We start from the raw sequence: 57,671 nt of genomic DNA, 5'->3' as shown, positions 1-57,671 counted from the left end.
ACGTACAATCACATGCTGTTGGCGAGCTTGAATCCGAGTCTTGCCCAGGTACGCGGGATCAACGCCAAATTTTACGACTACGTGTTCGTGCTCATGATCACGGTCGTTACCGTGGCCTGCCTCAAGATCGTGGGTGCCGTGCTGGTGGAGGCCCTGCTCATCATTCCGGCGGCATCTGCACGCAATGTGAGCCGGTCCGTCAGGGGATTCTTTTTTTACAGCGTGATCTTTGCCACCGTGAGCTGCCTTCTCGGCATCATCGTGCCCATGCAGTTCGAGATTCCAGTGCCGTCGGGAGGGGCCATTATTCTGGTCGCCTCGGGCATTTTTGTCATAACAGCTGGGTTGCGCACGTTTTCAGGTTCTTTCCGGGAGGCTGCCGCATGATGAAGCGACTGGGCTTTGCCACTGTCCTGTTTTTCCTTGTTACAGCCGTTTCCCCTGCAATGGCCCAAAAGGAAGTGGTTGTTCTGACTTCCCTTGATGTGATTCAGGCCATGGGGGAGGTCCTGACCAGGGGGACGTCCATGACCGTGAAGGATGTCATCCCCGACGGCTATTCCATGCAGGGACAGAAAGCGTATCTGAAAAAGCACCGCACGGCGTTTTTTGAAATTGCTGCCAAGGCGGATGCGGTCCTGTCCGTAGGATCGGCCTGGACTGCCGACCCGCTCTATCAATGGGCGCGTCGCGGCAATATCCATGTGGTCAACATTGATGTCACCCAGTCCTTGGACGGCTATGGCGCCGGTGTGCCGATGGTGGAAGTGGAAGGAGAATTCTCTCCGTATGTCTGGAGAAGCCCGGCAAACCTCACCCGCATGGCGGCCATTGCCGCCGACGATCTCTGCCGATTGGTGCCCTCGGATGCAGACGTGGTCAGGGGAAATCTCAAGGTGTTGCAAACCGAATTGTTCAAACTGCGGAGCAGATACGAAGGTCTTTTCATGGAGCTTGATTTTGTGGAACTGGCGGCCCTGACCAGTGGATATACCTGTCTGGCTGACGAATACGGTTTGAATGTCGCTTTCCATATGCTCAAGCCCGAGGAGCAGTGGACCGACGGCGATGCGCGGCAATTGGCCGTTCAAATCAAAAAGGCCGGGGTCAGGGCCGTGATCTGCTCCTGGGAGCCCGGGGTCAGAGGGCTGGAGGCTTTGAGGGACGGTGGAGCGACTCCGGTGGTCCTCAAGCGGTTTGTCCGTGGGGAGGAGGAAGATGCGCTTACAGCACTTGTCGAGTGGTTCGACGGGAACCTTTCCAGGCTGGTTGCAGCCTTGAAAGACTGAGTCGGAGGTTTTTATGGGTACCGTTCTTGCCGTCGTTATTATCATTTTCGCAGGATATTATGTTTTTACAAAAATCCGTAAACAGTTTCAGGCAAAAGAGGGCTGCGGTTGTTCCGGTTGCACCTCTGATTCCTGCGGCCGGGGGGCCGATTGTTCCGACAAAAAATAGAGAGGAAAAACATGCGTTATATGGAAAAAGTTGTTGCTGTATGCCTCGTGCTTGCGCTGACGTTGTTTCTCGGTGGAGAAATTGCTTCGGCTCATTCGTTGTACATCCAATCGGGTCGCTTTCGGGTGAGCGAAGGCAAAAAGACCCCGCTTTTCTTTGCATACGGGCATCATTTCCCGGTGGACGATGGGGTGCGTTTCAACAAACTCGCTTTCATCAGGGTGTATGATCCCACCGGCAAGGTGACTGAAATTGCGCCTCGTGATGAAACCTGCCTGCAATCTCACATGGTGGAGTACGGGACAAACGGCACCTATGTGTTGACTGCCGAAACCAATCCCGGCTTCTACACCAAGTGGGTGGACAAGAAAGGCCGTGACCGGAACTCCATCAAACCCATGAGCGAGGTCAGGGATCAGGCTTCCGAAATCGTCAAATCCCTTTACAGCAAGCAATATGCGAAGTCGTACGTCCGTTGCGGGGAGCCTGACGGCAAATATCAGGCCCATGTGGGCTTGCCTCTGGAACTGGTCCCTGTGCAGGATCCTACCACGTTGAAACCCGGTGACACGCTTGTCTTGAAGGTCTTCAAGGGCGGCAAGCGGTATTTCGGAGCAGGGCATTGGGATGCCACGTACGGTGGGTATTCCACCGAGGCCGAGGACCTTTACCATCCCGGTGCCGAAGTCTCCGGCGACACGATCAGGGTTTCCCTGGATCAGCCGGGAAGGTGGTTTATACGGTACTATATCAAGACCGACGCGGTCCCGGACAAAAAGGATGCGTATTTGCAACTCAAGCAGACCGCAACCCTGGTCGTGCTGGTTCCCAATGAGCGTAAGCCGACTGTGGCGGAACACCAGTGATGCAGCTTAGGTTTCTGGTGGACCTCCCTGATTGACCGCCTCTGGATTGGAGGGCCACCAGTAAGCATGGGAATCAAAATGACGTATAAATACAAGATCAGACAGAGTATGCAAATGTCAGCGATCATTATGCCACGCTGTAGATAGCAGGCCTCCTTCGTCAGAGGGCGGTTTGCGTCTTGGATCGTGCGGTTTCCGCACCATCAAATGGCAACGTATAAACTTGCGAGGTAGCAAATGAGCAAGGCATTGATCGTATTTGGTTCCACCACGGGCAACACGGAAAGCGTCAGCGATGATATCGCCAAAGTCCTTGAGAAAGAAGGGCATAACGTCGAGATAATGAATGCGGCGAATGTGCCGGTCGAGGGTATGGCGAACGGATATGACGTTATCCTTCTGGGTTGCTCCACCTGGGGCGATGACGATATCGAACTCCAGGACGACTTCATTCCCCTGTTCGACGATCTGGAAAAAGCCGGATTGGACGGCAAGAAGGTCGGCGTGTTCGGTTGCGGTGATTCTTCCTATACTCATTTTTGCGGTGCCGTGGACGCCATAGAAGAAAAGTCCGAAGCGCTTGGAGCGGTCATGTTGGGCGATTCCCTGAAGATTGACGGTGACCCTGAACGAGATGATGTTGAAGCCTGGATACAAACGCTTCTGGTCAAGATGTAATATATAGTCCCGGCGAGTTGCCCCAAAGGATTTGCGGGGCAGAGATCATGGATTCGGGAGTGCTTTTATACGACAGCAGGCGTTATGAAAAAGTGGTTAGGGAATAGAATTATAAGCAAGAGATGGAACAATTGAAATTTTGCATAGAGACGGTTTAACAGCCTCCATGAGTGGTTCACAGACAACATCCCCTCCGGATTTTCCGGGGGGGTATTGTTTTAGCTGGTTGCAAACTCATCCTGTATCGGATCAGCTTCGGGAAAGGACTTTCAAAGCTTTGGAATGTGAGTCGGCCAGGTTACGCCTGAGCATTTTTGTTTGCTCATATTGTGTCCACAGTGTGTCCCAACACGCTGCAACGGCAGGTATGATTTGTGGAATCAGGTAGTTGATGCACCTTGTGCCCCCGCAGAGCACAAAACGGTATTACTGGGCGAAAGCTCCATCTCCATAGTTGGTCAATGCTGTTCTAGTTCCACAGGGCCTCTCTAATGGCATTCAAGAGGTCGTGGGTTCGATCCCCTCCAGCTCCAGCTTCTTCAAATACCAGTGGCCATTAATGCCATATTGTGAATAGCAAGCCCTTTTTATCAGAAGAAGGCTTGCCATTATTGGTTTGTCGGTCGCTGCCTTTTTTGTTTTCAGGAGGCGGCCTCGCTTCTGTGGCCCATGGTCGCGGTGCCCGACAACTGTTTGCGAGGTTCCGCCACCTGTCACGATAACAATTAAACCCGTGACGGGATTGGCAGGGCGTGGATCATGATTTACGAAAAATACTTACATAAATTTGGAGATATTGATCGAAAAATAGAACTCACGTTTAACAAAGAGAAGGCCGTGTCCAGTTATACATTGAAAAAGCAAATGCTATTGGCAGTGATGGTCTGTGTTTCTGTCTTCGTTTTTTCAGGGGTTGCATTCGCCAGAGATATTACGGACATGACCGGACGTGTCGTCTCGGTCCCTGATGCGGTAAAAACAGTGTATGCCGCGTCACCGCCGGAAACCATGCTGGTATATGCCATTGATCCGACGCTTCTTGCCGGGTTGAATTTCCCATTGAAAGGCTGTGACAAGTATATTGACGCGCATACGCTGGATCTTCCTGTTATCGGCGGTTATTTCGGCCAGGGGAAAACCCCTAATCTGGAGAAGCTTGTCGCATTGAACCCGGATATTGTTGTCGGGAGGAATTCCAGTCCGTTGAGCCATAAATTTGAAGCGTTTCTTGGGAAATTCAATATTCCGATTGCCAACATTGTCATCGATCAGTTGTATCAATACCCGGATGCATTCGAAGCCTTGGGGGGGATCCTCGGCAGGGAGGCAAGGGGTAGGGCGCTCGCCGATTATACACGGGCAGTCTTTTCTCAGGTGGCTGAAAAAACGGCCTTAATTTCTCCTCAGAAAAGGGTGAAGGTTTATTACGCGGAGGGAAACGACGGCCTTCGCACCGAAGGCAGCACGTCGATCCATGCGGAACTCATTCCCCTGGCCGGTGGGATCAATGTGCACGGCGAAGGCGTGGTGACACGGTATGGGAAAGAGAGGGTGAACATGGAAACGGTTATCGCGTATCAGCCGGAGGTCATCTTTGTCGAACAGGCCTCTTTCTATGCGCAGATTTATTCGTCCGCAGGGTGGAAAAGCATCCCGGCAGTCAAGAATCATCGCGTCTACCTCATTCCGAATAAGCCGTTCAACTGGTTCGACCGTCCTCCGTCCTTCATGCGCATATTGGGGCTGAAGTGGGTCGCCAATATTATGTATCCGGATCTTTTTGATTGGGACATGCAGCATGAATGCCGTGAATTCTTCCATTTGTTTTTGCAAAAGGACATTTCGTCCGAAGACGCCGAGCAGCTCATGAGCAGTGCAAGATGAAACAGCTCCGTCCTTTTGCCCGGACAAGAAAGTATCTCTTCGAGGGCTGGGGAAATCGGTCCTTTCTGCTCCTGGCCTTGGGATTTCTCCTGCTCTTGTGTCTGGCGGTGTCCTTGACGTTGGGAAAATATCCCATTTCCTTGAGAGAGCTATGGTTCGTTGTCCAACAGGGGGTGTTCCCGACCGGGGGTACCCATGATGACGGGTACGATCTGGTGAGGAATGTCCTGTTCGATATCCGCGCCCCGCGACTGATCGCCGCCGCCCTGATCGGGGCCGCACTTTCCATTTCCGGGGCGGCTTTTCAGTCCATGTTCGTCAACCCGCTGGTCGCGCCCGGAATTCTTGGGGTCCTGCCCGGAGCCTCGTTCGGCGCCGCGCTCGGATTGCTGATAGGCAACTCCTGGTTTGAAGTCCAACTGCTGAGTTTTACCGGAGGAATCCTGGCTGTGGGCCTGGCGATGTCCCTGGCCAAAATGTATAACGGCGACAAGCTGATGATGCTCATTCTCGGTGGGATCATAAGCGGATCCCTGTTCACCTCATTGCTGTCGATCGTCAAATACACGGCGGACCCCACGGACCAACTGCCGGCGATCGTGTATTGGCTCATGGGCGGTCTTTCCCTGGTCGATACGGAAACCGTTGCCGGCACAGCCCTTCCGATTCTCATCGGGATAGGGTGCATTCTCGGCATGTCCCGGTACCTCAACGCGCTCAGCATGGGGGATGAGGAAGCAAAGACCCTTGGAATCAATGTGAAGGTGATCCGTTTGTGCCTCATCGTTTTCGCGACAGTGATCAGTGCGCTCACCGTTGCGATGGGGGGATTGATCGGCTGGGTCGGGCTTGTGATACCGCATATCGGCAGAATGCTTGTCGGTCCCAACAACTGCATCCTGCTTCCGACGACAGCCCTTGTCGGGGCCATATATCTCGTACTCGTGGATGATATCTCCCGCCTCCTGCTGGATGTGGAAATACCGTTGGGCATCATCACGTCACTTGTCGGGATTCCGTTTTTTTCGATAATCATGAAAAATGCAAAACAGGGGTGGAAATAGATGCCATTGCTCCGCGCGAATAATATCGGTTTTTCCTATGCGGATACCCCCATTCTGGACGATGTTTCCTTCAGCATCGCCAAGGGTGAATTGGTTTCCGTTCTTGGGCCCAACGGGTGCGGCAAGACAACGCTGCTCAAGGTTCTCCTCGGTATTCTCATGCCGAAAACAGGGCAGATTTTTCTGAATGGTGTGGATATCGGCTGCATCGGCAGAAAGAGCCTCGCCAAACAGGTCGCCTACGTTCCCCAGGTGCACACGGCCTCTTTCGCCTATCCGGTCAAGGACGTGGTCATGATGGGGCGTATGCCTCACAAGAGTTTTTTCAGTCTATTTTCCGAGGAAGACGAGAACGTGGCTGTCAGCGCCATGGAAAAGACCGGGATTCTGCACCTGAAAGACAAATCGTATACGCAGATCAGCGGCGGGGAGAGACAGCTGACCCTGATTGCCAGGGCACTGGCCCAAGGTGCCCGGATCTTCATTCTGGATGAGCCTCTCAATGGGCTTGATTACGGCAATCAGCTCAAGCTGTTGGAGCAACTGCATGAGTTGTGCAGCGAAGGATATACGTTCATTAAATCCACGCATTTTCCTGACCACGCATTTTGGGTCTCCGATCATGTGATCATGCTCAAGAATGGCGTTGTGTATACCGACGGCCTTCCGAACGAGGTCATAACGCAGGAAAGCCTGTATGAACTTTACGGCGCAAATGTGCTGGTCATGCCGTATGCAGAAAATTTCAGGATGTGCATTCCTGGAGGGATATATTCAAGGCTTTGCGACGCATTGCCCAGGGCGGCCGGTCAGATTCCGCATGGCCCATCCCCTTCTCTCCATACTGATTCTGGTCAGCCCAAATCCTGTTAAAACAAAAAGGAGAATTCCCTATGTCCATACCGGAAGATGAAAAAGATTTTTATAAGTATACAAAGGATCATCGTTTTGCCGTGATGTACCCGCTTTTGGCCAGGGAGGTTGTTAGCAAATATGACATTGTTGAAGGGGTGTGTCTTGATATTGGAACAGGAAGTGCTGCTCTTTCCATTGAACTGTCGAAGATTACGGACCTTGAAATAATCGCGTTGGACGCCGAACCGGAAGCAATAGAGCTGGCCAGGGAGAATTGCGTCATGCATGGCGTTCCCGATGGCCGCATACGGTTCGTCTCCGCCCCTGTCGAAAAAATGCCCTTGCCCGACGGGAGTGCCGACCTGATTCTCAGCCGAGGGTCAATCCCGTTTTGGGAAAACCATGTGTCCGCCTTTGAAGAGATTCAACGCGTGCTCGCTCCTGGCGGAAAGGCGATGATCGGGTGCGGCTTCAGCCGCCTCCAAACCCTTGAAGAGGTCAAGGGGATGCGCCCGGTCTGGGCCCCTGACGTCCTTGAGGAGCGGACCCGGTGGAAGAAGGGCAGTTTCCTGACGGACACCCTGGGGCAGGCATCCGTAAAAGAATACGACATCATCGACGACAGCTATGGAACATGGGTTGAAATCCGTAAGTCCGGGGGGAAAGGCTGATGGGCGGCAATACTCCTGTGCAGCGTTGCCATGTCTGCGAAAACGCATGCACGATTGTCGAGGGCGGCATTGGCCGTTGCGGTCGCTACGGGAACAGGGACGGCCTTGTTTCCGAATTGTATCCGAACAGATACATCATGGTCTGCCCGATCCGGATTGAGACCATGCCCATGCTCCACTTTCACCCCGGGGCGCGTTTCCTTCAGGTCAGCACCGTCGGCTGCAATTTCAATTGCCCCGGATGCATATCTGCGGTGATCGTTCGGGAAATGAATCCGCAAAGCAAGGCGCTTCAGCGGTATTCGCCCGAGCAGATCGTTGAGAAAGCAATCCAGTGCGGGTGCAAGGGTATTGCCTTTCTGATGAACGACCCGCTCGCCGCATTTGAAACATTCCTTGCCGTGGCAACGTTGGCCAAAGCAAAGGGGCTGTATGTCGGGTGCTCCTCGAACGGGTATTTTTCCCGGGAATCCATTGAAAGGACGCAGCCGGTCCTGGATTTCATCAATATCGGGATTAAAGGACTTTCCGATCAGAATTACCATGACTGTGCCGGACTCAAGGGGTTTTCTCCTGTCCTGAGAAATATCAAGATGCTGCACAAGGGCGGTATCCACGTCGAACTTGCCTGCATCCATAAGAAGGACAATGCCGAGGAATTGTTGGAACTGTGCTCCATCATCCGCGACATATCCCCTGAAATTCCCTTGCAGGTGATGCGGTTCATTCCGTTGGAAGGGGCAGACCCCGAACTGGAGCCGTTGATCAGGGAAACGGAAGCACTCAGCCAAAGGATGCGTACCCTGTTGAATCATGTGTATGTGTTTAATTCTCCGGGGACAAAAGAGTTGAACACAGTGTGCCGGCATTGCGGTGAAACGACCCTTTCCAGGGATTTTTACGGCCCCATGGGAGCGCGGTTGCAAAACGGCGTCATGAAAGAACCGGAACATCACGCATGTCCCGCGTGCAGGCAACCCATCGGGATTTGCGGGGAAGTCAATGCCGTGGACTTCAGGGAAAAGGATTTTCAAGGGGGATATCCATTTACGCGCGCTCTTGAAATCGTCGAGTCCATCCTGATCACCATGGGCGTTGCCAGCAAGGCCGAGGTGGTGCATGTCTGGGAATATCTGCTGTGCAACGGCAAGATGCAGGATCTGCATCACGACATACAGCGGGTGGATAAGTATATACAAATGATACGTTTCTTCGGTTCGTTGGTGCACCGTGAAACTTCCGCCGAGATTCTGGCGACCTACCTGGAGGAAAAGACAGCGCTGGTTCAATCTCTCTGCCGTGCCCAGGATACTCGGCCCAGAGTGTATTATGCCATGGGAAAGCCGCTGTTTTGTATCAAGGGAGAGCGATTCGAAAACCATTTGGTGGAAATCTGCAATGGCGCAAGCGTCAATCGGGAGATCGAGATACATGGCCGACCGGGCATGAGTATCGAACCGGAAATCCTTGAGAAGTTGAATCCGGAAATAATGTTCATTTCAGCGTTTATTTCCAACTCCCCAATGGATTTTTACAATGAATGCGTGGAGAAAAATCTTCGTATTGATGCTGTTCGCGACAGGCGCATCCATACGGCTCCGATTCCAAGCAGTGACTTTGGCGGTCCCAAGTGGATTCTGGGTCTGATGCATATTGCCAACGAGATACACCCGGAAGTGTGCTCATTTAATATCATCAGGGAAGCGACGGAGTTCCATGAGCTCTTTTATGGTGCTTCCTTCAATGTGCTGGACGTGAACAGGTCTTTTGGCAAACCGGATACCGCGTGGTCGTGGGGGAAAGAGGGCAAGCCGGCATCTTCTTCTCACATCTGATAGTGGCGTAGGCTCATCTGTCGGTGTGGGCGAAGTGGGTTTTATTGACTTATCTGTCAGGGCTGTTTTACCTATGCTCAGACTGTCAATAAATCTTAAGGATTCTTTTAATTTGAAAGATTACCTGTTTGCCGTAAGGCCTTTTTTGTTTGCCAAACCTCTTCGATTACTTTTGCTCGTCACAATCGCGATAGTGATCTGTGGTATCGGGGGGTGTCGTGAAGGTGAAAAGACCATGCCGACTGCCGAGCGTGGCGTAATTGATCTTTCCGGCTGGGATCCGGTCCGGCATGGCCCGATCGCTCTTGATGGACAGTGGGAGTTCTATTGGGATCAACTGCTGACTCCCGATGACTTCGCGGCGGGCAATGTTCAGACAAGCAGCGGCTATCTGGTCTTTCCCGGTTATTGGAAAGGGTATGAATTAAACGGCCACTCCCTGCCCGGCACAGGGCAAGCAACATTCCGGCTGCGCATCCTGCCCGCTCCCGGCGTTCGCCAGTTGACGGTGCGTTTTCTTTCAATTCGGGCCGCCTACCGCATATGGGCCAACGGAACGCTTGTCGCCACGAGCGGAGTCGTAGGGCGGAGCGTTGAGGCTGAGACTCCGGATCGTTCAATCGTCCTGTCGCCAATTACAATCGATGGAGCGCCTATTGATCTGGTGATGCAGATATCCAACCACTTCTTTCCCGGGGGTGGGGTGCAGAATCCAATCGTATTGGCTGAGCAGGGAGTTCTGGAACAAGCCCATAACGATGCACGAAGTTGGGGGTTGTTGTTTTCGGGCTGCATGCTGATCATGGCATTGTACCATTTTATCCTCTATATTTTGAGAAAGAAAGATCTCTCGACGCTGTACTTTGGGTTATATTGCATGGTTTTGACTGTGTTGGTTGCCTCAAATGATGCATCAGATTGGTTGATCAGGTCATACCTTCAAGATGTTCAATTCGTGGTACTCAGCAAGATTGCCCTTGTCTGCTACGCTATTTCAACCTCAATACTGTATAGATTTTACAGGTCATTGTTTCCGAATGAATTTGGTCGAATTCTTCTCTATATCGTTGATGTAAGAGGTCTTCTTTTCATTCTTACGGTCTTTTTTCTACCCGGTCTCGTTTTTCAAACGGCGCTTCAATTGTTTGCTTTAACGGCTGTTTTTATTACTGCTTGCTTTATCATTCTGTTGTTTGTTTGCTTTCGTCGAGGGTATAGCGGGTCGCTGGTTCTCCTCTGTGGAATTATTGTTCTTGGGGTAACTTCAACACATGATATTTATTATCTCATTTTCAGTACCCACGTGGAGAGTCTCCTTCCGTTGGGGCTTTTTGCCCTCGTTCTGTCTCAAGCCATGGCATTGGCCCAGCGTTTTTCCAATTCTTTTACCTCCGTCGAACACCTCTCCGAGGCACTTGAGATCAGAAACGTCAATCTTGAAGAAGAGATTGCTGAACGCAGCAGGTTGGAGCGGGAGATCGTGAATCTCAGCGAAGAAGAACGCCGCCGCATCAGCATAGATATCCATGATGGCCTGTGTCAGCAGTTGACCGGGGCCTGTCTGCGGTGCGCATCGCTCTCGCAAGAGGATCAGAATCCGGAAGGCAGAAAGGAGGAGCTGCGCCAGCTTTCTGCTGTTTTGGATGGATTGGTGAATCAGGCATACGACCTGTCTTGTGGCATTTGGCCGCTGGAGCATGGTGATGCAAGCGCAGGGCCGTCTCTGGAGGACATGATCCGTCGTTATTCCCGGTCGAGCGGCATTCCCATGAAATTTCAGGATGAGAGGGCCTGCGAAGTCTGTCGAAACATGCAAGTGACGCAGCTCTATCGTATCGCCCAGGAAGCTATCTCCAATGCCGTAAAACACGCCAACCCCCAGCGGATTACGGTTTCGTTCGATTGCTCTTCAAACGGCATGGCAACGCTCGCGGTTCGTGATGATGGTGTCGGCCGATCTGCGGCCGATCAGTCCAAAGGGGGATTGGGCATGAACATCATGGCGCATCGGGCGATGATGATCGGTGGCGACTTGCAGATTGTGGACATGGACGAAGCCGAGGGCGGCGGGACCATGGTCGTCTGCTCCGTTGCTTGTCATTCTGCTGCACGTCCAAAAGGCGAAGAGGACGATATATGAGCGTTTCCGCCAACATACTCATTGTGGATGACCATCCGGCCGTACGCGAAGGACTCGGTCTGTTGCTCGCAAAGGGCCAGCACACGGTCTGCGCTGAAGTGTCCTGTCGGGATGAACTCTTGACCGTACTCGATTCCACCAGCCCGAACGTCGCTTTGGTGGATATTTCTCTGGGCCAGGAAAGTGGCCTGGACTGTATTCAGGACCTGCTCTCAAGAGATATATCGGTGCTTATCTACTCCATGCATGGCAACGCCAGTGTCGTGAAACGCGCCCTTGGTCGCGGGGCGCACGGGTTCGTCACCAAATGTGAAAGCTCGACAGTCCTATTGGAAGCGATTCAGACCGTCCTCGGCGGTGAAATCTACCTCAGTCCCCGCGTGGCGGCGAGCCTTGAGGCGGAAGGGAACCAGATCGAGACCTCGGTCGAGCCTCCGCAGTTCAGCGAACGCGAGAGGGAAGTTCTGATCCTTCTGGCAAAGGGCGAAACCAATGCGGAGATCGCAGCGAGATTCGACGTGAGTGTCCGAACAGTGGAAACTTACTATTCAAGGATACAAATAAAACTTGGTCTGAATGGCATGAAAGTTCTCAGGAAATATGCCCTCCGCGAATACTGCATTGTTTAGATTAAAATCAATCACTTACATTGAAATAAGCATTCCGTACCCATCCCTTTTTTTCTTAGCGCTCTGCTAATTTATCTCATTATCGTACGTCTGTCCGGGAAAACCCGGACAGACAGGAATTCTCCTGGGATATATGGGTAGTGCTGCTCGTTGGCAGACAACGCAAGTCGTCCCTGGACGGCCTCTGTCCAGAAGTCCGGCGGCGCGTGCTCGACGCGAAAGCGAGATCATGCGCACCGACAATCTTGGTCGCCTGCGTCTGCATTGCGAATTGCCGACCGTACGTGGAAGAGGTTGGACTGAGGGGAGTGTTCTTTTTCGATAGTACAGCATTGGCAAACATTTGACTTGTTCTGCCAAGTGGAGGTTCTGGTGTTCAATAAAGTACGATTTCATATGCTTTCCCTGTTGTGTCTGGGAGTATTTGTATGCAGCATTCCATTCTCAGCATATGCTGCAGAAAGGGAGACGCTTTTATTTAATATTACGCAAAGTGATGGTATAGGCTCTGATAGATTATTTAGTTTTGTCGCTGGTGAAAAAATACGATGTAAAGTTGTTTCTGCATCTGGGACGACACATATTAGTATCGTGGATGACCTCTATTTTAAAGTAGCTGAGTGGATGAATATTGTTGGTGGAGATGTTTTTGAGTACACAGTCGTATCGGATGGTGATTACAGAATATGGACTACTACTCATGCTGCTAGCTCATGTAACGTCAATTATTACAGCGTAACAGATGGGCCCGATGGTACAAGTGGTGAAACGAAGAATGCTTTTTCCAACACCGTTGCCTCTGCCTCCAGAGGACAAACTTCCGTCATAACGGGCAACATCATGTCCCGGACCGCAACGGCCTCTTTTGGTGCTCCGCCGCAGGAAGCGCGAGGTAGGAATTTGGCGTCATCATTCAATAAAGGTTCTCTTTATCAAAGGGGCGAGCAGCATGAAGCCAGAGAAATGTCCATCAAGGAACTGGGGCAGTTCGCCACCTTCAATACGTCACAAAGTGTGGCTGCGGCGGCTGATGGCGGCGTCTCCGGCATAGAACAGCGACGTGGTATCCTTACAAGTGACCCTTTCACCATTTGGGGGCATGCGTCTTTTACGTCTGCCGATAACGATTTCAACAAGGGCGGGGATGACAGACGGTACAATGGTAATGTGTGGGGCTACAGCCTCGGTGCAGACTACCGTTTTCATGAAAAAGTCATTGCCGGTCTTTCTGTCGGCTACACTGATACAGATATTACGACCAGCTACAACTCCGGCAAGTACGAAGAACAGAGCTGGAACTTCTCACCCTATGTCATGTACGAACCAGTCGATGGCGCACTGATTTCGTTTATTGCAGGGTATAGTTTTGGTGACGTTGACCGCAAGCGGAACTCCACTGTCACGGGAAACACCGACAGTGACATGTGGTATACGGCACTGGAAGGCGAGTACAGGATGCAGCCGTCCGACTCCATTCCTCTGGAGTTGACTGCGAGACTTGGTTACCTGTTGTCGGAAAAAACACTTGATGCCTTTACCGAAAGCGATGGAACCCGTGTCGGCGAGTCCACGGCTGACACCAGCCAGATCAAACCCGGTGTTGAAGTCGCCTACAGCTTCAATGCACAGGGGATGACCTTGCAGCCTTTCGTCAAGGCCGATTACATTCATGACTTTGTCGATGAAATCAACGATGACAGCAATGCGCTCAATCTCGGTGGTGGTTTGCGGGTCCTGTCCGGCGAAACCGGATTGTCCGGCGTGATCGAAGGTGAACGTCAGTTTTGCAGAGATGACTACTCCGAATACACCATCAAAGGACTTCTCGCCTACAACTTCGCCTTGAATGGCGATGACGGCAACCAGGTGGGCACTCTGGCTCCTTTCGTGAACTCCAACCTGGATGCTGACGGTGGGCAGGTCTTCGGAGCCGGGCTGAAGTTCACAAGCGCAGACGGCGTCATGAGTTGCGAGCTTGATGCAACTCATACCATGTCGTCTGAGGATGCGGGCAACACTGGTGCCAGGATGATGCTTGAAATGGCCTATTAAAAGCCGTCAAAGATCAAAAAGATATTCTGGGGGAGGGTGATAATCCTCCCCTTTTTCATGTCGTGATCCGATGAATTATCTACCTGAACCGGGACAACGGCCCTGGCCGCTCTCCTTTCGATCTCCCAGCGATACTACTGATATCCCGCGCGCCAGTCACATTCTGCGACCGGGAGCGTTAATACGCTTTTAATCAAATATGTCCCTTTATAACAGTATGTTATTATAAAAAATGCCGTCAGGTGTTCAAGGGCTTGTGGAATACCCAAATGCCCGTATTGGGTTGTTTTGATCTTTGGGGGAGTTGTTTGTGATTGGGTGCTTTCTCTGATGCGCTACCAGTTCCTTTCAAGCAAAAAACAGTCTGTTGACTACGAGGTGTTTAGCTGCTAAACACTTTGTATGAAGACATTTGAAGAGATGACGCCTGTGCTCAGGGATCTTGGCCGGGCCATGGCAAAATATGCGCTTGTGGAACGAAAGGCTTTTGATTTCGGCATAGGTGTGGAGCTGTTCCCGGCGGAGATTCATATGATCACTGCTGTGGATATGCGGGACGGGGCCGGAGTCACGGAGTTGGCCGAGGAATTCGGCATCACCAAGGGGGCGGTCTCACAGTTGGTTGCCAAGCTGGTGAAAAAGGGGTTTTTGGTCAAGGAATCAGACCCGGAGAACGGGTCCCGTGTTGTTATCAGGACAACGGAACTGGGGCATGCCGCCAGTGAGAACCATATAGCTTTTCACCGGGACCACGACAGGGTGTTTTTGAAGTATGTGGCCCAGTTGGATGAAGCATCCTACGAAATCGTCCGCACGATGAGCAGGCAGATGAATCTGTGGATGGACAATTATTTGAAATAAAAAATTTTCTCGAATCAGTATAGCAACTAAACAGATAGGAGTCTCTATGCTTGTCTTGAAACCTTGTTCTGATTTTGAACCTGTCAATAGAATGATGATATCGTCACTCTCCACCAAGGCTGTGATGAGCGCCGTGGAGTTGAAGGTGTTCGACCGACTTGAGGGGCAGGCCAAGGGGGCGGAAGCGCTCGCGGCGGAAATGGGACTGGTGGCAGAACGGCTTGAGCCGATTCTGGATATTCTGGTTGCGGCTGATCTTTTGGCCAGAACCGTGGACGGATATGTCAATACGGCCATGGCTTCGGAGTACCTGGTCAGCAGTGCACCTCTGTATCAGGGGGACAGCATGGCCCTAACCATGCGTTTCAACGCGATGGTGGAAGATTCCATAACTGCGTTGGTATCCGGTGGAGAGGTGGGCCGCAATGTAACGGATAACGATTGGGGCGTTGCCGAAACCATGGAAGGCACTGCTCAGGATGCCAAAGGCAACGGCCTGTCTCCCGTGGTGGATCTCGTGGCCGGTCTGCCTGGTTTTGACGAATTCAGGACAATGGGGGACATCGGCGGCAATCACGGTTCGTATACTATGGGCGTACTGGAGCGGAATGATGAGATGCACGGGACGATCTTCGATCTTCCCCATGTTGTTGAACAGGCTCAGGCCAGGTGCGATCGGCTGGGGTTCGGTGACCGCGTGACAACGCACGGTCTCGACTTCAGGGAAGATCGAATCCCGGCAGGGCATTTTGATCTCATACTGACGTCGCACGTGTTGTACGCGTTCAAGTCTGATCTCGGCGATGCGCTTGCAAGAATTGCTGAAGGATTGAAGCCGGGTGGATGGTTTGTCTCCCACCATTGTTTTCGGGGCGGTAACCGGCTGAACGAGATGGCAGAAGCCTCGTTGGAACTCCTGACCCGGTTGTGCGGCTATTCCTCACATTTTATCGAGCAAGACGAACTGGTCGGCATTCTGGGATCTCTCGGTTTCGATGACATCCGCTGCCGACCTGTTTCAGAAACCGGGCTGGGGCTTATGGTCGCAGCCCGGAAGAAATAGTTTTGATATTGACGGCCTGCCTGTGCCGGGACACGTCTTTCCCACACAGGCAGGCTTTGAACGTTGTTGGCATCAAAGGTTTAATTGAGCCGGCGATTTCTTCGTTACGGGATATGTTCCGGCTGTTGAGCCGGGAACTATCTCCATTTTTTCTTTTGCGGAATTTGCCCGTGACAAGCTTATGGCTTCGGGCATGTCTCAATGGATAATCAAGTTGGTTCAGGAAGACATTAGATAGGTCTGTGGTTCAATTCGGTTGAACTGTTCATCCACGACAAAGGCCCGGTAGGATATCCTACCGGGCCTTTGTCGTGGATGACATATAATAATATACAAAACAATATGCATTATATTATATATGTATTTTCGACTGACAAACTGGTGTCTTGGGAGAGCTGAGCGAGTATGGCGCTATTTTCATTATCAAGTCAAAGGAACCTCTAATGCTTGTCCGTCGAACAGTTTTGATTATTTGTTTCGATGGTAAACGGCGCGTGGATTGAAATTTTCTCTATTAAAAGAAAAGTAATCAGAGGTATTGATGCTTTTTATACACTATAACAATATAATCTTATTGAAAAAAGAGGGTAGTAATTTGTATTTTTGGGCAGCGAGTTAATTCATATCTTTAAGGTATGATTAACACCTATTGTGCGCTGCGGGTATAATTGTATTTATAATGGTTATAACTATGTTCAGGCTGCAAGTATACCAATGAAGATTTATTCATTTGCGTGTCTTTGCACTAATTTATTGTGGAGGACCCATGTTAAAGAATTTGCGTTTGGGATTGAAATTGGGGATGGGGTTTGGGACGATTTTGGTATTGACGGCTTTTGTCGCGTTTATCGGGTATGCCAGTATGCAAGGAGTCCAAGGGAGGGTGGACAAAGCTGATGATGTGAACCGATTGGTACGGTTTATCCTGGAAACCCGTGTTCAGGAGAAGAACTATATTTTACGCAAGGATCCGAAGATACTCGAGGCACATGAGAATTCCCTGAAACAGATGTACAAGCAAATCGAGCTGACGAGCAGCAAATTCCAGAACAAGCTCAATCTGGACCAAATGGGTGAGGTTCAAAAAGCGGTCAACACTTACGAAGCGGCGTTCAAGCTGTATGTTGACCTTGAAGAGCGGAAGACCGCCGCCATGGAAATGATGCGGAAAAACGCCCAGATAGCCTTGTCTCAAACGGAAGCACTTCGGACAGATCAAAAGAATGAATTCAATGAGTTGTTGGAGGATGGGAACACCTCCAAAGATATCCTGCAGGACCGGCTCACCAAGGCCGATGATGCCAACAGAATGATCAAGATGTTTCTGGATTGCAGAAAGAATGAGAAAGAGTTCATCATTTCCCTGGATGAAAAGTACCTGACTCAGGTCAGCGCGGGGATGGACAAGATCCTTGCACTTGCGAGTGATCTGAAGAGTCGTTTCCGGAGACAGGACAACATTGGAAAAGTGCATGCAGTCGAGCAGTCTTTGATGTCTTATCAGACTGAATTCATGACTTTTGTCGATTCCATCAAGCAGCAGGGCAATGCTGAGATGGCCATGGTCGAGTCCGCCCGTGAGGCTGACAAGGTGTGCAGGGAGGCTCGGGCTTCCCAAAAAAGCATGATGCTGGCCGATATGAGTTTTGCGAACGTCGTCAGTATTAGTGTGACTGTTGCGGCACTTGTCATCGGTATTTTTGCCGCTTTCTTCCTGACTGTGGCCATCACCAGGCCTGTAGCCATGGGGGTAAGGTTTGCCCAAGGGATGTCCGTGGGAGATTTCACCAAGACCCTGGACATAGACCAGAAGGACGAGATCGGTGTGCTGGCTTCGGCATTGAACGATATGGTATTGAAACTGCGTCAGGTCGTGCAGGACGTGCAGAGTGCGACCGACAACGTCGCAAGCGGCAGCGAGGAGCTGTCGGCCACGGCGGAATCCCTTTCCCAGGGAGCAACGGAGCAGGCCGCAGCCATTGAGGAAGTTTCTTCTTCCATGGAGCAGATGACTTCCAACATCAGCAAGAACGCGGAGAATGCCAAGGAAACCGAGATGATTGCGACGTCTTCCGCAGAAGATGCCAAAAAGAGTGGTGAGGTTGTCTCGGGGGCCGTCGACGCCGTGACCAACATCGCGGAAAAAATATCGATCATTGAAGAAATCGCCAGACAGACGAATCTGTTGGCCCTGAACGCAGCCATCGAAGCCGCTCGGGCGGGGGAACACGGCAAGGGGTTCGCAGTTGTAGCCGCTGAAGTGCGCAAACTCGCCGAGCGAAGCGGTCTGGCCGCAGCTGAAATCAGTGAGCTTTCCGCCAGCACGGTCAGCGCATCCAGGCAGGCGCGGGAAATGCTTACCACGCTGGTTCCGAACATCGAAAAAACGGCCCAGTTGGTTCAGGATATCGCTGCTTCGAGCAACGAGCAAAACGCGGGTGCCAGTCAAATCAATCAAGCGATCGGCCAGCTTGATACGGTCATCCAGCAGAACGCTTCCGCCTCCGAGGAAATGGCTTCCACCAGTGAAGAGCTGGCGGGACAGGGGCAGTCAATGCAATCCACGATGTCCTTTTTCAGGATTGATTCCCACGGCGGAGATGCTCGGATACACAGTTCTGTGGTTGCCACGTCCCCGAGGCGGGCGCTGCCCAAGGGTGCGACTCAGGCTAAGCCATCCAGGCGCAAGTCTGAAAAGGGGTTCGAGCTGGCAATGGGACCCGATGACGACCAGGATTTCGAACGATTCTAGTCGGCTCGTTCCGTTCAGCAGATAGATTCAAACAAGGGCCGTGAAGGATATTCTTCACGGCCTTTTTCATTGTTTGCGGGCAGTGTTTTTCTTCGGGCGTCCCATGACGGTGAGCAGACCAATGATGATGCCAATGAACAGTGTTGCCAACAGCAGCAATGCGCGAGGTGTGGAGAATGACCAGAACAGGAATGCGACTTGCACCTGTTCGGTGTTCTGAACGAGAAACAGAATAAAGAGTGTCGTCAGGAAGACCGTTAAAACGATGTGTACCCTCTGCTTTATTTTCGAGAGTGCGTTTTCCATGGGCTTTGACCATCCTTTAAACTGAATTGTTTGCATCTTTTGTGATGATTGCAGATGTCTGCCATGATGATACGCTTTCCGTCGGTTCGGGGTCAATACACTTGGTCACAGGACTCGGATTCTCGGATGAATACGGTGACGGACGCTCTTCCGTTGACACGGGATAATAACATCAAGCGGGTTGTAGTCTGTCTGAAAGGGGGTATGGTGGGTGTGAGGTGAAAAACCATGAACGCCCTTCTTGTCTACCCGTCGTATCCCGACACTTTCTGGAGTTTTAAAAGCATACTGCCCTTTGTTTCAAAAAAGGCGGCCTTTCCTCCGCTTGGTTTGCTGACTGTCGCCGCCATGCTTCCGGGGGTATGGGAAAAACGGCTGGTGGACACAAACGTTAAACCCTTGAAGGACGCTGACCTCGAGTGGGCGGATATCGTCTTGGTCAGCGCCATGATTGTACAGGTCCCCAGCGCACGGGAAATAGTCGCACGTGCGAAGAATGCGGGAGCAATCGTGATAGCTGGAGGGCCTGCCTTCAGGGCTGAGCATGATCAGTTTCCCGATGTCGATCATTTTGTCATAGGTGAATCCGAAGCCGTGTTGCCCTTATTCCTGAAGGACTTTGAGCATGGTGTGGCAAAAAGGGTGTATGAGACCGACGAACATCCCGATTTGAGTTCCACTCCGCTTCCTGCCTGGGAGTTGTTGGACATGAAGGATTATGTGTCCATGTCCGTGCAGTATTCTCGAGGCTGTCCGTTCGATTGCGAGTTTTGCGATATCGTGGCCATGAACGGGCAACGCCCTCGCGTGAAACGTCCCGCGCAGATGGTGCGGGAGCTGCAAAGCTTATATGATGCCGGATGGAGGGATTCGGTTTTTATTGTGGACGACAATTTCATCGGCAATATTCGTCACGTGAAGGAGTTTCTGCCCGAGCTGACACAATGGCAGAAAAGGAAAAAATACCCTTTCAAGCTCATGACCGAAGCAAGCGTTAATCTGGCGCAGGATCAGGAACTGATGCAGATGATGAGTAATGCCAACTTCCATAAGGTTTTTATCGGCATCGAAACGCCTTCAACCAAGAGCCTGGTCGAGTGTGGGAAAAAGCAGAACGTAAAGACTGATTTTGCTGTTGCCGTCAGGGAAATACATCGACATGGGATGCAGGTGATGGGCGGATTTATCGTGGGTTTCGACAGCGACACCGCATCCATCTTCGAGCAACAGATTCAGTTTATACAGGAGATCGGGGTTGTCACGGCCATGGTCGGGGTTCTCAATGCATTGCCGCATACCAGACTCTGGCGCCGCCTCAAGTCCGAGGGGCGTCTGCTGGACGGCATGAGTGGGGAAAACACGGACGCCTGCCTGAATTTCAGTCCCAGCATGGGATGCGAAGCATTGCTTGAGGGATACAAGAACCTGTTGGGTGTCCTCTACTCACACAATCAATACTATGATCGGATACGCACCTTCCTCTCTTCCTATAAGCCGACATCCCGTGGTCGAATCCTGCGGACAGATATTCAGGCCTTCGTCAAAAGCATGTGGGCTGTCGGAGTCGTCTCTTCCGCCCGGTTTTCCTACTGGAGGCTCATGGCCAAGACATTGCTGACCAAGCCAAAGGCTTTCCCCGTTGTGGTGGAACTTGCCATTCTCGGTTTGCATTTCGAGCGGGTATCCCATCGCATCATGGGAGTGTGACAAGGGGCTGATTAATCCCAGTCGAGTTTGATTTGCGTGGAAACGGCCTCGATCAACTCACCGCTCAGAATGAAACCGGACAGGCCCGAGACCTCGTCGGCCATGAAACGGTCCTTTTCGACAATGGGGAAAAGGTCCCGCTCCCGCACTGTCCGGTAGAGGGCCTCACAGGCCGGACTGAACGTTTTCTCCGCCTCGGTCAGAGGGTGCTCGCGGATGACGCAGGCATCGAAAATCACCCCATCTCCCTGCCCGTTCATGCGGGACTTGAGGGCACCCAGTTCCTTGTCCACCCATTGCGGCAGATCCACTTCCGTGGGGATGGTGTCCAGCCGTTTGCGTATGGCAATGGCCTGGATGATGTAGGCCAGTTCGATGCCCATGATGTGGGAAGCCTTGGGAATGGCCTTGAGGAGGCGCACGGCCAATCCGGTGCCCATGCTCACATGGTCTTCCTGTCCGGAGTTGGTCGATATGTTGAAAAGGTGGCTGGGCATGGCGTCACCCCAGATGGAGTTGAGCAGGGAGGCGGAGGCATATTCGAGCATCATCATGCCGCTGGATATGGAACGGTCGTCATGGCTCAGGTCCGGCCATTTGAGGTCGCGTCCCAGCCCTTTGTTGCGGTTGGGGTCCACGAAGCGCACGGAACGTTGGTGGGAAAGACCGGCCATGATTCCGAGAGCCTGCATCAGGTTGTATACCTGCACGGCCACAGGCATGCCGTGAAAGTGGCCGCCCGAGACCACATCCACATGCAGGCCGTCGGTGTCTTCCAGCAGGATGGGGTTGTCGGTGGCGGAATTGGCCTCGATCAGGAGGCTGGTTTCGGCCTGATTGATGAGGTCGTGGGCCGCTCCCAGTATCTGGGCCGCGCATCGCACGTTGTACGGGTCCTGCACCTGGCCGTCGGTCTTGAAGTCGCGGTGGGAATTGCGGATGGGAGAATCCTGCATGAGCCGCCAGATCCAGTCCGCCACCCGGACCGCTCCGGGATGCGGGCGGACTGCGTGGAAATCGGGTCGGTAATAGGTGTCCGGGGCAAGCATGACCTGGGCCGTCAGGGCCGATTCAACCGCCGCCGACCGCAGCATGATCTTGAGCTTGTGGCAGGATACCAGGCCGATGGCGTTCATGAACTGCACGCCGTTGGTCAGGGCCAACCCTTCCTTCATCTGGAGGCTGAAGGGCGTCAGCCTTGCTGCCTTCAGGGCTGCCCCGGCTTCAACGACTTCCCCCCTGTAGGCCACTCGGCCACGCCCGATGAGGGCCATGGCGATGTGGGAAAGCGGGGCAAGGTCGCCGCTGGCACCGACGGAGCCGAGTTCCGGGACCTGGGGCGTGATGCCCGCGTTGAGCATGTTGATGAAGGCTTCCACCAGCTCGGGCCGGACGCCGCTGTACCCGCGGGCCAGGGAATTGGCGCGCAGCAGCATGGTCACGCGGACAACGGTTTCATCCATGGGCTCGCCCGCGCCGACCGAGTGGGAGAGGATGAGGTTCTCCTGAAGTTTCGACAGGTCTTCGGTCTTGACCGACAGGTCGACATTGTGCCCGAATCCCCGGTTGAAACCGTAGGCCGGGAATTCCTGCTCCACGATGGACCGTTCGATCTGTTGTCTGCGTTCGGCAAGCATGGACCGGGTGGCCGGAGCCAGGGAAACGGTGGTTTTGCCTGTGCCCACGGCAATGATCTCTTCAAGGGGCAGGCTTCGCGTATGGTCGAGGATGACGTTCATAATGTTTCCTATTTGGTGCCGTATATGAAAGTGTAGACGGCCAGCGCAGCCAGTTTTGCCGTGCGTCCGTCAATGTCGAAGGTCGGGTTGACTTCAGTGATTTCGAAAATCCTGGTCTGTCCATGGGCGCGGCAATGGTCCGCGAAATCGAGAGCAGCCCGCGCCGACAGGCCTATCGGAGAGGATGCGCTGACTCCGGGGGCGTCCGAGGCGCGTATGCTGTCCATGTCCAGTCCGGCAAAGAGCGGCTGGCCGCTGATTTCTGCGAAGAGGCTGTCGAAACAGGCCCGGTGTCCGGTCTGTTCGATGCTGTGCAGGGTGTGGATATGGACGCCCATGCTTTGGGCGTCGGCGAGATAGGTCGGCGAGTTGGCCCATGGTGCGATACCTACTTCGTGCAGATGTTCCGGGCGCAGTATGCCGCTGTCGATCAGGTTGCGGTAGGGCGTGCCCGAGTGCCGGATGGCGCTTTTGCGCATGTCCAGATGGGCGTCCATGTTGACGGCCGCCAAGCCGGGATACGCCTTGCCCATGGCGCTTGCGTCAGGAAAGGAAATGTCGTTGCCGCCCCCCAGGGAAATGACGGTCTTGCCCAGTTGCAACAGGCCGGAGACCACGGCTTCAAGCCGTTCATGGATTGCTTCAAGCTCGCCCGTTGTCGCCACGTCCCCGATATCCGCCAGGATGACCGCGTCCGAGATGGGCGGTTTGAGCTTGTACAGGGCCTGCCGGATGGCCGTAGGCGCGGCTGCGGCTCCCGGCCGCCCATGGTTGCGCCTAACGCCGAGGTCCTGCGGGCAGCCCATGATGACATGGGTGGCTTGCGCAAGATCGTCAGGCGAGAGCGACACGACATCCCGCAGCAGCACGTCAAGCGGATCATGGCTCCCCTCGGGCAGTTCTGGTGGCGTAAGCAGGGAGTTCAGGTCGCTGTCCGTCATAGGATTCGTCCTTTCTTGATCACGGTCTGTACGTGGTTCTCTCCATAGAAATACGTCATGTTCCGATAGTCGGGGCTGTCCAGAATGAGCAGGTCCGCCTGCCAGCCCGGTTCGATGCAGCCCACTTTGTCGATCCGCAGGGCGTGGGCCGCGTTCTGTGTGACGCAGGCCAGGGCCTCTTCCACGCTCAAGCCCATGCGCATACAGGCCAGGGACATGACCAGTTGCAGGTTGAGGGACATGTTGGAACCGGGATTGAAATCCGATGCCAGGACCGGGATGCAGCCTGCGTCCACAAGCTTGCGACCCGGCGCAAAGGGGATGTCGAGAAAGAGGGACACGCCGGGCAGCATGACGCAGGCGAGGTCGGATGCGCCCAATAGCGCGATTTCCCGCTCGGTCAATGTCTCAAGATGATCCACGGACACGGCTCCGGCCTCTATGGCCGCCTCTATGCAGCCGATGGAGTGGAACTGATTGGCGTGGAGGCGGGGCAGCAAGCCGTGCGCCCGGGCTGCGGCCAACAGGTCAAGGGATTCCGCAGGAGTGAAATATCCCTGTTCGCAGAAGACATCGCAGAATTTGGACAGTTTCCCCGCCTCAGCCAACATTGTTTTCACCTCTGCGAGATATTCGCTCTTTTCCCTGTCCTTTGGCACGGCGTGGGCACCGAGAAAGGTGGGGATAAGGTCGACGGGGTGCTCTTCGTCGAGTTCGGCTATGACCCGGAGCATCTTGAATTCGGTCTCGGCATCAAGGCCGTATCCGGTCTTGACCTCCATGGTAGTGGTGCCTTGCCGGACGGCCCGGTTCAGGCGCTCACGTGCCAGGGCCTTGAGTTCTGCCTTGGAAGCATGGCGGGTGGCCGCCACGGTGCTGGAAATCCCGCCGCCGGATGCCGCGATCTGTTCGTAGGTTGCCCCGGCCGTACGCATGGCGAATTCGTCGGTCCGGTTGCCGCCGAACACGAGGTGGGTATGGGCGTCGACAAATCCGGGAATGACCGCGCTGCCCGCAGCGTCGATGACCATGGCGCCGTCCGTTTGCGCGCGGTGGTCCAGGTCCTTGAAAGGAGCAATTTCCTGGATGGTGCCGTCAGTGACGTAGATGGACATGCCGGAAGTCTCGGAGAGGGTCGCCAGGCCCGGCCCCCTGAGGGAGCCGGGACGGGGCGTGACTATCCGGGCAGGATTCTTGACGAGCAGAGCGGTCATGGCATTCCCGTTGTTAGTCGATCATGGGCAGATTCAGCCCTTTATCCTTAGCACATTGTATCGCTTTTTCGTAGCCTGCATCCGCATGGCGCATGACGCCTGTGCCGGGGTCGTTCCAGAGGACACGTTCGATTTTTTCGTCGGCCTCTTTCGATCCGTCGCAGAGCATGACCAGACCGGCGTGCTGGGCATAGCCCATGCCGACCCCGCCGCCGTGATGGAAGGAAACCCATGTGGCTCCCGAGGCGCAGTTGAGGAGGCAGTTGAGCAGCGGCCAATCCGAGACCGCATCGGAACCGTCTTTCATGGCCTCGGTCTCACGGTTCGGGCTGGCCACGGAGCCGGAGTCGAGGTGGTCGCGTCCGATGACCACCGGCGCTTTCAATTCGCCGTTGCGCACCATTTCGTTGAAGGCCAGGCCCACGCGGTGGCGGTCGCCCAGTCCCACCCAGGCGATGCGTGCGGGCAGTCCCTGGAACTGGATGTGCTTCTGGGCCATGTCGATCCAGTTGTGCAGGTGGGCGTCGTCAGGGATGAGTTCCTTGATCTTGGCATCGGTCTTGTAAATGTCCTCGGGGTCGCCGGAGAGGGCCACCCAGCGGAACGGGCCGTGGCCGGTGCAGAACAGGTCGCGGACATAGGCGGGCACGAAGCCGGGGAAATCAAAGGCATTTTCCAGGCCCATGTTGAAAGCTTCCTGGCGGATGTTGTTGCCGTAATCGAAGGTAGGAATACCCATCTTCTGGAAATCGAGCATGGCCTGCACGTGCGGCACCATGGATTTGCGTGCGGCCAGCATGACGCCGGCCTCGTCGGTTTTCTGTCTGGCTTCCCACTCCTCGACCGTCCAGCCCGCAGGCAGGTAACCGTTGAGGGGGTCGTGGGCCGAGGTCTGGTCGGTGACCGCATCGGGCCGGACGCCGTCCCTGACGAGCCTGGGGTATATTTCGGAGGCATTGCCGACAACGCCGACGGTCAGGGCTTCGCCCTTGGCGCACGCTTCCCTGATCAGTTCGAGGCCGTGCTCCAGGCTGTCGGCCTTGACGTCGATGTATCCGGTGTCGAGGCGTTTCTGGATGCGGCTTTCCCTGCATTCGATGGCCAGCATGGACGCGCCTGCGAACTTGGCGGCCAACGGTTGTGCACCGCCCATGCCGCCAAGACCTGCGGTGAGAATCCATTTGCCGGTCAGGTCGCCGCCCAGATGTTTGCGGGCCATGGAGACGAATGTTTCGTAGGTGCCTTGGATGATGCCCTGGCTGCCGATGTATATCCACGAGCCTGCGGTCATCTGGCCGAACATCATGAGACCCTTGCGGTCCAGTTCGTTGAAGTGTTCCCAGTTGGCCCAGTGCGGCACGAGGTTGGAGTTGGCGATCAACACACGCGGCGCACCCTTGCTGGTGCGGAACACGCCCACCGGCTTGCCCGACTGGATGAGCAGTGTTTCGTCATCCTCCATCGCCTTGAGCGTTTCGATGATCTTGTCATAGCAATCCCAGTTGCGGGCCGCCCGGCCGATGCCGCCGTAGATGATCAGGTCCTCGGGGCGTTCCGCGACCATGGGGTCCAGGTTGTTCTGGAGCATGCGAAAAGGGGCTTCGAGCTGCCAGCTCTTGCAGGAAAGCGTGGTGCCTGTCGGGGATTTGACGATGCGTTTGGACATGAGTACCTCGTTGGGTCGAATTATGTTGTTTCAGGGGAGAACTCGCCGCCGAAGCTGTACCGCGAGCCCGGATACAGCAGTTCGGCATAGGAGACGAGAACGCCTTCTGACCACGTCTTGCGTTTGATGAGCAGACATGGTTCGTTCGGTTGAATCTGGAGAAAATCGCATTGCTCGCCTGTCGGCAGCACCGCTGTAAGCTGGTGCTCGGCCTTCTGCAACGGGGCGACCTTCATGAGATGCTTGTGCGCGGACGTTCTGGTGAAATCCAGTTCAAGATAGTCGGGCACGGCCGCCAGGTTCACATACCGGTCTTCCAGTTGAAGAGGCAGGCTGTTTTCGAAATGCACGACCTGTGAGCGGGCGATGTGACCGGCCGCGTTCCGTCCGAACACATGGGTGGTGACCGGGGAAGGACGTACCTGCTCCAGCCGTTTCAGGTCGCTGAAATAGGTGCCGCCACGGGCGGCGATCTCCTCTGCGATATCGGAGATCTCCAGCAGGTCGCGGCGGGGCAGCGGTCTGGTGACAAAGGACCCTCGCCCACGCTCCCGGCAAAGGTGTCCCTGCGTGGCCAGTTCCTTGACGGCCCGATGCACGGTCATGCGGCTGACGGAAAAAAGCTTCATCATTTCCGCTTCTGAAGGAATCTTGTGCCCTTCAGGCCATGAACCGTCCAGGATTCTGGTCATGATGTGTTCGCGGATGCGTTGCGCGTGGTGTTTGCTGTGCATGATTATTGACCTATGTGTTTGGTGCAAATGTATATACATTTGAAATCGGGTTTCGTCAATATGCAGTTGGAAAGTCTCTCATGCGGCATCGTAATGGTCTGTGGTGAGGTTCTTCTCTGGCGCAGGGCCGTTACTGGTTTCAAAGGGGGTGGATACTGTATCAGCGCCTTCCGGCTGATTGGACTGAAAAACCGGGGACTGGGGCAGGCTCGATGGTCCCAGGCGGTCCAAAAATAGCGGTTGTCATGCGGGATATTCTTCACTATCGTGCCTGTTCGGACATAATAATATTCTTTCTTAAAATAAAGGAAACGTGTGCGTAATGACGAATCTCAGTACCCTTTTCCCCGAAGAATCCTCCATCCCCGAGCAATTTCGCATTCAGGCTCCCCTGGAAATCGCAGCATATCTCATAGGCGGTCGTATCCACGACTGGAAAGGGGAGATGCTGCGGGTTGAGTCTCCCATTGAAACCGGGAAGGACGGAGTGTTTTCCCCCAAGGTTATCGGCTCCTGTCCCGTGCTGAACGAAGAGACCGGCCTTGAGGCGGTGGAGGCTGTCAGGGCCGCCTATGACAACGGCATGGGCGTGTGGCCGACCATGAGTGTGGCCGATCGTATTCTGCATGTGGAAGACTTCACCCATCGGATGGTGGAGGAGCGGGACACGGTCGTGCGCCTGATGATGTGGGAAATCGGCAAGCCGTACAAGGAATCCTGTGTCGAATTCGACCGGACCGTGGAATATATCCGCGATACCATCGACTCCCTCAAGGCGTTGGACCGGACATCGTCCCGTTTTGTCATCGAAAGCGGTATCTACGCCCAGATCCGCCGGGCACCGCTCGGGCCGACCCTGTGCATGGGACCGTACAACTATCCGCTTAACGAGACCTTTGCCACGCTGATCCCGGCCCTGCTCATGGGCAATCCCGTGATCATCAAGCCGCCTCGTCTCGGCAAGCTGCTCTTTGCGCCTCTCATGGAGGCCTTTCGCGACTGCTTCCCGGCCGGGGTCGTCAACCTTGTGTTCGGAAACCGCCAACTGATCAAGCCCATTCTCGAATCAGGCGTCATCAACGTCCTCGCCTTCATCGGTTCGAGCGAAGCGGCCAATGCCATGCGCATGTCCCATCCCAGCCCGAACCGGTTGCGCTGCATCCTCGGTCTGGGGGCGAAAAACGCGGCCATCATCACGGATTTCGCGGACATGGAACTGGCCGTTGCCGAAGCCGTTGCCGGCAGCCTCTCTTTCAGCGGTCAACGGTGCACCGCCCTCAAGGTGCTCTTCGTGCATGAAAACAAGGTGGACGAATTCATCGAGCGGTTCAACAAGGGCTTGGAGAAAATGCCCATCGGCATGCCGTGGGACGAAGGCGTGCGCATCACCCCGCTGCCGGAGCCCGGCAAGATCAGCTATCTGACGACCCTGGTGGAAGACGCGGTGCAGCACGGAGCCAGGATCGTCAACCCGAACGGTGGTGACGTGGAAAGAAGCCTGTTCCACCCTGCCGTGTTGTATCCGGTCAACAGCGAGATGCGTATCTATCACGAGGAGCAGTTCGGCCCGGTGGTCCCCATCATCCCGTTCAGGGATATGGAAACCCCCATCCGCTACATCATCGAATCCCGCTACGGGCAGCAGATGAGTATCTTCAGCGATGACTCGGAAGAGGTCGCCCGTCTCATCGATCCCATGGTCAACCAGGTCTGTCGTGTGAATATCAATTGCCTCTGCCAACGTGGTCCCGACAGCTTTCCGTTCACGGGACGCAAGGACTCGGCTGAAGCGACCCTCTCGGTGGACGATGCCCTGCGGTGCTTCTCCATCCGTACCCTGGTTGCCGCCAAGGGAACGCCGCGCAACAAGGCTCTGCTGTCCGACATCACCCGGAAGCATTCCTCGAACTTCCTGACCACGGACTTCATCATGTAGCTTCGCTGCCGGACGTAGTACTGAGTACCCCGAGTCAGTGGGGGCAATTTGAGGTCGCTTTTATCCCCGACTCCCCTTGGTGTTGGCCTGCTGTCATGCCCTATGAACTTGCCTGAACCGGCATTGTGCACGATTTGTCATAAACAGATGGTCATATGTCGTTTGTTATGGTATGGGAAAAATGGCGTATTGTAAATATAGATTATCGCATAGATGGGAAGGAGGTCAGTATGCAGTCATTTAATATGCGTTGTCGGCTCGGTATTGTAATTCTTTGCGGCTTGCTGCTGGTCCCGCCTGGCTGTACTCCGGCGGTGAACCCGTTTGTGGGGGCAGAGGTCATCAATCCGGAGGTCGTGCAAAAAGAGAAGGCCAAGGACAAAGTGGGGGTGGAGAAGCTGAAAGCCGAGATCGATACCACGGAATTGAGCATACGGGAGCTTTCGAGGTTGGCGAGCTTGCTTCAGTTGCGCTACCAGGCCGCCATCAGGGGGGACGTGCATACCCAGCGTGCGGTCCAGCTTTCCCTTGTTGCACTGTTGACCGCAGCCACCGGCGTCCTGTTGTTTGACGGGAGCAACGACCTGTTGAAGGGGTTGGCGCTTGGTACCGGAGCCGTCTATGCCACCGGGCAGATGGCGCTCAACAGTGAGCGCCGCAAGATATACAAGGCTGCGGCCGAGGCTTACGGCTGCATCGTGAGCCGGACAATCGCGCTCAGTCCGGTCAGTTTTGCCATGGACGGGTATTACGACTCGGCAAACCTGGTCAAATCGGATTTCATGGATCTGCGGGAACTGTACCCCGTCGCAAAGAAGGAGGTTGAGGCGTATCGTTCTTATTGGGATTCGGAGCTGGGCCCGGAGAAGAATAAAGACAATATTACGGCGAAGATGAGTGAGCTTGAGCTGATTAGAGAGAATAATGAAGGTGAGATTGCGAAGATCCAGGGGGATACTAATGGTCTTATTTCGAAGGTTGCTGAGCTTGAGAAGACCATTAAGGTCGATGCTGACAAGCTTGAAGCGCTTGAGAAGGTTATTGAGGCCAATAACGATCAGCTTGTTGAGCTAGAGAAGGACAGAGAGAAGAATAAAGAGGAGATTGCGAAGGTCCGGGGGAAAAATCTCATTGATAAAGCGAAGCTTCTTGAAATCGAGAAAACCATTGAGGCCAATACTGACAAGCTCGCAGAGCTTAGGAAAGGCATCAATGCCAATAATGCTGAGCTTGTTGAGCTTAAGAATGACAATGGCAAGAAGAAGGAACAGAGTAAGAAGCTTCAGGTTGAGCTTGGGAAGATTGAGAGAATTGAAGCTGCGACATCGATGATTGAAGTTATGGGCACTACTTTGACGTGGTTCACAAAAGAATACAGCGCGGTGGGTGTCTCAATTGGCCCCATGTCCAGGTTGAGTGAATCCATTTTGCAAGAGATCATCGCCCTGGAAACAACGATCACCTATGAGCTGGCTCGTCTTGAACCGGATTTCACCGCCTTTGCCAATTCCATCAAGGGAAGCCTTTCCGCCGGGTATGCATTGGGCACTCCTTTCGTGATGGATTCAAAAAATGCGTCGAAGGAGGATAATCAAGTAAAAGATTTTTTGCTACAGGGTGGAGTGAGGCAGAAGCATAGTAATGGCGGTAAAACTGCGGCTGTTCATTTTGACTCTGTCGAAGCCTTCAGAAGAAAGGGGAATGATTTGAAAGTCTCTCTTGAACAATTCAAGGAGTATGGAAATCTTGCGGCCACGCTCGTCGAGAGCGGTTTGAGCATGGATGGGCTTTCTGAAAGTTGCTGGCAGTACACCGCCAGTACTTCCAAGCTTACGGCCAAGCCCAGTAGCCCGGTTCTTGTGGGCACCCAGAATGCCACGGCTAGGGTCATCATTAACGGCGTCAAAGGGAGTCTGAACACGAAGTCTACGAATCCGAGCCTGATCGTTGGGGTCAAACCTCTGACAGAGAGCAAGAGTCTCGTGATTTTTACGTGAAAAGGTGATGCTATACAGGCCGGAGCGGCCGAAATTGATGTGCCTGTTGTCGTTTACGACACTTCCGGCGATTCGTTTGCATTGGAAGTGAAGGTGACACCCCCCCAGCCCTCGGTGGACTAGGGGGAATTCAACTTCCCATAGGACAGAGAGGTCGGTCATTGATTTGAACGACCTTTTTCATGCGGTGCTTTCCCGCGCCCAATAGGTCACATATGATAAACAGCCCGGGAAATCGTGTCCCTGAAGAAACCTCAATCGGATTTGGGGATGAAATGGTTTGTGCACCGGGGGGTGCCAACCAGATGCAGCGTTCAGGAAAAATGTGTTGCGGAGAAATGCCGTGACCGAGTATGTTGGGTATCAGGTGGCTTTGTCGGAAAGCGGCCGGTCTGGATGTCAGGGATGAACTGTTATTCCGCGTCGGAAAAGTGAGACCAACAAATATGACTAGCACAAGCGATACCCCGTCTGAAGGTTCCCTGTTTTTCACCAAGCAGCCCATTCTGGATGCAAAGCGCAGAATATGGGGCTACGAGTTGCTTGGCGGCGAGCTTCGGGAAGGTATTTATCAGGTCTTTTCCAAAAACGAGAGTGCCGCGGCCGGACTTTCCTCCAGTACCTATTTTGGCATTCAGGAGGCCATGGAACGGGGGAAAAAGGTGGTGGTGGCTTTTGACGAGCAGAGCATTCTTGAAGGTCTTCCCCGTGCGCTTCCGCCGTCCCATGGCATTGTCCGCGTTTCTGCAGGCTCTGGATGTTCGCAGGAGGTGCTCGCGGCCCTTCAGGCTTTTCGTGGTGAAGGACTGGAAGTCCTGTTCGGAGTGACCGACACGCTGCCCGAAGCGATCTGCGATTCCGGTGACATTCTGGCTTTCGACTTCAGCAATAGGGCCCCAGCCCCTGAGTTGTTGCGTCAATGTGCCGGGATCACGCTCCTGGCCAAAGGGGTCAAGAATCTGGAGAGTTTCGATGTGGCCAAGGAAATGGGTTTTTCTCTTTTTCAGGGTTCGTTCGTCAAGGAGCCGGAATTGGTCCCGGACCGAAAACTCAGTTCCAACGAGATATCCCGGATCAACATGCTGCGGATCATGGAATCCTCTGAACCGGATTTCAAGGCCCTGAGCGAGGCCGTCAAGGCTGACGTGACCGTGAGTTTTCGACTCCTGTCCTTCATGAACAGTCCGTTCTTTGGTTTCACCCAGAAAATCGAGTCTATCGACCATGCCATCCGGCTGCTCGGCTGGGTCAAGGTCAAGAGCTGGCTGCGGGCCGTGATTCTGGCCGATATGTCCGGTCAGGAGGAAGGTCCCCAGGAACTGGCCGCCCTGTCGCTCCAACGGGCCAGGTTCCTGGAGTTGATCACTACGGAATACGATTACTGGGGGTTCAACCCCGGAACACTCTTCCTGCTCGGCATGTTTTCGCTCCTCGATGCCATCCTTGGAATGCCCATGCCCCAGGTGGTGGAACTGCTCCCATTGGATGCAAAGCTCAAGTCCACCCTGTGCGGGGACCCCAACACCGAGCATCAACCCCTGTTCGATCTCATGGAGTGCCTGGAGGACGCCCGTTGGAGCGACCTCGAAGGCCAGATCGCCCAGCTTGGTTTTGACCTGGCCGTGGTCAAGAATGCCCATGCCTCGGCCCGGGATTGGGCGAGCAGCTTCTTCATGGCTCGGAGCTAACTGCCCAGCGGCCGCACGTTCCAGATGCCCTTTGCGTACTCCATGACCGCCCGGTCGCTGGAGAATTTGCCCATGTTGGCGGTGTTCAGTATGGAGCGTCGCGTCCATTCCCGCTGGTCGCGGTACAGGGTGTCAACCTGTGCTTGTGTTTCGATGTAGCCCCGGTAATCGGCAAGCAGCAGGTAGTAGTCGCCGAGGTTGAGCAGGGCGTCGATGATCGGGTAGAACAGGCCGGGCGTCTGGGGGGTGAAATACCCGGACGAGATCATGTCGAGGGTCTTTTTCAGTTCGGGATCGTTCTCATAATAATGTCGGGGATTGTAGCCTTCCCAACGCATCCGGTCCACTTCATGGGCCTTGAGGCCGAAGATGAAGATGTTCTCCTCACCGACTTCTTCCATTATTTCCACGTTGGCACCGTCCAGGGTGCCGATGGTCAGTGCGCCGTTGAGGGCGAATTTCATGTTGCCCGTTCCCGAGGCCTCCATACCTGCCGTGGATATCTGCTCGGACAGGTCGGCGGCGGGCACGACTTTTTCTGCCTGTGAAATGCAATAGTTGGGCAGGAACGCCACGCGCAGCCGGTTGCGGATTTCCGGGGCCGTGTTGACCTTGTCGGCAACGGAGTTGATCAGCTTGATGATCAGCTTGGCCTGATGATAACCGGGGGCGGCCTTGCCGCCGAACAGGACCGTGCGCGGTACGAAATCTCCGTCCGGGTTGTCCTTGATGCGGTTGTACAGGGTGATCACGTGGAGGACGTTGAGCAGTTGGCGTTTGTATTCGTGCATCCGCTTGAACTGGACGTCGAACATGCTTTTGGGGTTGAGGCCCAGCCCGATCTTGCGCAGGGCGTAGCGGGACAGCCTCTTTTTGTTTTCCAGCTTGGCCTCGGCCCATTTTTCGCAGAAGTCCGTATCTTCGGCCAGGGGAATCAGTTCCCGCAATTTGTCCAGGTCCACAGGCCAGCCGGGGCCTATGGTCGAAGTGATCAGCTCCGAGAGCGCCGGATTGCATTGGAGGAGCCAGCGCCGCGGCGTGATGCCGTTGGTCACGTTTCGGATCTTGCCCGGAAAGTGCACGTGGAAATCGTTGAATATTCCTTCCTGGATGATCTTCGAATGCAGGGCGGCCACGCCGTTGACCGCATGACTCCCGATGATGGCCAGGTTGGCCATGCGCACACTTCGTTCCGCTCCTTCCGAGATGATCGACATCCTGGCCAGGCGACCCATGTCACCCGGATACCGTTCGGCGACCTCGTCCAGGAAGCGGCGGTTGATTTCAAAGATGATCTGAAGGTGGCGGGGCAAAACCCGGCCCAGCAGGTCCACGGGCCATGTCTCAAGGGCCTCGGGCAGCACGGTGTGGTTGGTATAGGCAAAGGTGTGCGTGCAGATGTCCCAGGCCGCTTCCCATTGGAGTTTATGCTCGTCCAGAAGAATGCGCATGAGTTCGGGAATGGCGATTGAGGGGTGGGTGTCGTTGAGCTGCACGGCCACGAAGTCCGCCAGATTGGCGAAGGTCCCGTGCTGTTTGACATGCCGTCGCAGGATGTCCTGGAATGTGGCGGCCACGAGAAAATACTGCTGCTTGAGCCGAAGCTCCTTTCCCTGCACGGCCTTGTCGTTGGGGTAGAGAACCTTGGTAATGTTTTCGCTGATGACCTTGTCCTGCATGGCGCCGACATAGTCGCCCTCATTGAAGTGCGACAGGTTGAAGCCCCGGCTGGACTGGGCGGCCCAGAGACGCATGTTGGTCACATGCGCGGCGGCGTAGCCGGGGATGAGGATGTCACAGGGCATGGCCATGACTTCTTCGGTGTCGACCCAACGAAACAGCTCCTGGCCTTCATCGTCGGTGTAGGCCTCTGACCGGCCGTAAAAGTGGATCGGATAGAGGTTCTCCCTGCGGACGATTTCCCAGGGACTGCCGTGCCTGCGCCAGTTGTCGCATTGTTCCTCTTGGTAACCGTTGACGATTTTCTGATGGAACATGCCGTAATCATATAGGATCCCGTAGCCATATCCGGGGATCTTCAGACTGGCGATGGAATCCATGTAGCAGGAGGCCAGCCTCCCGAGGCCGCCGTTTCCCAGGCCTGCATCCCACTCCTCCTCTTCCAGGTTCTCCAGGGCAAAGCCCAGCTCCTCGACCACCTCGGCGCATCCTTCCGTCATCTGCATGTTCGTCAGGTAGTTCATCAGGAAGCGGCCGGGCAGGAACTCCATGGACAGGTAATACACCCGTTTGACCATGGCGTCATAGTAGGACCGTTGCGTTTCCAGCCAAAGGGCGATGAGCCTGTCGCGAACACTGTGGGCCAATCCCTGGAAGTATCGGTAATCCGACTTTGTCCTGATATCGTTTCCCAAAGTGGAGACGATGTGGCGGTGAATGTCATCGGCCAGTGTGTCGAAGCTTTGGATTTTCTTCATGTTCAGTTGAGAGGCAGGTGTGTCGGACATGGATTTTCCCCGTGTTGGTTGGCGTAGGCAAAAAAAGAATCCCGATCCCAACATAATTTCTCGCAGGAGTAATGGTCCCACGTCAAGCACCGAATACATGCCCTGAGCAGAATATAATGCGGGTCGGCCGAGGAAAGGCCGAGCAGACGGATTGTGGTGCCTATGTCGGTATAGATTAAATTGATTGACAATATTTGACTGTAGAATATTGAAGGTCATTAGTCTCTGGATGGTGTTGTGTGTCGTTCAGTGGCATCCGTTCTTAATCACGTTGAATTATAATAAGCTATGGCTGGCACTTACAGGGGGGGGCTGAGTCATGATTCCCATTGCAGTGAGATTGCATCCAGGGCAGGACCTGCTCCGGGAATTGGAATATTTCTGCCGAGCGCAGAGCCTGGATGCGGGATGCGTATTGACCTGCGTGGGCAGTCTGACCACGGCGGTGATCCGTTTTGCCAATCAGGAGCAGGCGGAAGAACTGCACGGGCATTTCGAGATTGTCTCGCTCACCGGTGTTCTGTCCACCCACGGAGCGCATTGTCATATTTCCATTTCCGACAGGGAGGGGCGGACTGTGGGCGGACACCTGATGGCAGGCTGCAATGTCTACACCACGGCGGAAATCATTATAGGTACCTGTCCGGGCATGCGCTTTTTGCGGACGTTCGATCCGCAGACCGGCTACCCGGAACTTGAGATCGCAACCATAGAACCGGAAGAGGAGTAGGGGTATGAGTTTTTCTGATCAGTTGAAAAAGGAATTCACCACGTTTACGCTTGTCTTGATTGCCGTTGCCATTGTCCTGAATATTGCAGTCGGCCAATTGGTTTCTCTTCTCAAGCTTCCGATATTCCTGGATTCCATCGGAACGATATTGGTCGGTGTATTGGCCGGTCCCTGGGCGGGCGGTCTGACCGGCCTGCTGACCAACCTCATCTGGGGCGTGATCAGTTCTCCTGTGGCCGCAGCCTTTGCACCGGTCGCCATGGTCATCGGCATAACGGCCGGATTGTGCGCCCGGTACGGCCTGTTCAAAACCTGGTGGCTGGCCATTCTCAGCGGAATTATCATCACGGTTTTCAATGCTGTCTCCGCCGTGCCCATCCGGTTGTATATGTTCGGCGGCATTACGGGCAGCGGGGCGGATTTCGTCACCGCATACATGCTGGCCCTGGGCAAGGACTTGTTCGGTTCCGTGGTGATCACGGTATTCACCTCCAATCTCCTGGACAAGGTTGTCACGGCATTGATCGTGTGGGGCGTGGTCAAGGCGTTGCCCGGCAGGACAACGGCCCGGTTTCCCCAGGCGGAGTCCGTTGCTTCCCGATGACCGAAACGTTTTCAATACACTATCCATGGGGGGCAGAATCCGTGCGGCCTGCCTGTTCAGGATAAATGCAGTCTTCGGCTGACAACACGACCCTCTATGTCAAGGGGCAGTCCAGGGTCCATGGCCTGCATCCGTTGAACAAGCTGGCCTATGTCTTCCTGTCGGGCGCGGTCGCGTATCTGGCTCCGGGAGGGTGGCTGCCCTGCGTCACCGTTCTGGTCCTGAACAGCGGGTTGGCGCTGTACGCGGGGGTCGCAGGTCGGGCGTGGAAGCTGTTGTGGCGCGTGATGCTGCCGCTCGCAGTCTTCATGATCCCGATCCACGGTTTTCTGTATCCGGACAACCAGACCGCCTTGGCCGTCTGGCACGGCGTGGCCGTATACCGGGAGGGGTTGCAATTCGCCGGGACCGTCCTGTTGCAGTTGGCCGTACTGCTGACCGCGTCCCTGCTCTTTGTCCTCTGCACCCACCCTGCGGATATCCTGACCGCCATTACGCAGTCAGGGCTGCCTCCGGCCCTGGCCTATCTACTCGGCAGTCCGTTGCTCATGTTGCCCGCCATGAAGGCGCGCGTCGGCGTCATCCAGTCGGCGCAACGCGCCCGAGGACTGAACTCCGAGGGCAATCTGTTTCAACGCATCAAGGGAGTCGTCCCGCTGGTGATCCCGTTTGTCCTGGGTGCGCTCATGGATATCGAGCAGCGCGCCGTGGCTCTTGAGGTGCGCGGTTTCAACGGAGGCGTGCCCAAAACCTCATGGCGGGTGGTCAGGGATTCGCGTGCGCAACAGTGGTTCCGATGGCTCATGCTGGCGGCCTCCCTTGGCCTGATCGGCTACAGGGCGGTGGTGTGATCATGGCGCTGCTTGAAATCGAGAATCTCACCTATTCTTATCCTGCAACCGGAGAGCCTGCACTGCGCGACTTGTCCCTGCACATCGAGGCGGGTGAATTTGTTGCCGTCATCGGCTTGAACAATGCCGGAAAAACCACCCTGTGCCATGCCCTGACCGGGGTCATTCCGCACCTGTACAACGGCCGGATGGAGGGACGGGTTGCCATTCGCGGCGTGGACAGCCGGGAGCTGTGCGTCGCCGACATCGCGCTTGATGTGGGATTGGTCATGCAGACGCCGACCAGCCAGTTTTCCGGTGTACGGTTTACCGTGTTCGAGGAAGTCGCCTTCGGGCTGGAGAACAGAGGGGTCGCCAGGGAGGGTATGCGTGAACGCGTGGAAGCGGCCCTGGTCTTGGCCGGTGTGGCGGACCTGGCTGACAGATCGCCCCTGCATCTCTCCGGCGGGCAGCAGCAGAAGGTGGCCCTGGCCTCGGTCATGGCGTGCGGACCATCGGTCCTTGTCCTGGACGAACCCACAACCTTTCTCGATCCGCAGGGGACACGGCAGGTCTTCGAGACACTGCACGATCTGCGGGAAGACGGAACAACCGTGGTCATCGCCGAGCACCGCCTGGAATGGATTGCCCGGTACGCCGACCGCGTTTGCCTTCTGGACGGAGGCCGGCTCGTGCTGGACGGTCCCCCGGCGGAAATCCTCTGCCACCCCTTGTTGCCGGAAGTCGGGCTGGATTGGAACCGATTCACCAAAGTGGCCGGATTCGCCGAGGCGCAGGGGATGTGGCAATGCGGACAGCCCTTGGCCACCACCTTTTCCCAGATCGTAAACGGTTTGAAGGTCAAGTGAGGGCGTTGTGCTGATCGAAGTGAAAGACGTCACCTACACCTACCCGGAAGGGGTCACGGCCCTGAAGGGCGTTTCCCTGTGCATTGATGCCGGTGAACAGGTCGCCCTTGTGGGGCACAATGGCTCGGGCAAGAGTACCCTGGCCAGGCTCTTCAACGGGTTGCTGCTGCCTTCTTCGGGGGAGGTGCTGGTGGACGGGGTGCCGACGAGTTCCTGTACTGTTGCAGGACTGGCCAGAAAGATTGCTCTCCTGTTCCAGAACCCCGACGATCAGACATGCAAGCGCAAGGTATGGGACGAAGTGGCCTTTGGCCCGAAGAATCTAGGCTATCCGGCGGAGCGGATAGGCGACCTTGTCGAGGAATCCCTGTCCCTTTTTGGGCTCGCCTCCCATGGAGGAAGAAACCCCTATGATCTGGGGTACAGTGAACGCAAGCGGTTGGCCTTGGCCTCGGTCGTGGCCATGGATACCGGCCTGTTGATGCTCGACGAGCCCACGGCCGGGCTGGACTCCCGCGAAACGGGCATGCTGGCGGCGGCGTTGCAGGACCTGAGACGGCGGGGAAAGGCGGTCGTGGTCATCAGTCACGACATGGATTTTGTGGCGGAGAACTGTTCCCGTGCCCTTTGCCTGGAAACCGGAAAAATGCGCTTCGACGGGAATGTTGCCGAACTCTTCGAGGAACATGTGCTGATGGAAAAATGCGGTTTGCTGCCTTGCCAGATCGCCCAGCTCGGAGCGTATTACAGGGTAAAACCCGCGACCCTGACTCCACTGGGGTTTGTCGCCTCGCTTGCCCACAGAGATTCTGCGGAAAGATGATTGAAAAACAGTTCGTAATTCCAGTTGGTTTTGTGTCGGTTGATATTTTTTCAGTATGCCATCTTTTTCTGTTTACCAGATCTTTATCAGTGTATATTCATGTCCATCACCAGCGGTACTCCGTACAGCATGGGAGATTGATTACATCCTTCGGGAGGCCATGTCATGAGCCTTGATTGTGAGACGCCGGCGGTTTCATTTCCTTCCTCAACCGTAAGAACGGCAACGCTTGCGGATCTTCCTCTATTCGAAGAATGCGAATTGACGGGGTTCAGCGAGAATCGGCAGAGTTCCAAGATAAGCTTGCGCCGGAGCATCACCAGTTCCAGCCAAATGGCATTGGTCATCGAACGGAAGGAAAAGCGGAAGAAGCCGACCTCCGCTGGTACGGCGATCGTGTTCCAATACAAGTGTTCCCTGCGCATCTATTCCCTTGCGATTCTCCGGGAGCACCGGTTGCTCGGGTTGGGTGAGGCCCTGGTCCATCATATCCTGAGCTTTGCCGCCAGCCACGGCTATGAACGGGTCTCTCTGGAAGCTGACGCAAGTAACATCAAGCTCATCAACTGGTACCGCAAGCTCGGTTTCGAGGCGGTGCGCACCCTGCCGGATTACTACGGTCCGGGCGAGCCCGCCGTCAGGATGGTTCTGGGACTGGCCAACAGGGAGGGCATTGCCGAGAGCATCGTCATAGTGGCCGATGATCCCGGCCGTTTGAAAGCCTGTGCTCCAGGCATCCAGTTCTGCTCGGCCACGGACTACCTTTCCGACACCGATTATTCCAATTCGCACAGGTTCCACATCCTCAACCTCTGCAACTCCTACAAGACCCATTCCCTGGGGTATTACGTTTCTCTGCTGGCCTCGGCACGCAACCACCGCGTGACCCCGTCGGTCATGACCGTGAAGGACGCCACAACGCCCGCCGTGGCCCAGAGCCTCCTGGACGAGATCAAGGACGCCATTCATCCCAAGCGATTGGCCGCCCAGGGGTCGGTCCTGGAATTGACCATCCTCCTCGGGAAGACAAATGATTCTGAGTATGCGGAACTGGCCAAGAAGCTGTTTTCCCTTTTTTCCATCCCGTTCTTTACCATCACCATGGAAAGGCAGGGCGGGTGGAAGTTGAAAAAGATCAAGGTGCTGCATCTGAAGCAGGTGTCGGATCGTTTCCCGGAGCTGTTGCAGGAAGCCTTGTCCGGGTACTGCCTGAAGAAACGGTACAACAGGCCCAGGCTCAAGCAGTACCAGTACGACCTGGCCATCTTGGTCAACGGGACCGAAAGGACGCCGCCTTCCTGCCCTCTGGCGCTGGAAAAGTTTCGCAAGGCCGCAGAGCGTGTCGGCTTCTTCGTGGAGTTCATTACCAAGGCCGACCACAGGCGTATCTGCGAGTTCGACGCCCTCTTCATCCGCGAGACCACGGCCATTGAAAATCACACTTACGCCATTGCCCGCCATGCCTATACCGAAGGGCTTGTGGTGGTGGATGACCCGTGGTCGATCATGCTCTGTTCCAACAAGGTGTATCTTCAGGAACGGCTTGCCAACGCCGGGGTTTGCCAGCCTCGGGGCTGGCTCCTGACGCAAAAATCCTGCACGCCGCAATTCCTGCGTTCACTCCCGTTCCCCCTGGTTTTGAAACTGCCGGAGAGTTCCTTTTCCCTGGGCGTGTTTCGTGTGGCTTCCGTCGAGGAGTTGCAGGGCAAGTTGTCGGAGATGTTCACCAAGACGGATCTGGTCATCGCCCAGGAGTTCCTTACTTCTGAGTACGACTGGCGGATCGGGCTGCTCGACAATTCGCCTCTGTTCGGTTGCAAGTACTACATGGCCAACAACCATTGGCAGATTTACAACTGGCAGACACAGGAGTCAGACGAGGGATTCAGCGGCCGGTCTGAAACCGTTTCCGTGAATCAGATTCCGCCCCATGTTCTCAAGGCCGCTGTCCAGGCATCGTCCCTCATAGGAAACGGCTTCTACGGAGTTGACCTGAAGGAGATCAACGGCAAGGCCTACGTGATCGAGGTCAATGACAATCCCAACGTGGACGACGGCATCGAGGATCTTGTCCTTGGCGACGAACTGTATGAACGCATCATGCGATCCATTTACAACCGCATCGAAGCCGAAAGGCATCAGATACGCTATCTTTACTGACGGAGAACTGCATCGTGATTCACCCGCATACCAAGGTTCTGACCTGTCAGCCGACCATCGGCGTCGGCGTTTTTGCGACCCGGCCCATCCCCAGGGGAACCATCGTCGTTGTTCGGGACAAATTCGACACCTGCCTGACCCGCGATGAATTCCTGCGGCTGCCCGATCCCATTCGGGAGTCCATGGAAACCTACCTCTACCATGATAAATGCGGTAATCTTGTCCTGAGCTGGGATCATGCCCGCTACATGAACCACAGTTGCCGCAGCAACACCATGATGACGGACTACAATCTGGAAATCGCGGTCCGGGATATCGAGGCCGGTGAGGAAATCACCACGGAATACGGGTTGCTCAACATTCAGGACCCCTATGAAATCCATTGTCGCTGCGAGGGGTGTCGCGAACACCTGCGTCTCGACGATATTGATGTCCATGGCGATAGCTGGGACTCGGCCATCAAGACGAGTCTGCTCCGTATCATAGATTGCCCGCAGCCGCTCTTCGATTTGCTGGACCATGACTCCCGTTCCCGGATCGATGCCCTGCTCCAGGGGATTGAAGCCTATTCCTCCATCCGCAATCTCAAGTGGAGGGACGTTTCGGCCTGCCTGTCCGGTGTCGGGGGCTAGAAGCCTTTGATCAGGCAGCGAACCGGCCGCGAAGGTGTTGGAACAGTCCCGGTTTGCGGTCGTACTGGTGCACCATGTGCGGCCGTTTTCCTGCGTCATTCAGAACATAGCCCTGTGCATCGACAATAGGCTCCTCCCTGGTCTGGGCCAGGGTGAGGATGGGACCGGTGTTGTCGTGCAGGGTGAGGTTCGGGATTTGTCCGGTGTGGAGGAGATGGTTGTGGACGCCCTGGTCGTATCCGGCCATGCGTTCGCCCAAGGTTGGCGGCGTCAGCCGATCCGTCATCAGGCGCAGGTATGTCAGCATGGAGCCGTGGTCGGCCACGGTGGTGCCGGAGCAGGATACGGGTCTGTCCGCAACTTCGGCCAGGGCGTTGCGCCCCAGGTGTTCGCGCACCCAATGGGCGTTGAAGGGGCAGGTGCCCACGGTCACGATCCGGTCCTCCAGGGTGCAGTTGACGCCGTCCGGCCAGGCGTGGGCAAAGGGGTCGTATTGGAAGATCACGTCGCGGACGTCTGTGAGCAGGATGCGGTCATAGGTCTGACCGCACGAGGTCAGCCATTCCCTGTAGAGGAAATAGCGCAATCCGTTGTAAGGTAGGTTTTCCATGCCGGATGTGCGCTCAATGGGAATGATAGCCGCCGGGTGTCGGCCCATCCTGTCCAGGTCCCGTGTGGTTTCGGAGACGAACAAGACGAGATCGCCCGTATACGCCGCCCGGTCAAGGGAGGCGAGAAACGGGCGAACGTCATTGTAATGATAGCCTGCTGCCAGGCCGAGAATCAGTGTCTTTCCGGGCACGGCCTAGCTGCCGGAGGGCTTTCTCCGTCTCCGCCTTCTGCGCCGCTTGATCGTGGCCTTGGCGTCGTCACCGTCACCGGTCTGCCTGGGGGCAGCTTCACGCGGCAGGTCACTCTCAGGCCGTTCATCCCTTCTGGGTCTGGGTTCGCGCGGGGCGTCGCTCACAGGCCGCTCTTCCCGTTCGGGCCGGATTTCGCTGGCCTGCTCCCTTGCGGGACGTTTTTTGGGTTTGGGCTTTTGCTCCTGCTCACGGGGGGCAACAGGACGTTCCTCCCGTTCGGAGCGGGGCTTACGTTTCTCCTCCGCACGTTCGCGCGGTTCGGGTCTGCGTTCCCGGCTCTGCGGCCCTTTGGCGCTGCGTTCCCGGTTGGACCTGGAATTTTGCGGGACGCTCTGACTGGAGGCCGGTTCGGCCGGTTTGCCGTGCAGCGTGGGCTGGTACAATTCGTCCAGGAGCATGGCGATCAGGGCCAGGGCTTCTTCATCTTCGCCGTATTTCTTGGCCAGGGGCAGGAAACGGGCCACCCGTTCTCTCTGGATATTGGTCAATTTGCGGAATTTCTTTTCCAGAATGGCGGTCAGCCGCTCCTCGATGATGGTGGTCACATCATCTTCGGTGGGATCCTTGATCTCCTCGAAGGTGATTTTGAAGCGGGTGGCAATGCGCTCCAATTCCATGCGCTGGATGACGTCCACCAGGGTAATGGCCGTGCCTGTGGCTCCGGCCCGGCCCGTGCGTCCTGCTCGGTGCACGTATGATTCCGGGTCTTCGGGCGGCTCCATCATGAAGACGTGGGAAAGATCCTGGATGTCGATGCCGCGTGCGGCCACGTCCGTGGCCACCAGGAAACGCAATTTGCCTTCCTTGATGCGGGTCATGAGCTGTTCGCGCTTGTTCTGGGTCAGGTCCGAGGTCAGCCCTTCGGCATCGAAGCCGAACTGGGAGAGCAGGGCCGCCGTGAATTCCACGTTGCGCTTGGTGTTGGAAAAAATGATGGCCGAGGCCGGGTTTTCCAGCTCGATGAGCTTGATGAGCTTGCGTTCCTTGCCCATGGCCGGGACTTCCACGAATTGGTGGGCGATGGCCGAGACATTTTCTTCATCCGAAGACAGGCTCAGGAATTCGGGTTGGTACATGAACTCTTCGGCCAGCCGCAGGACGCTTGGCGGGAAGGTGGCCGAGAACATGAAGGAACCTGCGAGCTTGGGCGGCATATACCGCTTCACTTCCACCATGTCGGGATAGAAGCCCACGGAGAGCATCCGGTCCGCCTCGTCGAAGATGAGTACCTTGAGGTCGTCGAGTACGAGGTTGCGGCGCATGAGATGGTCGAGGATGCGGCCGGGGGTGCCGACCACGAGCTGCGCACCGTCGCGGAAGGCGTCGAGCTGTTCCTTGTAGCCCACGCCGCCGTAAACGGACACGACCTTCAGGGCCTTGTCGCCCGCCAGCATGGTTGCCTCCTGGGCCACCTGCTTGGCTAGTTCTCTGGTCGGCACCATGACCAGCGCCTGGCATTTGGGGCTGGCGGAATTGAGTTTTTCGATCAAGGGCAGCACAAAGGCGCCGGTCTTGCCGGAGCCTGTCCGGGCCTGGACCATGACGTCCTGTCCTCGCAGGAGGAAAGGCATGGCTTTTTGCTGTACCGGCATGAGTCCGTCCCATCCGGCGCGCTCGCACGCCATGCGCATTTTCTCGGGCAATTCGTCAAAGGTTATGGCTGCCGGATCGTGGTCAGCCTGGGGAGTTTCGGTCCCGTTTTCGGGATTCAGGTCTTCGTTTTTCATGTCTTCCTACGGTGTATGATGTGAATTCCGGCCATTGAATGTTTTAGAGGGGCCGGAATGTGAAAATCGTTTGATCGGGTACATAGTATACAGTATTGCCCCGGATGTACAATCTGCCGATGCCAGCACCCTGTGGCTATAATGCGAATTGCTCGTTGAAGATGCGTTCTTCCAGCGAGAGATCGGGATCGAAGAGGATGCTGGCTTGGCTGGATTGGTCCTCGATCACGCGGACACGGGCCACGTCGCGGACTTCAAAGGAGTCGGCCGATGCGTTCACCGCACGATGCTGTCCGTCCAGAATATCGAATTCAACGATTGCCGTGTGCGGCAGGAGCGCGCCGTTCCACCGCCTGGGGCGAAAGGGGCAGACCGGGGTCAGGGCAAGGACATTGGCCCCCAGCGGGATGATCGGTCCTCGCGCGGAATGGTTGTAGGCCGTGGAGCCTGCCGGGGTGGCGACCATGACTCCGTCACAGACCAGGTTTTCGAGCTGGATCTTCCCGTTGATGCGCACCCGGATGTTGGCTGATTGTTGGGAGTAGCGGTGCAAGGCCACTTCGTTGAAGGCCAGGGCCGAGGTTGACTGTCCGTCCATGGTCGTGACGGTCATCTTCAGGGGGTTGAGGGTGTGGCCGCGGGCCGCGTTCAGCCGCTCCAGGAGATTCTCCGGACCGAACTGGTTGAGCAGGAATCCGATGGTTCCCCGGTTCATGCCGTAGAAGGGAATTCCGGAATCCATGAACGTGTGCACGGCCTGAAGCATGAACCCGTCGCCGCCGAGGACGACCAGGGCATCGGCTTCGTCGATGGGAACAAAGGAATAGCGTTTTGACAGAAGCGCGAAAGCTTCCTGCGCCTTGGGGGCGTCGGATGCCATGCAAGCGATGTTCTGTAGTGTCCGGGGGGTGTTCATGACGATGTGTCTCATCTGATCTCTACACGGACTCGAGTTCAAGGTAAAGTGCCCATGCTCGGGGCAATTGAGCGGGCCTGGGATGGATCGTGTTTTCGCGTTTACTATTCACCGGAGGCGTTGGTGTAGGTTATGAGATTCAGGGAGATGCCCTGCGGGTCCAGGATAACGCAGAAACGGCCAACGTTCGGAATTTCTGTGGGGGGAAGCACCACTGTGCCACCGAGCTCCTTGACCTGGGCGGCTGACGCATCAACGTCGTCAACCGTGACATACGGATCCCAGCACGGGGCCACGTTGCCATCAACATTGCCATTTTTGAGCATCATGCCGCCGACCAGGGTCTCGCCCTTGAAAGCCGTCAGGTAGGTATTGCCGTAAATTGTGGTCGATTCCACGAAAGACCAGCCGAACAACTTTCCGTAAAAATCCTTGGCCGAAAGCAGGTCGGTGGTGATCAGTTCATTCCAACTGAAGATGCCGTGAGCCTGGAAGTGTGCCTGCATGTTTTTCCTTGTACTGCCTGGTCGTTGTATGCCGGCGGCTTCAGCGACAAGAAGAGGCCTCGGCTTTTGGGCCGAGGCCTGTTCGGGGTGTTGGTATGCAACTAGATCCGGGAGTCCAGCGGGATGTACACCCGAGGCTCGCAGCCCGTGTAAATCTGACGCGGTCGGTGGATTCTGGTGACGCCGTCGGTGTTGGCCTCGTTCCAGTGGGCGATCCAGCCCGGCATGCGGCCTATGGCGAACATCACCGGGAACATGTTCACCGGGATGCCGAGCGCCCGCAGGATGATGCCGGAGTAGAAGTCCACGTTGGGGTAGAGCTTGCGTTCGGTGAAGTAGTCGTCGTTCAAGGCCACTTCGGCCAACTCCAGGGCGATGTCGAGCAGCGGGTCGTCGTAGCCGGTGGATTCAAGCATGTCGTGGGCGGCTTGGCGCAGTATCTTGGCACGCGGGTCAAAGCTCTTGTAAATGCGGTGGCCGAAACCCATGAGCCGGACTTCCTTTTTCTTGACGCGTTCAAGGTACTCGGGAATGGACGATTCGCCGTCGTGGATCTGGTTGAGCATCTGGATCACGCCCGCGTTGGCGCCCCCATGCAAACGCCCCCACAGGGCGCAGATGCCGGCCGAGACCGAGGCGAACAGGTTGGCTTCCGTGCTTTGAACCATGCGCACAGTGGAGGTGGAGCAGTTTTGTTCGTGGTCGGCGTGGAGCAGGAAGAAGAGGGTCAGTGCGCGAACCTCGGCATCCGTGGGATCAAACGGTTTGTTCGGTATGGAGTGCATCATGTGCAGGAAATTGCGGCAATAGGACAGGTTGGGGTCCGGGTACATGAACGGCAGCCCCTGGGCCTTGCGATAAGACCAGGCCGCGATGGTGCGCACCTTGGAGATGATTTTGGCGGCGGCCCGGAGGAACTCCTCTTCCGTCGTGATTTCCAGCAGGTCCGGATGATAGCACCCCAGAGAGTTGATGACCGCAGACAGGATGGCCATGGGGTGTCCATTGGACGGGAAACCCTCGAAGTGATGCCGCAGGTCTTCATGCAGCAGCTCCTGTTCGCTGAGCAGATCCCGGAATTCCTGACGTTCGGCTCGGGTGGGCAGGTTGCCGAAGATCAGCAGGTATGCGGTTTCGATGAAGGTGCCGTTCGCGGCCAGTTCCTCGATGGGGTAACCGCGGTAGCGCAGGATGCCGTTCTCTCCATCTACGAAAGTTACTTCGCTCAGACAGGAACCGGTGTTCGCATAGCCTGGATCATAGGTGATGCAGCCTGTTTCTGTGCGCAGTCTGGAGATGTCGATGGCCTGTTCTTTTTCGGTGCCGATGATGATGGGCAGTTCGTAGCTCTTGCCGTCAATGGTGAGTGTGGCGGTTTTTTCGGTGGCGCTATTCTTGTCTTTGAGCATTGCATTACCTCGTAAAAGTCATTGGTCCAGTCCCCCGGGCGTTGTCGGGCGCTGAAGGAAATTCGGTTGGTTGGCCTGGTTCTGGTCGGCCTTTGGAAATCGGGCCGATTCCTGCGACAGAAACGTCCTGTTGAAGTGCGGACTCAATATTTAAAAAAATAAAATATATAAAATAGCCCTGCGTGTCAAATGGCTTAAAAAGGCTTTGTAAAAAAATGTAATTATTGCATCTACTTGATGGGAATGACTGATTCTATTGGTGCAGGTTCGGGATATAATCTATCATTTCATGAACCACAATAGTCGTACGGGTTGACTTTTGCAAACATACCCCTATAGGGTATATTGGCCTGTCTGTCGGGGCGGATGTCCCGTTGGAATGTTTAACCAAGGTGAGGTCTGAAAAACCCATGTCAAAGAATAATGATCAGCCCGGCAAGGTCAGTCGGCGGGGCTTTTTGAAGGCGCTTGGCACGGGCGGTGTCGGACTGCTGACTCCCTCAGGAGCGGTTGCGGCTGGAAAGGGTCGTGTCCCGCAGCCTTCCGATAATGAATTGGCCACACTGCTGGATCTGTCCAGGTGTATCGGGTGCGGTGAATGCGTCAGTGCCTGCCGTGAGTCCAATGCGCACAAATTTCCTGAACCCGTGAAATCTTTTCCCGCCATGTCGCCGTCCAAACGGGCCAAGCCCGAGGATTGGTCCGACAAGCGTGACGTCGAGGATCGCCTGACTCCCTACAATTGGCTGTTCCTGCAAAACGCCGAAGTGGAGTATCAAGGCGAGGTCTACGACATCAACATTCCTCGCCGGTGTATGCATTGCCAGAATCCGCCGTGTGCCAACATGTGTCCATTTGGCGCGGCCAATAAACAGGTGAACGGCCTTACCCGGATCAGCGATTCGTTGTGCATGGGCGGGGCCAAGTGCCGTACCGTCTGCCCCTGGAGTGTCCCTCAGCGTCAATCCGGAGTGGGCCTGTATCTGAACATCATGCCCCGTTTTGCAGGCAATGGGGTGATGTTCAAGTGTGACCGCTGCTACCGGCTTCTGGAAAAGGGAGAACTGCCGGCGTGCATCGCCGCCTGTCCCGAGGACGTGCAGACCATCGGACCGCGCGGTGAGATCGTGGCCAGGGCCAGGGAACTTGCGGCAGGGATGGATGGGTTCATCTATGGGCTGGAGGAGAACGGCGGCACCAATACCGTATATGTTTCGCCCGTGCCTTTCGACCTCATCGACAAGGCTATCGACAAGGACGGTCCGCGCGGCGGGAGGGGTAAAGTGGCCGGCGGCAAGGCCAAGGGTCTCGGTCCCGGCAAGCCGCACATGGGACCGGTCAAGGATGTCATGGCCGACGAGACCAATCTGGCCACGGCCACGCTGCTGGCCCCGGTGGCGGGGGTGGTGGCAGGTGTTCTCGGTCTCGGCGCAAAGCTTCTGAAGAACGGAGAGGAGGGCAGCCATGAGAGCTAGACCTTATCCTGCCTGGATTTCCAGGTTGTTCATCTTTTCCGTGGCGGCCCTGGCATTTACCGGCTTCATGCAGATGCCCCTGGCCAAGCGGTATTACCTGACCGAGGTTCCGGGTATGGCCTGGACCGGTGATTTTTACATGGTGCACAAGATCCATTATCTCCTGGCGGCCCTGCTTCTGTTCGTGGTCGGTCTGACCGTGGTCAACTGGCTGCGCGCCTGGAAGGATACGCTGGTCTTGACCCGGTTGGGTGCGTTGCGTGTGGCTGTGGTCGGCGGACTGGTGATTTCCGGCGGATTGCGCGTCTATCGCAATCTGCCGGATGTGACCCTGGACCCGGCGGTCATCGTGACCATCGAATGGGTGCATCTCGGTCTGGTGATGGTGCTCGGCGCGGTCGCCCTGATCGCTCTGGTCAGAAAAAGTTCGGCTTACGCCGTGCGAAAATAGTTTCGTCACACTCCATTTCCAACACCTCGAAAGGGGGCCTTTGGGCCCCCTTTCGAGTGTGGAGTTTTAGTGGTAACACTTTGGATGCATACGGAAAGCAAAGGAGATTGCATCATGGAAACCATAGATTGGAATGACTTTGAGAAGGTGGAGTTGCGGGTAGGCACCATCCTGAAGGCCGAACCCTTTCCCGAGGCCCGGATTCCGGCGTATAAATTGGTGGTGGATTTTGGCGAGGAGATCGGCACGCGCAAGTCCAGCGCGCAGATCACCACGCTGTACCAACTCGATGAATTGGTGGGCAAGCAGGTGGTGGCTGTGGTCAATTTTCCGCCCAAGCAGATCGGTCCCATGAAGTCCGAGTGCCTGGTCACCGGGTTCTACCGGGAGGACGGCGTGGTCCTGGCCGTGCCCGACAAACCCGTCCCCAACGGTTTGAAATTGGGGTAGGGGAATGCCTCCGGTGGCCGGGTGAAGGGGAGGGAAAACCCTTTGAAAAGGCTTTTTCCTCCCCTTCACCCGGACCCCCATCCCCTCCTTTTCCGAAACTTTTTGGCGTGCCTTCGGCGAGGGTGCGCGAGAGCATTGACAAAGCCCCCGATTCGTTTTGAGTCGGGGGCCTTGTCAATATACCCACCCCGCGAAGCGGGACCAAAAAGCTTTGAAGGGGAGTCCAGAGGGGAAACTTTTTCAAAAGTTTCCCCTCTGGCCGCCGGAGGCATTCCTACTCCAGAATCATCTCCTCAACGGATTGCCGCCATGCCTTGGGGTGCAGCTCAAGGTCGGCCTTGCGGTAGCCCACGGCGATGAGCATGGGGATCCAGTAGTTGTCCGGGATGGCGAATTCCTTGCGGACCGCCTCATGGTCGAAGCCGTCCATGGGATGGGTGTCCAGGCCCTGGTGGCTGGCCGCATACATGAGCGACATGGCGAACAGTCCGGCGTTCTTGTTGGCGAACGCCTGACTGGACTCGGCACTGCCGCCGTAGAGCGCCTTGGTGGTGCTGATGAACCAGTCGCGCTGTTCCGGGGCAAGGTTGTTGGCAAAGTGCGCTTCCAGGGTCGGGTTGCCTTCCTTCCAGCCGTCGCGGTCGGCGAGCAGGATGAGCACCACCGGGGCTTCGGTCACCTTGGGCTGGTCAAAGGCCACGGCCCGGAGGGCTGCCTTGCGTTGGGGATCGCGCAGGACTTTTACCTTCCACGGCTGGAGATTGAAACTGGACGGGGCCTTGGCAGCATCCTCCAGCACGGTTCTGAGCAGGTTCTCGGGCACGTCGCGGTCGGGGTCGAAGAAATTGATAGCCCGTCGTCTTTCAAGAATATTGTCGAAATCCATATGGATATCCTCCGAATTAAAAGGTTCGTCGGGATATGGTCGTCTTTTGAATATAAGCAATATCCAGGAAAAGAAAAGGCCGTCACGAAAACGGCCTTGATGGAGTAACTTCTTTGCAACGATGGTCAGGGCATCATGGGTGCCATGGGCAGCCCCTCGTCTATGTCCAGGCCGCAGATCAGGTTGGCGTTCATGAGAGCCTGGCCGGATGCGCCTCGGCAGAGATTGTCGATGGCCGACAGGATGATCAGGCGGTTTGTCCGGGGATCGACCACCAGTCCGATGTCGCAGAAAACCGTGCCGCGCACGTATCTGGTCTCGGGTAATTGGCCCATGGGCAGCACGCGTACCAGGGGTTTTTCCTCATAGAATTTCGTGTAGGCCGCATGGATGTCGGCCAGGGACATATTTGAGGTCAGTTTGGTATAGATGGTGGCCAGGATGCCCCGGTCGATGGGCAGCAGATGGGTGTTGAAGGAGAGGGTGATGTTGCTCCCGGCCAGCTTGGAAATCTCCTGCTCGATTTCGGGCGTGTGCCGATGGGCGGGCAGGCTGTACGCGCGGAATGAGTCATGCACTTCGCAAAAGAGCGTACCGACCTTGGCGCTGCGTCCTGCCCCGGAAGCGCCGGATTTTGCGTCGATGACGATGTTCCCGGTCTCGATGAGGCCTTCAGCCAGGGCCGGGGCAAGGCCGAGGATCGAGGCGGTGGGGTAGCAGCCGGGGTTGGCGATGAGTCGTGCGCCCATGATTTGATCGAGATACAGTTCGGGCAGGCCGTAGACGGCCTCGGTGAGAAGTTCGGAACGGGAATGCACCACGCCGTACCATTCTTCATAGGTGGCCTTGTCGTTGATGCGGAAATCTGCGGACAGGTCCACTACTTTGACTCCCTGTTCGAGCAGGGCGGCGGCGATTTCCATGGCGGTCTTGTGCGGCACGGCCAGGAAGACCACGTCGCATTCTTCGGCCAGGTCCGCCGGGTCGGGCTGGGTAATGACCAGGTTGCCCAGGGGCAGCCGGTTCAGGAAGGGATAGATGTCGGCAAGGCGTTTGCCCGCTTCGGATCTGGAAGTGACGCGCACCAGTTCCATGGAGGAATGGTGGACCATGAGCCGGGCCAGTTCCATGCCGGTATAGCCGGTGACGCCCACCAGCCCAGCCTTGATGATATGAGACATTGGTGTTCCTGATTATTTGTTTTTGTTTACGTAGGACATGCGCAGGTTGTATACGATGTCGCAAAGCAATTTCTTTTCGTCCGGTTCCAGGCCGTTGTCGAACTTTTCCTTGAGCATGCCGAGCACGTCAATGGTGTGCTTGGCCAGTTGCGGATGGAATTCCACCTTGCCTGTGCCCGGGTCTGCGGCCTCGCCGAGGGCGACCATTGCCGACGAAGACAGGGAATAGATAAAGGTGGTGAAGTTGATTCCAAGGGGAATGCCTTTCATGGGATTCCCTTTGCAGGTGTTGTCAGCCATTTTCTTCTCCGTGCGGATTGATGCGATTGTCACTGCCAGATAAGTACGGGCTGCTTTGCCCGGAGTCAATATATGGACAGCGGTTTGCCTGATGTTGCAAGGCCTTTATGTTTGAAATATGTGGTTTTTGTGTCTATAACCATGTATACAGAATTTTCTTTTGTGGCTAAAGTTCATGATTATTTTCAGATGAAGGACTTTTTTTGTCTTAACTCAACTCAAGTCAAGGTTTTTGCCATGGTGAACCCTGCTCTGCGATCTGTTACCGCTCTGTGTCTGATTCTGTCCGTTTCGTTGATGCTTGCCGGGTGTTCCGGTGACGACAAGAAAGCGGACCAAGCGGCTCAGCAAGGGCCAGTACCCATGAAGGTGGTCAAGGCAGAAGCTCGCGATATGCCCTTATGGGGCGAATTCGTGGGCCAGATCAGCGCCCATGAGACCGTGGAAGTCCGCGCCCGGGTGGGTGGTTTTCTGGTCGAGCGCAAATTTGAAGAGGGGCGCCATGTCACCAAGGGCGATCTGCTTTTTGTGATCGATCCCAAGCCCTTTCAAGAGGACCTGAAGCAGGCACAGTCCGGGCTTGAGTACAATCAGGCCCTGTATGAAAAAGCCCTGAAGGACTTTGAGCGCTTCAAGAAGCTCTATGACGAAGGCGTTGTCAGCCGGGACGAATATGAGGGTTACCAGACACAGGTGTCCACCTACAAGGCCCAGATTTCCGACAACCGGGCCAAGGTGGAGAATGCCAAAATCCAGCTTGGATATACCAAGATCTATTCCCCCATCAACGGCACCATCGGCCGGGTGCAGGTGGACGTGGGCAACCTGGTAGGCCAGGGCGAAAACACGTTGCTGGCTACCATCTCCACTCAGGACCCGATCTACGTCAGCTTCAGCGTCAGCGAAAGCGACTATATTCGGGCCGTGCGCGACAAGGCAGCTCAGACAGACCGTTTGATCAAGCTGATTCTGTCCGATGGGAGCGAATATGACCAGCCCGGCAAGTTCGACATGGTGGACCCGACCATCGATCCGCAGACCGGCACACTGGGCATTCGCGTGCTCTTCCCCAATCCTGACGACCTGCTCAAGCCAGGTCAGTACGCCAAGGTCCGAGTGCTTCTGAGCAATGTCAAGGATGCCATCGTGGTTCCCGTCAAGGGCGTCATCGACACGCAGGGCATGAAGTCCCTCTACGTGGTGGGCGAGGATGGCATAATCAAGAGCCAGCCGGTGAAGCTCGGTTCGGAACAGGGTGAATTCGTGATGGTCACGGAAGGGTTGAACGTCGGGGACATGGTCATCGTGGACGGCGCCCGGAGGGTCAAGCCGGGCATGCAGATCAAGCCCATCGTGGTCCCCATGAGCTCTGATCAGAGCCAACCCGCGTCAGCGGAATCATCCTCCGCTGCGCCCGCCTCCGGTGACGCGACAACCAAGGCGGAGTAGAGCATGTTCGTCCGTTTTTTCATTGATCGGCCCATTTTCGCATCGGTGGTCTCCATCATCATCCTGATGGTGGGTATCCTTTCGGTGTTCGCCCTACCCATCGCACAATATCCGCAGATTTCGCCGCCTTCGGTCAGTGTCAAGGCCACCTATACCGGTGCCGACGCGGCCACGGTGGAGCAGTCCGTGGCTGCGCCCATCGAGGAGCAGGTCAACGGCGCCCAGGATATGATGTACATGAAGTCCATCTCGGCCAACGACGGGTCCATGGCCCTGACCGTGACCTTTGAGCTGGGCCGTGACCTTGAGCTGGCCACCGTGGACGTGCAGAACCGCGTCAATCTGGCTTCGCCCCAGCTCCCCCAGGAGGTCCGCAACACCGGTATCAGCGTGCGCAAGCAGTCTCCGGAGTTCGTGGTCATCGTTTCCCTGGCTTCGGATAACCCGGAATATGACACGCTTTTCCTGAACAACTACGGCAAGATCAATATCTACGATGCCCTCAAGCGCATCGAAGGTGTCGGCGACGTCAACATGTTCGGCGACCTCGACTACGGCATGCGCCTGTGGCTCAACCCGGACCGCCTGACCTCCTACGGCCTGACCGTTTCGGATGTCATCAATGCCGTGGAGGAGCAGAACACCCAGGCCCCGGCCGGGCAGATCGGTCTGCCTCCCACCCCTGCGGACCAGCAGTTCCAGATGACCCTGCGCGTCAAGGGACGCCTGGTCGAGCCGGATGAGTTCGGCAACATCATCCTCAAGGCCGAGGCCGACGGAAGCACTGTCCGCATCCGTGACGTGGCCAGAGTGGAGCTGGGCGCCAAGAACTACTTCACATTTTCCCGGCAGAACGGGCAAGCCAACGCCTCCCTGCTCATCTACCAGTTGCCGGGGTCCAACGCCCTGGACGTGGCCAAACAGGTCAAGGCGACCATGGCGGAACTGTCCAAGCGGTTCCCGGAAGGCATTAGCTATTCAATCCCCTACGACACCACCCGGTTCGTGACCTCGTCCATTGATGAGGTCATGGTCACCCTGTACGAGGCCCTGATCCTGGTGTTCCTGGTTGTTTTCATCTTCTTGCAGAACTGGCGTACCACCATCATCCCCATGGTCTGCGTGCCGGTCTCGCTCATCGGAACCTTTGCCCTGTTCCCGTTGCTCGGCTTTTCCATCAACACCCTGACCCTGTTCGGACTGGTGCTCGCCATCGGTATTGTTGTCGATGATGCCATTGTCGTGGTCGAGGCCACGCAGCGCAACATCGACGAAGAGGGCATGTCGCCGAAGGAAGCCACCAAAAAGGCCATGTCCGAGGTCACCGGCCCGGTTATTGCCAGTACGCTGGTGTTGATCGCGGTCTTCATTCCCGTGGCCTTCATGGGCGGCATCACGGGCCAGCTGTACAAGCAGTTCGCCCTGACCCTGTCCGTGTCCGTGGCTATCTCGAGTATCAACGCCCTGACCCTGTCCCCGGCCCTGTCGGCGCTGCTGTTGCGGCCCTACAAGCCCATCGGCGGTCCGCTCGGCTGGTTCTTCGACAAGTTCAACATGGTATTCGACTGGGTTTCCAAGCGGTACAATGCCGCTGTGGGTGCCATCGTCAAACGCGCCTTCATGGGCGTGCTGGTGGTCCTGGTGCTCATCGTGGGTTGCGGCGGGCTTTTCTCGATCCTGCCGTCCAGCTTTGTGCCGGATGAGGACCAGGGGTATTTCATCATCAATGCCTCGCTGCCGGAGGCATCATCGCTGGAACGATCCAACGCGGTCATGTCCAAGGTCGAGGCATATCTCAAGGATGCCCCCGGTGTGCAGAGCTACGTGGTGCTCGGCGGGTTCAACCTGCTGACCGGCGCGTATTCCTCCTACACTTCAGCCGTGTTCGTGATTCTGGATGACTGGGACACGCGGACGACTCCCGAGCTTTCGCTCAAGGCGATCATGGGCAATGCGCAAAAGGCGTTCTGGGGTATCCAGGAGGCCATTGTCATGTGCTTCGGTCCGCCGCCCATTCCGGGGTTGAGCTCCACGGGCGGCGTCCAGTTCGAGTTGCAGGACCGTTCCGGCGGTTCCGTGGCGGATCTTGCCTCCATCACCCAGCAGTATATGGTCGAAGCAGGCAAACGGCCCGAGATCACCAGCCTGTTCACCACGTTCAGCAACGAAGTTCCGCAGTATTTTGTGGAAATCGACCGCGACAAGGTCAAGAAGCTCGGCGTGCCGGTCACGGATGTTTTCAAGACGCTTCAGACCTACCTCGGCGGCTATTATATCAACGACTTCAACAAGTATGGTCGTACCTACCGGGTCATGGCCCAGGCCGAATCCCAGTTCAGGACGAAGCTTGAGGACCTGAACCAGTTCTATATGCGCTCCAGCGACGGCCAGATGGTCCCGCTGTCCACGCTCTCCACGTCCAAGCGCATTGGCGGTCCGGAGTACGTGCAGCGGTACAATGTGTTCCGCACGGTCGAGGTCAACGCGGCCACTCCGGCCGGATACAGTTCGGGCCAGACCATGGACGCCATGGAAGAGGTCGCCGAGCAGATCCTGCCTGCGGGGTATGGGTTCGACTGGACCGCCATTGCCTATCAGGAGAAGTATTCCGGCGGCGACACCGGGCTGGTGTTCGCCCTGGCCATTGTCATGGTCTTCCTGGTGCTGGCCGCCCAGTACGAGAGTTGGACCACGCCGTTCGCGGTCATCCTGTGCGTGCCGCTCGGCATCTTCGGGGCCATGTCAGCCCAGTGGATCCGGGGACTGGACAACAACGTCTATGCTCAGGTCGGGCTGGTCATGCTCATCGGTCTGGCCGCCAAGAACGCCATTCTGATCGTGGAGTTCGCCAAGGACAAGCACGACGGCGGCATGGCCATCATGGACGCGGCCAAGGCTGCGGCATCCCTGCGGTTCCGGCCTATCCTGATGACCTCGTTCGCCTTTATTCTCGGCGTCATCCCGCTGGTCACCGCCCAGGGCGCAGGCTCTTCCAGTCGCCACGCGCTGGGGACCTCGGTCTTCGGCGGCATGCTCGCGGCCACCATCTTCGGCGTGCTCATTGTCCCGGCCCTGTACACGGCCATTCAGGGTGCGGGGGGCAAGATTAGTTCACTGCTCAGAAGGGGCATTGCCAACAAGAAAGAGGAATAACCTCATCTCACTCAGAGTTGATACGAAAGGCCGCCTGCCAGGGCGGCCTTTCTGTTTTTGGTTGAATGCAGGGCAATGATTCGGTCCTTGTCCCGGTATGCCTGTCCACCGGTTGACTATTTGTCAGAATAATGCTGTAAAATATGAATGATTATCGAACCATACCCCTTTGGTAAAACGTTACTGAAGGGCGCACCCCACCTCTTTCTCATGTTCTGTCTGGTGGGGTGCCTGTTCTATCCGCCCACTGCGGCTGCCGAACCTGTGCTTTGTATTGAGTATCATGATTTTTGGCCGTTCTACACCCGGGGAACCGACGGCCATATGACCGGATTTGCTTATGAAATGGTAACTGAAGCCCTGGGCAGGATAGGTGTCGAAGCCTGTTGGGAATCCTATCCATGGAGCCGTGCCCAGGCGCGTGTGAAGGCTGGCGAAGCCGATGCCTTGGTCACGGTACCCACGCCCGAGCGATTGCGCTATGCCGTCACTCACCCGGACCCGATCTATATGAAAGGGCATGACATCTTCACCTATGCCGCCCATCCGAAGCTTGAACTCATCAAGTCCATCAAGTCCATCGACGACATCCACAAGGCTGGTCTGACTGTGATCACCTACCAGGGCAACGGTTGGAATGACAAGAATATACGTTCGCGCGGCATCAAGACCTATGATGCGCCCAAGCTCAAGAGCGTATGGATGATGTTGGCCAACCACCGGGGGGATATCATCATTGAATGGGCGGGGGCGGTCTGGCCCTTGGTCGAGGAGGCCGGGCTGGACGGCAAGCTAGTGGAAGTGGGCGTCTCTCTGGACCCCACGCCGTTTCATTTGCTGATTGGCAAGGGATCGTCGTTTGTGGGTATTCTTTCCCGGTTTAATGAGGTTCTCAAGGAGATGAGGGCGGACGGGACAATGGATGAGATAATGGGGAGGTATGTGCGTAGGCGGTAGTGAGGTTGGTGTGGTTTTTTGTTTTTGAGAGGATGGGCGGCCCCGCGAGAGTGGGGTTTTTTTGTGGAGTGTTGAAGGTTTCGGTTTTTTTTGGGG

At 55.8% G+C, this 57,671-nt stretch carries 47 protein-coding genes (1 of these 47 running past the window's edge); 32 read left to right on the top strand and 15 right to left on the bottom strand.

Features of this window, described 5'->3' with window-relative positions:
• The 15 genes from DWB63_RS02215 to DWB63_RS02140 all read left to right on the top strand — a co-directional run.
• Positions 1–387: the end of a metal ABC transporter permease gene (locus tag DWB63_RS02215; RefSeq protein WP_128327178.1), read on the top strand. Its footprint begins 519 nt before the window's first position; only the last 387 of its 906 coding nucleotides appear in the window; its start codon lies off the left edge, out of view; the stop codon is at positions 385–387.
• Positions 384–1,289 (top strand): zinc ABC transporter substrate-binding protein, encoded by a 906-nt coding sequence (locus DWB63_RS02210; protein WP_128327177.1) that lies wholly within the window; start codon positions 384–386, stop codon positions 1,287–1,289. The genes DWB63_RS02215 and DWB63_RS02210 overlap by 4 nt, the downstream gene beginning before the upstream one ends.
• 189 nt (positions 1,290–1,478) lie before the next feature.
• Positions 1,479–2,324: a DUF4198 domain-containing protein gene (locus DWB63_RS02200; protein WP_128327175.1), complete on the top strand. Its 846-nt coding sequence runs from the start codon at positions 1,479–1,481 to the stop codon at positions 2,322–2,324.
• Positions 2,325–2,561: 237 nt separating this feature from the next.
• Entirely contained in the window at positions 2,562–3,002 is a 441-nt protein-coding gene (locus tag DWB63_RS02195) for a flavodoxin (protein WP_128327174.1), read from the top strand.
• Positions 3,003–3,761: 759 nt separating this feature from the next.
• Positions 3,762–4,886 carry an ABC transporter substrate-binding protein gene (locus tag DWB63_RS02190; RefSeq protein ID WP_128327173.1) on the top strand — a complete coding sequence of 375 codons (1,125 nt, stop codon included), beginning with the start codon at positions 3,762–3,764 and terminating at the stop codon, positions 4,884–4,886.
• Positions 4,883–5,950 carry an iron ABC transporter permease gene (locus tag DWB63_RS02185; protein WP_128327172.1) on the top strand — a complete coding sequence of 356 codons (1,068 nt, stop codon included), beginning with the start codon at positions 4,883–4,885 and terminating at the stop codon, positions 5,948–5,950. The genes DWB63_RS02190 and DWB63_RS02185 overlap by 4 nt, the downstream gene beginning before the upstream one ends.
• Positions 5,951–6,823: an ABC transporter ATP-binding protein gene (locus DWB63_RS02180; protein WP_128327171.1), complete on the top strand. Its 873-nt coding sequence runs from the start codon at positions 5,951–5,953 to the stop codon at positions 6,821–6,823.
• A gap of 20 nt (positions 6,824–6,843) precedes the next feature.
• Entirely contained in the window at positions 6,844–7,476 is a 633-nt protein-coding gene (locus DWB63_RS02175) for a class I SAM-dependent methyltransferase (protein WP_128327170.1), read from the top strand.
• On the top strand, positions 7,476–9,311 hold the full coding sequence (locus DWB63_RS02170) for a radical SAM protein (RefSeq protein ID WP_128327169.1): 1,836 nt from the start codon (positions 7,476–7,478) through the stop codon (positions 9,309–9,311). Before DWB63_RS02175 ends, DWB63_RS02170 begins: the two co-directional genes overlap by 1 nt.
• Positions 9,312–9,423: 112 nt before the next feature.
• Positions 9,424–11,451, top strand: coding sequence for a 7TM diverse intracellular signaling domain-containing protein (locus tag DWB63_RS02165; RefSeq protein ID WP_164879748.1), 2,028 nt, complete (start codon positions 9,424–9,426; stop codon positions 11,449–11,451).
• Positions 11,448–12,080, top strand: coding sequence for a response regulator transcription factor (locus DWB63_RS02160; protein WP_128327167.1), 633 nt, complete (start codon positions 11,448–11,450; stop codon positions 12,078–12,080). The genes DWB63_RS02165 and DWB63_RS02160 overlap by 4 nt, the downstream gene beginning before the upstream one ends.
• Before the next feature lie 372 nt (positions 12,081–12,452).
• Complete coding sequence (locus DWB63_RS02155) at positions 12,453–14,132, top strand: autotransporter outer membrane beta-barrel domain-containing protein (protein WP_128327166.1); 1,680 nt, start codon at positions 12,453–12,455, stop codon at positions 14,130–14,132.
• Between the two features lie 402 nt (positions 14,133–14,534).
• Complete coding sequence (locus DWB63_RS02150) at positions 14,535–14,993, top strand: MarR family winged helix-turn-helix transcriptional regulator (RefSeq protein ID WP_128327165.1); 459 nt, start codon at positions 14,535–14,537, stop codon at positions 14,991–14,993.
• Positions 14,994–15,084: 91 nt separating this feature from the next.
• The gene (locus DWB63_RS02145) at positions 15,085–16,056 is read left to right on the top strand and encodes a methyltransferase (RefSeq protein WP_164879747.1); all 972 of its coding nucleotides are present in this window, start codon (positions 15,085–15,087) and stop codon (positions 16,054–16,056) included.
• Positions 16,057–16,939: 883 nt separating this feature from the next.
• Complete coding sequence (locus DWB63_RS02140; RefSeq protein ID WP_241648549.1) at positions 16,940–18,808, top strand: methyl-accepting chemotaxis protein; 1,869 nt, start codon at positions 16,940–16,942, stop codon at positions 18,806–18,808.
• Positions 18,809–18,874: 66 nt separating this feature from the next.
• Here the strand turns inward: DWB63_RS02140 and DWB63_RS02135 are convergent, their stop codons facing one another.
• Entirely contained in the window at positions 18,875–19,114 is a 240-nt protein-coding gene (locus tag DWB63_RS02135; protein ID WP_128327162.1) for a LapA family protein, read from the bottom strand.
• Positions 19,115–19,342: 228 nt separating this feature from the next.
• Here DWB63_RS02135 and DWB63_RS02130 point away from each other — a divergent pair, with 228 nt between their 5' ends.
• On the top strand, positions 19,343–20,821 hold the full coding sequence (locus tag DWB63_RS02130; protein WP_128327161.1) for a B12-binding domain-containing radical SAM protein: 1,479 nt from the start codon (positions 19,343–19,345) through the stop codon (positions 20,819–20,821).
• 11 nt (positions 20,822–20,832) lie between these two features.
• Here DWB63_RS02130 and DWB63_RS02125 read toward each other — a convergent pair whose 3' ends face one another.
• The 5 genes from DWB63_RS02125 to hutC are packed head-to-tail and all read right to left on the bottom strand — an operon-like array spanning position 20,833 to position 27,115.
• The gene (locus tag DWB63_RS02125) at positions 20,833–22,560 is read right to left on the bottom strand and encodes an aromatic amino acid ammonia-lyase (protein ID WP_128327160.1); all 1,728 of its coding nucleotides are present in this window, start codon (positions 22,558–22,560) and stop codon (positions 20,833–20,835) included.
• Between the two features lie 8 nt (positions 22,561–22,568).
• The gene (locus tag DWB63_RS02120) at positions 22,569–23,501 is read right to left on the bottom strand and encodes a formimidoylglutamase (RefSeq protein ID WP_128327159.1); all 933 of its coding nucleotides are present in this window, start codon (positions 23,499–23,501) and stop codon (positions 22,569–22,571) included.
• On the bottom strand, positions 23,498–24,715 hold the full coding sequence (hutI, locus tag DWB63_RS02115) for an imidazolonepropionase (protein WP_128327158.1): 1,218 nt from the start codon (positions 24,713–24,715) through the stop codon (positions 23,498–23,500). Before hutI ends, DWB63_RS02120 begins: the two co-directional genes overlap by 4 nt.
• Positions 24,716–24,728: 13 nt before the next feature.
• Positions 24,729–26,381 carry a urocanate hydratase gene (gene hutU, locus DWB63_RS02110; protein ID WP_128327157.1) on the bottom strand — a complete coding sequence of 551 codons (1,653 nt, stop codon included), beginning with the start codon at positions 26,379–26,381 and terminating at the stop codon, positions 24,729–24,731.
• Between the two features lie 20 nt (positions 26,382–26,401).
• Positions 26,402–27,115, bottom strand: a complete 714-nt coding sequence (gene hutC, locus DWB63_RS02105; RefSeq protein WP_164879746.1) for a histidine utilization repressor — start codon at positions 27,113–27,115, stop codon at positions 26,402–26,404.
• A gap of 322 nt (positions 27,116–27,437) precedes the next feature.
• Between hutC and DWB63_RS02100 the strand changes: the two genes are divergently transcribed.
• From DWB63_RS02100 to DWB63_RS02090, 3 genes are all read left to right on the top strand, one after another.
• Positions 27,438–29,051, top strand: coding sequence for an NADP-dependent glyceraldehyde-3-phosphate dehydrogenase (locus DWB63_RS02100; RefSeq protein ID WP_128327155.1), 1,614 nt, complete (start codon positions 27,438–27,440; stop codon positions 29,049–29,051).
• Positions 29,052–29,281: 230 nt separating this feature from the next.
• On the top strand, positions 29,282–31,048 hold the full coding sequence (locus DWB63_RS02095) for a hypothetical protein (RefSeq protein WP_128327154.1): 1,767 nt from the start codon (positions 29,282–29,284) through the stop codon (positions 31,046–31,048).
• Between the two features lie 446 nt (positions 31,049–31,494).
• The gene (locus DWB63_RS02090) at positions 31,495–32,736 is read left to right on the top strand and encodes an HDOD domain-containing protein (RefSeq protein WP_164879745.1); all 1,242 of its coding nucleotides are present in this window, start codon (positions 31,495–31,497) and stop codon (positions 32,734–32,736) included.
• On the opposite strand, the gene DWB63_RS02085 is transcribed toward DWB63_RS02090, so the two are convergent.
• Positions 32,733–35,204: a glycogen/starch/alpha-glucan phosphorylase gene (locus tag DWB63_RS02085; RefSeq protein ID WP_241648548.1), complete on the bottom strand. Its 2,472-nt coding sequence runs from the start codon at positions 35,202–35,204 to the stop codon at positions 32,733–32,735. The genes DWB63_RS02090 and DWB63_RS02085 overlap by 4 nt on opposite strands.
• Before the next feature lie 319 nt (positions 35,205–35,523).
• Between DWB63_RS02085 and DWB63_RS02080 the strand changes: the two genes are divergently transcribed.
• The 7 genes from DWB63_RS02080 (at position 35,524) to DWB63_RS02050 (ending at position 41,852) form a co-directional block, all read left to right on the top strand.
• The gene (locus tag DWB63_RS02080) at positions 35,524–35,934 is read left to right on the top strand and encodes a PPC domain-containing DNA-binding protein (protein WP_128327152.1); all 411 of its coding nucleotides are present in this window, start codon (positions 35,524–35,526) and stop codon (positions 35,932–35,934) included.
• A gap of 4 nt (positions 35,935–35,938) precedes the next feature.
• Entirely contained in the window at positions 35,939–36,538 is a 600-nt protein-coding gene (locus tag DWB63_RS02075) for an ECF transporter S component (RefSeq protein WP_128327151.1), read from the top strand.
• Between the two features lie 65 nt (positions 36,539–36,603).
• Positions 36,604–37,389, top strand: coding sequence for an energy-coupling factor transporter transmembrane component T (locus DWB63_RS02070; protein ID WP_128327150.1), 786 nt, complete (start codon positions 36,604–36,606; stop codon positions 37,387–37,389).
• Positions 37,390–37,391: 2 nt separating this feature from the next.
• On the top strand, positions 37,392–38,237 hold the full coding sequence (locus DWB63_RS02065) for an ABC transporter ATP-binding protein (protein ID WP_128327149.1): 846 nt from the start codon (positions 37,392–37,394) through the stop codon (positions 38,235–38,237).
• A gap of 7 nt (positions 38,238–38,244) precedes the next feature.
• Positions 38,245–39,060 carry an ABC transporter ATP-binding protein gene (locus tag DWB63_RS02060; RefSeq protein WP_128327148.1) on the top strand — a complete coding sequence of 272 codons (816 nt, stop codon included), beginning with the start codon at positions 38,245–38,247 and terminating at the stop codon, positions 39,058–39,060.
• 165 nt (positions 39,061–39,225) lie between these two features.
• Positions 39,226–41,220 (top strand): GNAT family N-acetyltransferase, encoded by a 1,995-nt coding sequence (locus DWB63_RS02055; protein ID WP_128327147.1) that lies wholly within the window; start codon positions 39,226–39,228, stop codon positions 41,218–41,220.
• Between the two features lie 14 nt (positions 41,221–41,234).
• Positions 41,235–41,852 carry an SET domain-containing protein gene (locus tag DWB63_RS02050; RefSeq protein WP_128327146.1) on the top strand — a complete coding sequence of 206 codons (618 nt, stop codon included), beginning with the start codon at positions 41,235–41,237 and terminating at the stop codon, positions 41,850–41,852.
• Positions 41,853–41,862: 10 nt separating this feature from the next.
• Here DWB63_RS02050 and DWB63_RS02045 read toward each other — a convergent pair whose 3' ends face one another.
• The 5 genes from DWB63_RS02045 to DWB63_RS02025 form a co-directional block, all read right to left on the bottom strand.
• Entirely contained in the window at positions 41,863–42,654 is a 792-nt protein-coding gene (locus DWB63_RS02045) for a hypothetical protein (RefSeq protein ID WP_128327145.1), read from the bottom strand.
• A gap of 3 nt (positions 42,655–42,657) precedes the next feature.
• Positions 42,658–44,442, bottom strand: a complete 1,785-nt coding sequence (locus DWB63_RS02040) for a DEAD/DEAH box helicase (RefSeq protein ID WP_128327144.1) — start codon at positions 44,440–44,442, stop codon at positions 42,658–42,660.
• 136 nt (positions 44,443–44,578) lie between these two features.
• A complete protein-coding gene (locus DWB63_RS02035; RefSeq protein WP_128327443.1) occupies positions 44,579–45,358 on the bottom strand; it encodes an NAD kinase in 780 nt (259 codons plus the stop codon).
• 104 nt (positions 45,359–45,462) lie between these two features.
• Positions 45,463–45,864: a VOC family protein gene (locus DWB63_RS02030; RefSeq protein ID WP_128327143.1), complete on the bottom strand. Its 402-nt coding sequence runs from the start codon at positions 45,862–45,864 to the stop codon at positions 45,463–45,465.
• A 101-nt stretch (positions 45,865–45,965) separates the two neighbouring features.
• Positions 45,966–47,273 carry a citrate synthase gene (locus tag DWB63_RS02025; protein WP_128327142.1) on the bottom strand — a complete coding sequence of 436 codons (1,308 nt, stop codon included), beginning with the start codon at positions 47,271–47,273 and terminating at the stop codon, positions 45,966–45,968.
• Between the two features lie 410 nt (positions 47,274–47,683).
• Here DWB63_RS02025 and DWB63_RS02020 point away from each other — a divergent pair, with 410 nt between their 5' ends.
• The 3 genes from DWB63_RS02020 to DWB63_RS02010 all read left to right on the top strand — a co-directional run bounded on the left by DWB63_RS02020 (position 47,684) and on the right by DWB63_RS02010 (position 49,649).
• Positions 47,684–48,748, top strand: a complete 1,065-nt coding sequence (locus DWB63_RS02020; RefSeq protein WP_128327141.1) for a 4Fe-4S dicluster domain-containing protein — start codon at positions 47,684–47,686, stop codon at positions 48,746–48,748.
• Positions 48,738–49,199, top strand: a complete 462-nt coding sequence (locus DWB63_RS02015; RefSeq protein ID WP_128327140.1) for a 4Fe-4S ferredoxin — start codon at positions 48,738–48,740, stop codon at positions 49,197–49,199. The genes DWB63_RS02020 and DWB63_RS02015 overlap by 11 nt, the downstream gene beginning before the upstream one ends.
• Positions 49,200–49,313: 114 nt before the next feature.
• Positions 49,314–49,649, top strand: coding sequence for a tRNA-binding protein (locus tag DWB63_RS02010; RefSeq protein ID WP_128327139.1), 336 nt, complete (start codon positions 49,314–49,316; stop codon positions 49,647–49,649).
• A gap of 274 nt (positions 49,650–49,923) precedes the next feature.
• On the opposite strand, the gene DWB63_RS02005 is transcribed toward DWB63_RS02010, so the two are convergent.
• The 3 genes from DWB63_RS02005 to DWB63_RS01995 form a co-directional block, all read right to left on the bottom strand.
• Complete coding sequence (locus DWB63_RS02005; RefSeq protein ID WP_128327138.1) at positions 49,924–50,535, bottom strand: nitroreductase family protein; 612 nt, start codon at positions 50,533–50,535, stop codon at positions 49,924–49,926.
• A gap of 125 nt (positions 50,536–50,660) precedes the next feature.
• On the bottom strand, positions 50,661–51,716 hold the full coding sequence (gene argC / locus DWB63_RS02000) for an N-acetyl-gamma-glutamyl-phosphate reductase (protein ID WP_128327137.1): 1,056 nt from the start codon (positions 51,714–51,716) through the stop codon (positions 50,661–50,663).
• A 12-nt stretch (positions 51,717–51,728) separates the two neighbouring features.
• The gene (locus tag DWB63_RS01995; RefSeq protein WP_128327136.1) at positions 51,729–52,016 is read right to left on the bottom strand and encodes a DUF1844 domain-containing protein; all 288 of its coding nucleotides are present in this window, start codon (positions 52,014–52,016) and stop codon (positions 51,729–51,731) included.
• Positions 52,017–52,253: 237 nt separating this feature from the next.
• Between DWB63_RS01995 and DWB63_RS01990 the strand changes: the two genes are divergently transcribed.
• The 3 genes from DWB63_RS01990 (at position 52,254) to DWB63_RS01980 (ending at position 57,575) form a co-directional block, all read left to right on the top strand.
• The gene (locus DWB63_RS01990; RefSeq protein ID WP_128327135.1) at positions 52,254–53,465 is read left to right on the top strand and encodes an efflux RND transporter periplasmic adaptor subunit; all 1,212 of its coding nucleotides are present in this window, start codon (positions 52,254–52,256) and stop codon (positions 53,463–53,465) included.
• Positions 53,466–53,468: 3 nt separating this feature from the next.
• Positions 53,469–56,618: a multidrug efflux RND transporter permease subunit gene (locus DWB63_RS01985; protein WP_128327134.1), complete on the top strand. Its 3,150-nt coding sequence runs from the start codon at positions 53,469–53,471 to the stop codon at positions 56,616–56,618.
• A gap of 147 nt (positions 56,619–56,765) precedes the next feature.
• Positions 56,766–57,575, top strand: a complete 810-nt coding sequence (locus tag DWB63_RS01980) for a transporter substrate-binding domain-containing protein (RefSeq protein ID WP_241648544.1) — start codon at positions 56,766–56,768, stop codon at positions 57,573–57,575.
• Positions 57,576–57,671 lie beyond the last annotated feature (96 nt).

This window comes from Pseudodesulfovibrio sp. S3, from assembly GCF_004025585.1.
Lineage (GTDB): Bacteria > Desulfobacterota > Desulfovibrionia > Desulfovibrionales > Desulfovibrionaceae > Pseudodesulfovibrio.
This window is presented reverse-complemented; position numbering and strand designations above follow the sequence as displayed.

Coding starts and splice junctions, on each gene's coding strand:
- DWB63_RS02125 (WP_128327160.1), bottom strand. CDS start 22,560: ATGAACGTCATCCTCGACCATACGCGAAGCCTGCCCCTTGAAGAGATC.
- DWB63_RS02080 (WP_128327152.1), top strand. CDS start 35,524: ATGATTCCCATTGCAGTGAGATTGCATCCAGGGCAGGACCTGCTCCGG.
- DWB63_RS01985 (WP_128327134.1), top strand. CDS start 53,469: ATGTTCGTCCGTTTTTTCATTGATCGGCCCATTTTCGCATCGGTGGTC.
- DWB63_RS02030 (WP_128327143.1), bottom strand. CDS start 45,864: ATGCAGGCACACTTCCAGGCTCACGGCATCTTCAGTTGGAATGAACTG.
- hutC (WP_164879746.1), bottom strand. CDS start 27,115: ATGCACAGCAAACACCACGCGCAACGCATCCGCGAACACATCATGACC.
- DWB63_RS01995 (WP_128327136.1), bottom strand. CDS start 52,016: ATGGCTGACAACACCTGCAAAGGGAATCCCATGAAAGGCATTCCCCTT.
- DWB63_RS02190 (WP_128327173.1), top strand. CDS start 3,762: ATGATTTACGAAAAATACTTACATAAATTTGGAGATATTGATCGAAAA.
- DWB63_RS02040 (WP_128327144.1), bottom strand. CDS start 44,442: ATGAAAAACGAAGACCTGAATCCCGAAAACGGGACCGAAACTCCCCAG.
- DWB63_RS02025 (WP_128327142.1), bottom strand. CDS start 47,273: ATGCTCAAAGACAAGAATAGCGCCACCGAAAAAACCGCCACACTCACC.
- hutI (WP_128327158.1), bottom strand. CDS start 24,715: ATGACCGCTCTGCTCGTCAAGAATCCTGCCCGGATAGTCACGCCCCGT.
- DWB63_RS02185 (WP_128327172.1), top strand. CDS start 4,883: ATGAAACAGCTCCGTCCTTTTGCCCGGACAAGAAAGTATCTCTTCGAG.
- argC (WP_128327137.1), bottom strand. CDS start 51,716: ATGTCTCATATCATCAAGGCTGGGCTGGTGGGCGTCACCGGCTATACC.
- DWB63_RS02005 (WP_128327138.1), bottom strand. CDS start 50,535: ATGGATTTCGACAATATTCTTGAAAGACGACGGGCTATCAATTTCTTC.
- DWB63_RS02175 (WP_128327170.1), top strand. CDS start 6,844: ATGTCCATACCGGAAGATGAAAAAGATTTTTATAAGTATACAAAGGAT.
- DWB63_RS02195 (WP_128327174.1), top strand. CDS start 2,562: ATGAGCAAGGCATTGATCGTATTTGGTTCCACCACGGGCAACACGGAA.
- DWB63_RS02075 (WP_128327151.1), top strand. CDS start 35,939: ATGAGTTTTTCTGATCAGTTGAAAAAGGAATTCACCACGTTTACGCTT.
- DWB63_RS02180 (WP_128327171.1), top strand. CDS start 5,951: ATGCCATTGCTCCGCGCGAATAATATCGGTTTTTCCTATGCGGATACC.
- DWB63_RS02055 (WP_128327147.1), top strand. CDS start 39,226: ATGAGCCTTGATTGTGAGACGCCGGCGGTTTCATTTCCTTCCTCAACC.
- DWB63_RS02150 (WP_128327165.1), top strand. CDS start 14,535: ATGAAGACATTTGAAGAGATGACGCCTGTGCTCAGGGATCTTGGCCGG.
- DWB63_RS01990 (WP_128327135.1), top strand. CDS start 52,254: ATGGTGAACCCTGCTCTGCGATCTGTTACCGCTCTGTGTCTGATTCTG.
- DWB63_RS02130 (WP_128327161.1), top strand. CDS start 19,343: ATGAACGCCCTTCTTGTCTACCCGTCGTATCCCGACACTTTCTGGAGT.
- DWB63_RS02120 (WP_128327159.1), bottom strand. CDS start 23,501: ATGACGGACAGCGACCTGAACTCCCTGCTTACGCCACCAGAACTGCCC.
- DWB63_RS02200 (WP_128327175.1), top strand. CDS start 1,479: ATGGAAAAAGTTGTTGCTGTATGCCTCGTGCTTGCGCTGACGTTGTTT.
- DWB63_RS02170 (WP_128327169.1), top strand. CDS start 7,476: ATGGGCGGCAATACTCCTGTGCAGCGTTGCCATGTCTGCGAAAACGCA.
- DWB63_RS02135 (WP_128327162.1), bottom strand. CDS start 19,114: ATGGAAAACGCACTCTCGAAAATAAAGCAGAGGGTACACATCGTTTTA.
- DWB63_RS02020 (WP_128327141.1), top strand. CDS start 47,684: ATGTCAAAGAATAATGATCAGCCCGGCAAGGTCAGTCGGCGGGGCTTT.
- DWB63_RS01980 (WP_241648544.1), top strand. CDS start 56,766: ATGATTATCGAACCATACCCCTTTGGTAAAACGTTACTGAAGGGCGCA.
- DWB63_RS02145 (WP_164879747.1), top strand. CDS start 15,085: ATGATGATATCGTCACTCTCCACCAAGGCTGTGATGAGCGCCGTGGAG.
- DWB63_RS02100 (WP_128327155.1), top strand. CDS start 27,438: ATGACGAATCTCAGTACCCTTTTCCCCGAAGAATCCTCCATCCCCGAG.
- DWB63_RS02095 (WP_128327154.1), top strand. CDS start 29,282: ATGCAGTCATTTAATATGCGTTGTCGGCTCGGTATTGTAATTCTTTGC.
- DWB63_RS02210 (WP_128327177.1), top strand. CDS start 384: ATGATGAAGCGACTGGGCTTTGCCACTGTCCTGTTTTTCCTTGTTACA.
- DWB63_RS02090 (WP_164879745.1), top strand. CDS start 31,495: ATGACTAGCACAAGCGATACCCCGTCTGAAGGTTCCCTGTTTTTCACC.
- DWB63_RS02010 (WP_128327139.1), top strand. CDS start 49,314: ATGGAAACCATAGATTGGAATGACTTTGAGAAGGTGGAGTTGCGGGTA.
- DWB63_RS02085 (WP_241648548.1), bottom strand. CDS start 35,204: ATGTCCGACACACCTGCCTCTCAACTGAACATGAAGAAAATCCAAAGC.
- DWB63_RS02035 (WP_128327443.1), bottom strand. CDS start 45,358: ATGAACACCCCCCGGACACTACAGAACATCGCTTGCATGGCATCCGAC.
- DWB63_RS02065 (WP_128327149.1), top strand. CDS start 37,392: ATGGCGCTGCTTGAAATCGAGAATCTCACCTATTCTTATCCTGCAACC.
- DWB63_RS02015 (WP_128327140.1), top strand. CDS start 48,738: ATGAGAGCTAGACCTTATCCTGCCTGGATTTCCAGGTTGTTCATCTTT.
- hutU (WP_128327157.1), bottom strand. CDS start 26,381: ATGTCCAAACGCATCGTCAAATCCCCGACAGGCACCACGCTTTCCTGC.
- DWB63_RS02070 (WP_128327150.1), top strand. CDS start 36,604: ATGCAGTCTTCGGCTGACAACACGACCCTCTATGTCAAGGGGCAGTCC.
- DWB63_RS02160 (WP_128327167.1), top strand. CDS start 11,448: ATGAGCGTTTCCGCCAACATACTCATTGTGGATGACCATCCGGCCGTA.